The following is a 57,034-nucleotide window of genomic DNA, read 5'->3' as shown; positions in this document are numbered from 1 at the left end:
TTAGTGAATGAATTTGGTTTTATGCAGATTTACCGTATCCCTTTCAAGGCCATGGCCAGCACCTGTGAAGTCGTTATCGCCGATACCGATGAACAGGCGATGTTTGCCAAAGCACAGGAAGCGATTGCAGAAGTGCGCAGGATAGAAGTCAAGTATTCGCGTTACAGACCAGACAGCATAGTCTCGCGCATCAATACCCAGGCGGGTGGTGATGCCGTAGTCTGTGATGAAGAAACTGTCGCCCTGTTTGATTATGCCCAGGCCCTGCACCAGGCCAGTGATGGCCTGTTCGATATCACGGCAGGCATCTTGCGCCAGGCCTGGGATTTCAAGAGCCAGCGGGTGCCGGCAGCAGATGAATTACAGGCCTTGTGCCAGCGCATAGGTTGGGCAAAGGTGGAAAGAACCAGTAACAAGCTCAGACTGCCGCAGGCTGGTATGGAAATCGATTTTGGTGGCTTTGGTAAAGAGTATGCGGCAGACCGGGCAGCGGCGGTGCTGGAAGCCGCAGGCGTCACGCATGGCTATGTGAATCTCGGTGGTGATATACGGGTGCTGGGGCCCAAGCCGGATGGCCAGGCCTGGGTTATGGGCATACAGGACCCGCGCCAGCAAGACAAGATCGCGGCCAGCATCCCGCTGACATCAGGGGCACTGGCTACCAGTGGTGATTATGAAAGATATTTTGAAGCAGGTGGCCAGCGCTATTGCCATATCCTGAACCCGCACACTGGCATGCCGGTGCGGCACTGGCGCAGCATCAGCGTGCTGGCTCCTTTGACGGCACTGGCTGGCAGTTGCACGACAATAGGCATGCTCAAGGAAGCTGATGCACTGACGTATCTGCAGCAAACCGGATTGCGTTTTCTGGCAATAGACCAGCAAGGCATAGTACACACGCAGGCTGCGGCCTGAACCGAGAATTTGAGGAGTGCATCATGGCAACCATAGTAGGCGACGACGGCAATAACACCTGGACCGTCATTAATCCATCGACGTTTACGCTCGATGGCAAGGGTGGTGTTGACACGCTGATTCTGGGTACTTCCTTGCGTTCGGAGTACAAAATTACGCTAGCGGCAGATGGTTCTGTGCATGTCGATACTCTCTCTGGTGCGAGTGGCGAATTGCATGCGACACTGCTCAACATGGAGCGTTTGGTCTTTAACAATGGCAAGGATGTGCTGGACCTGCTGAGTTTTTTTGGCGATACCACACCGCCTACTGTCATCAGCTTCAGCCCGGCCACGCTGGCGACCAGTGTCTCCACCAATAGCGATATCGTGCTGACCTTCAGTGAGACTGTCACCGCTGGCAGTGGCACCATCAGCCTCATGAACGCCGATGGCAGTGTGGTGGCCAACTACAACATCGCACAAAGCAGCAATGTGACGATCAGCGGCAATACCGTGACCATCAACCCCACCAATGATTTGAATAATGGCAGCACTTACAAGCTGAACATACCTTCTGGTGCAATCAAGGACGTGGCTGGTAATAACTTCATTGGTACCAGTAGTTATTCCTTTACCACGGTGGCCAAGGCTGTGCCAGGCGGCATTGTAGGTACGGCTGGCAATGACACCCTGACAGGTACGGCAGGCAATGACAGTTTCAACGGCCTGGCCGGAAATGACATCATCAATGGCGGCGCAGGCATGGATACTGCGATTTATGCAGGCAAGCGGGCTGACTTTAACATCACTGCAGCGGGTGCCAATTTTACTGTGCAGGATAAAACCGGGGCCGAGGGTACGGATACGGTGAACCAGGTAGAGCGCCTGCAGTTTGCCGATATGTCGGTCGCGCTGGATATCAATAGCACCGCTGGCGTGGCTTACCGCATTTACCAGGCGGCCTTCAACCGCACGCCAGATTTGCCAGGCCTGGGTTATTGGATAGGGCAGATGGACAAGGGATCAAGCCTGAACCAGGTAGCTGCCAGCTTCGTCATTTCCGCCGAGTTCAAGCAATTGTATGGGGCGAATATCTCTGACAATGCCTTCCTGACTGCCCTGTACAGTAATGTGCTGCATCGGACGCCAGACCAGGCGGGCTTTGATTACTGGAATGGGCAAGTCAGCAAGGGCATGACAAGAGCCGACATACTCGCCAGTTTTAGCGAGAGCACCGAGAACCAGGTACAGGTGGTTGCCAAGATACAGAACGGTATAGATTTCATTCCGTTTGGCTAAGTTCTTTTCAACTGATGCTGCGGACGTGCAGCATCAGTCCTGTGCATAAATCAACGCTTATACACAGCCTCAATGTCCGCGGCAAAATGCGCGAGCAAATTATTGCGCTTGAGCTTCAGGGTAGGTGTGATCAGGGTATTTTCCACCGTCCATGGTTCCAGCGTCAAAATCGCGGCGCGTGGTTGTGCATAGTAAGGAAAACCTTTGGTCAGCGCCTTGATACGTTGCACCACTGCTTTTTGTGCCTGGGGTGATTTCAGACTGGCGGCATCACTTGGATTCAGGCCCAGCGAGCTCGACAGCTCCAGCCAGTAAGCACGGCTCAGCACAACGGCACAGGCGATGAAGGGAGCGTTCTCACCAAAGGCATAGGCTTGCTCAAACACGGCATCATTCATGATCGCCAGTTCCAGATCAACCGGGGCGATTTTTTCACCAGTGGAGGTGACGATGATTTCCTTGACGCGACCAAGAATACGCACACGGCCATCAACGATGGAAGCCTGGTCGCCGGTGCGCAGCCAGCCATCAATAAAGGTCTTGGCAGTATCTTCTTCACGCTTCCAGTAGCCGCGCATGACATTCGGTCCACGCACCTGCAGTTCTGCATTTTCTCCTATACGCACTTCTACCTTTTCCACTGCCCGGCCTACGGTGGCTGGGTCATTATCATCGGGCGCATTGAAGGCAACGACAGGCGCAGTCTCAGTCATGCCATAACCCTGCACGATAGGGATACCAAGACCCAGGAAGCATTGCGAAATTGCCTGCGACAGTGCCGCACCACCACTGACCGCCACCCGCAGGCGGCCACCAAACTGGTTCTTGAGTTTGCTGGCGATCAGCGGCTCCAGCACCAGCCAGCGCAGGCTGTCGAACAAGGCTGTCATGCCATCACCCTTGAGCAAACCCTGCTCACGGCTGAAGCGGCGCCAGCCAGTGGCAATCGCCAGATTGAACAAATTTGCCTGTAGTTTGGAGGCCGACAGTTTGGTCTGGATCACGCCATACACGCGTTCATAAATACGCGGAACGGAAATCAGGATCGTCGGCCGTACTTCCAGCAAATCCTGCGGCAATTGCTTGACCGAGCGTGAGAAGGCCACGCAGGCACCCGCCGCAATCGGCAGGTAATAACCGGCAGTACGCTCAAAGGTATGCGACAAGGGCAGGAAAGATAAAAACACATCGCTAATAACTGGCGACACCCTGTGGACAACTGCCTTGACGTTGGATACCACATTCGTGTGCGTCAGCATGACGCCCTTGGGTTTGCCTGTCGTGCCGGAGGTATAGACCAGGGCTGCCAGGTCATCGGATACCGGGCCTTTTGCAGCGGCTTGCAGATGCGCTGCGCTGGCCAGCCATTCGTCGATTTGTACAACAGGAACACTGGCTGGCAAGGCTGCGGCATCCAGCTCTTTTTCCAGCACAACAACCTGGCGCAGAGCGGGCAAGTCCAGACCTGCACTGGCAATATCTTTCCATTGCCTGTCGCTTGCGGCGATTAAAAATGCAGCATCGCTGTCGCAGAGGATATAGGCAATACTGGCCGGGTTATCCAGCGCATGCATGGGCACAGGTACAAAACCACAAGCCTGCACGGCCTGGTCCATGCAGACTGCATGCAAGCCATTTGGCAGCAGGATGGCAATGCGGGAACCATGCTCAAGTGCCAGCGGTGACAAGGCCTTGATAAAACCCTGTACCCGCTCTTGCGTCTGTTGCCATGAATAAGATATCCACAGGCCCTGTGCATCATCGAATTGCCGGTAGGCTTCGGCATCAGGGGTTTGTGCTACCCGCCAGGCAAATAATTCTGCCAGGGTTTGCACTGTGGATAAGTCGGGAGTTGTTGCTGTTTGTGCAGAGTTAGACATGAAATGCTGAAGAAATTGAACAGTTGGCGGTCAGCCTTCACCGGCCCCGGTGAAAACGCTTATTTTTCGCTATTTGAACGAAAATGCACACCAAAAGCGTCATTATGCAACATTTTGAATAAAAGCTTATTGCCTGAGCTCAAAACACCCATTTCAAATTTATGCCGCCAATTTGAAGAAAAACACTATGCCGCCTATAAAAGACCAAAACAGCACGGTCATCGCCAGTTCGCGCGATATCTGCAAATCAATTTTACGCTGGCCTTTTGCATGCACTTCCATCTCGCTCACACTGGCAAAAGCAGCACAGCCACAAGCCTGGCACCGCGTTAAAGATTTGCCGTTTTCTGTGGTACATGCATGGCAAACCCAGTCGTAATCAAGTTGTTTTTTCATCATTGCTGTCTTTTAAAAATATGATCAATTCCAGTTCCACCAGTTGGGTGCGCCATGCGCACCATGCTTTTGAATCACGATAAAAAAACCGGTGCGCACGGCGCACCCACCGAAAACAAGCAACAGTCCTGGCAATGGTTTTACCGGTAAAACACGGCCCACTTCTGCGCAGATTATAATAAAGCCCTTGTCCGCCCATCCCACTCAGGAGTATCCATGTTAGGCACACAAGACCTCGTCCAGTTCATCATTGCCGGTATCTTGCTCAATATCGCCCCCGGCCCCGATTCCATCCTCATCATGACGCGTAGCGCAACGCAGGGCTGGCGTGCGGGTTCGGCGGCAGCGCTGGGCATAGGTGCGGGTACGCTGGTACATATCATGGCGGCGGCACTGGGTTTGTCGGCTTTGCTGGCGACTTCTGCCATGGCCTTCACTGTCGTTAAACTGGCAGGTGCGGCTTATCTATTGTATATAGGTGCATCCATGCTGTTTAGCAAGGCAAAATCTGCTGAACAAACGCAAGCGGACACAGAGGCCAAAGCCAGCCTGCCAGTACTCAGCCACCGCAAGATTTTCATGCAAGGGTTTTTGACGAATATCCTGAACCCGAAAGTCGCGATTTTCTTTCTGGCTTTCGTGCCGCAATTTATCGCTGCTGATGCCAGCAACAAACCTTTGGCCTTGATCGTGCTGGGTTGCATCTTTAATTTCAATGGCATGTTGTGGTGCCACTTCCTCGCTATCTCGACTGCATTTGCCAGACAGCGCATGCGTGTCAATCAAGCTGTCACGCTGTGGCTGAACCGCTTCATTGGTTTGATGTTTGTTTCTTTTGGTATCAAGCTGGCGCTGTCGGGCAAGCATTGATCAGGAATCAGGCGCGCAAATGAAAACATGCCGCATCCTCGAGAAATGCGGCATGAATGTCAGGCTGTGGATAAATCCCAAAGAGCCTGCAGAACCTGAAAAACACCAGTAATCAAATGCCTATTTAATCGGCAGGCAGCTGGTATTTTTAACTTCTTCCATCACTGCATAGGTATGCGTTTCACGCACACCGTTCAATTGCAGCAGGGATTTGCCCAAAAAGTCGCGGTAGGCATTCATGTCTTTGACACGTGCCTTGACGAGATAGTCAAAACCACCCGCCACCATATGACATTCCAGCACCTCAGGGATGGCTTGTACGCCACGCCGGAAAGCATCGAACACGTCTGGGGTCGTGCGGTCTAGCACAACTTCTATGAAAACCAGCAGGGCCACATCGAGCAGATGTGGATTGAGCTGGGCTGTGTATCCTAGTATGTAGCCGGACTCTTGCAGCTTGCGCACGCGTTCCAGGCAGGCAGCAGGGGAGAGGTTAACCCTTGTTGCCAGTTCTACATTACTGATACGGCCATCGTTTTGCAATTCGGCCAGAATTCTTTTACTGATTTTGTCGAGCATAAGAAGTCAAAAATCGTCAGTGTGGTGATTAATAATATTCGGCATAATTTTCTCACAAAATAGAAAATTTCGATATATGTTCTGATTTCCAGAATTAATCATCGAAGAGCATCTATACAATGAAATCATATTTGTTTTGATTATTTTTATATGATTGCGATCACCGTGCCAGCCAATAACCAGCCTTTTTCTGCCCTGCGGGCAGAGCTACTTCCCCCTGCCAGCCCTCTCAGAACTGCTATTACCGAAGCATACCGCCGATCCGAGCCAGATGCGGTGCAATGGCTGCTCGGCAATGTAAATGCCCATGAGGACCAGCAAAAGAGTGTTGCAGAACTGGCACACCGTCTGGTCAGCAATGTGCGCCAACAACGCACCCGCGCTTCTGGTGTTGATGCCCTGATGCATGAATTTTCACTGTCGTCGGAAGAAGGCGTGGCCCTGATGTGCCTGGCCGAGGCCTTGTTACGCATCCCCGATCATCAAACCGCCGACCGCCTGATTGCCGACAAAATCAGCAAGGGCGACTGGCGCAAACATCTGGGTGAATCACCCTCGCTGTTTGTGAATGCCGCCACCTGGGGCTTGCTGGTGACTGGCAAACTGGTCAGCACAAATAGCGAACAAAGCCTGGGTTCTGCGCTGACACGTTTGATCGCCAAGGGTGGTGAGCCACTGATACGCAAAGGCGTTGATATGGCCATGCGCATGTTGGGCAACCAGTTCGTCACCGGCCAGACCATAGAAGAAGCCCTGAAAAACAGCCAGGACAATGAAAAACGCGGTTATCGTTATTCTTATGACATGCTGGGTGAAGCAGCGCTGACCGCCAGGGATGCTGCCTTCTATTACAAGGCCTATGAAACAGCCATTCATGCGATAGGCAAGGCCTCGAATGGCCGCGGTATCAAGAATGGCCCCGGCATTTCCGTCAAACTGTCTGCCCTGCATCCGCGTTATTCCCGTGCCCAGCGTGAGCGCACGATGACTGAACTGTTGCCGCTGCTGAAAAAATTGCTGTTGTTGGCCAAGCAATACAACATAGGCCTGAATATCGACGCAGAAGAAACCGACAGGCTGGAATTGTCGCTGGACTTGATGGAAGCATTGGCCTTCGATGCCGACCTCAAAGGTTTTGAAGGCATAGGTTTTGTCGTACAGGGCTATCAAAAACGCTGCCCCTTCGTGATCGACTACCTGGTTGACCTGGCACGCCGCAGTGGTAGCAAGTTCATGGTGCGCCTGGTCAAGGGTGCATACTGGGATGCAGAAATCAAGCGTTCGCAAGTCGATGGCATGAGCGGCTTCCCGGTCTACACCCGCAAGGTCTACACCGATCTGTCTTATCTGACTTGTGCACAAAAACTGCTGGCAGCGACTGATGTGATTTATCCACAGTTCGCCACGCATAATGCCCTGACTTTATCGACCATTTATACCTGGGCACAAAAAGCCGGTATCACTGATTATGAATTCCAGTGCCTGCATGGCATGGGTGAGACCTTGTATGACCAGGTGGTAGGAAAAGACAAACTGGACAAGCCTTGCCGTATTTATGCCCCGGTAGGCTCTCACCAGACCTTGCTGGCTTACTTGGTACGCCGCCTGCTGGAAAATGGTGCTAACTCTTCCTTCGTCAACCAGATCGTTGATGAAAATGTGTCTATAGAATCCATGCTGGCCGACCCGATAGCCGTCTCGCGTGAACTCGGTGGTGCGCCACATGCAGCCATCGCCTTGCCCAAGGATTTGTTTGGCAAGGAAAGAAAAAATTCGTCTGGCCTGGATTTCTCGAATGAGCTGGAACTGCAAAAAATCAGCGCCCGCTTTGCCGAGAGTAGCCAACAAAGTTTGACAGCCGCGCCTATCCTGCATGGCCAGGTATCTGCGACGCAAACGCGCCCTGTGAATAACCCTGCCAACCAGCTGGATGTCGTTGGCGAGGTCATAGAAGCCGATGCCCAGGATGTGCAAACCGCCCTGCACGCGGCAGAACAATATGCGATGGACTGGCAAACCACAGCACCGGTAGAACGCGCAGCCACCCTGAAAAAAGCCGCTGATTTGCTGGAAGCGCAAACCCTGGATTTCATGGCGCTGGCAATACGTGAAGCAGGTAAATCACTGCCGAATGCATTGGCAGAAGTGCGCGAAGCAGTAGACTTTTTGCGTTATTACGCCGCCCAGGTAGAGAGCCACGCAAATACCCAGGCGCTGGGTCCGGTCGTCTGTATCAGCCCATGGAATTTCCCGCTGGCGATCTTCATTGGTGAAGTCAGCGCGGCATTGGCCGCAGGGAATGTGGTGCTGGCCAAACCGGCAGAACAAACCCCGCTGATCGCCTATCGCGCCATACAACTGATGCATGAAGCTGGTGTGCCACGTGGTGCCCTGCAATTCTTGCCAGGCACGGGTGAAGTCGTTGGCGCGCAGCTGGTGGCTGATCACCGCGTCAAGGGCGTGATCTTTACTGGCTCCACCGAAGTCGCACAAATCATCAACCGCACACTGGCGAAACGTGCGGTGGCGGAAGGCATCGATATCCCGCTGATTGCAGAAACCGGTGGCCAAAATGCCATGATCGTTGACAGCAGTGCCTTGCCTGAGCAAGTCGTCAATGATGTCTTGTCCTCAGCTTTTGACAGTGCTGGCCAGCGTTGCTCAGCCCTGCGCGTACTGTGCCTGCAAGAAGATATAGCCGACAAGACCATAGAAATGCTGCACGGCGCCATGCAGGAATTGCGTATAGGCCAGCCAGACCGCCTGGGCATTGATATCGGCCCTGTCATCGATGCCGAAGCGCAAAACAATCTGATGAGCCATATCAATGGCATGCGTGGCAAGGCCAGGTCCTTCTATACCCTGGATCTGGCAGCCAACTGCCGCGCCGGTACCTTTGTTGCGCCTACCGTCATAGAAATCGCTAATCTCGACGATCTGAAAAAAGAAGTCTTCGGCCCTGTACTGCATGTCCTGCGTTACAAGCGCAATGACTTGCCTGCATTGATAGACCAGATCAATGGCACCGGTTTTGGCCTGACGCTGGGCATCCATACCCGCATTGATGAAACCATTGATTTCATCATTTCCCGCGCCCACGTGGGCAATATCTATGTGAATCGCAATATCGTTGGTGCAGTAGTGGGTGTGCAGCCTTTTGGTGGTGAAGGCAAATCCGGTACCGGCCCCAAAGCTGGCGGCCCGCTGTACCTGAAGCGCCTGCAACGCACACCTGTGACTGGTCTGGGTGGACATACTGTGTATGAACGCCAGTCACCACCAGCGCTGGAAGCTTTGCTGGTCTGGGCGCAAAAACAGGGGCATCAAAAAATTGCCGAACTCGGTGAACATTATGCCCACAACAGCCCCTACAAAGTGACCCAGGTCTTGCCTGGCCCGACGGGTGAACGTAATACCCTGTCGTTTGCGCCGCGTGGCCGCATCTTTTGCGCGGCAACAACAGTCAATTGCATCATCAACCAACTGGCGGCAACGCTAGCCACTGGCAACCTGCCAGTACTGCCTGCACAAACCATGGCTATCCTGCCTGCCGGTTTGCCAGCCGAAGTCAGCAAACTCATCATTGCTGCCGAAGCAGAAAAATGCGGTGCCCAACTGGCCCTGGTGGAAGGCGGCTTGCTGTCGCATTACAAACTCTTGTTTGCAGGTCTGGATGACGCTATCGTCTCCGTTGTCGAAACCCATGACCATGCAGAAATACCCTTGTGGCGTCTGATGGCTGAACGGGCACTCTGTGTGAATACCACCGCTGCCGGTGGCAATGCGAGTTTGATGACACTGGCGACCTGATCGTTTTCTATGCTGTTGCTGTAAAGAAAAAGCTCCTGATCTCAGGAGCTTTTTTTATCTGCGGTGCCAATAAAATCCGTCGGTGTCAGCATCGTGACCTGACGGAAGGCACATGAAAACGAGGCTGTACTGGCAAACCCGAGTTCTGCTGCTACCTGTGCAATCGCTACTCCCCGGGCTAGTCTGTCCATCGCGAGCACGATACGCGCCCGCTGCCGCCAAAGTTTGAAAGTGAGCCCGGTTTCGGCCTGGAACACACGGCTCAAGGTGCGCACTGAGGTGGCGGCGCGTGAGGCTATTTCATTCACACTCAATTGGTTACGACGGTCGCCAAAAGCGACATTGGCAATGCGCCGTCCAACGGCGCTCTTTGGCAGAGGAAGAAACGTAGGCGCATGCTCTATTTCAGTCAGTTCGTGCAGCATCAACCTGACGACAAGTTCGCTCTTGTCCGCTGTGGTATTGGCTGCAAAAGCGGTGTCAAGGAGGGTGCGCATGAGCGGGGTTATCCGCAATGCAAATGCGCGCTCCAGCGGTATTGGCGGCGCCCAGGCTTTTATGATGGATGGTTCCCAGTGCACCATCCAGAGTTCGGCATCCGTCAGCACCTCGACATGGTGCTCAACTCCTGCCGGTATCCACACTGCAAGCTGGCTGGGCACGAGCCAGCGCCCCTCTACTGTATGTACTTGTACCATCCCCGAGGCGGCGAAGGTCAGCTGCGCCTGTCCATGGGAATGCATGGGTTCGCCGCCGCCCTGCAATTTGACGCCTCGGTGAAGACTAAAGGATGCTTGCTGCAAATTGGCCTTTCAGCGATGCATGCTGGCATCACATCGTAAAGCCCTTAGCCTATCATGGCTGCACCAAGCGGGAACAAATTTAGAACAAATTGAGCCGAGGAATAAAGCATGAACGAAAATATGAGCAAAAACATCAGCGAAAAAATGAGAGCAATCGTGATCAATGAATATGGTGACAATGATGTGGTGAATTGCATAGAGATTGATCGCCCTGAAGTTGGAGATGGTGAGGTTTGGGTGAAAGTGCATGCAGCCGGTATTAATCCGGTAGATTGGAAAATCCGGGATGGTGCGGGTGAGCGTATGGGCATGACTTTGCCCATATATTTGGGCAGCGAATTGAGCGGCACCATCGTAAAGCTGGGCCACGGCGTCACCAGCCTGACGCAAGGAGATGCGGTTTACGGCATTGTCAAATCCGGTGCTTTTGCTGACTATGCCGTGGTCAAGGCAGCCGATATGGTCATTAAACCTGCGCAGCTTGATTTCATTCATGCGGCGGCCGTTCCTCTTGCGTCCCTGACTGCATGGCAGGCAATGTTCGATCTGGCAAAACTCACCAGCGGACAACGCCTGTTGATTACCGGCGGTTCTGGCGGTGTTGGTTCCATGGCGATCCAGCTGGCCAAGGCTGCAGGCGCACATGTGACAGCCATGGCTTCGCAACGCAACGAGGAATTTGTTCGCAGCCTGGGTGCGGATGCTTTTATCGACTACACTGCACAAGCATTCGAGCGGGTAGTGCGGGACATCGATGTGGTTTTCGACACTGTTGGTGGTGATACTTTTAAGCGGGCATTTTCTACGCTTAAAAAAGGAGGTTTTTTAGTCACCTCGGTAGCCTTCCCTAAAGACGAAAACGTGCAACATGATGTAAGCGTAGCGCGGGTACAGTGCAAGCCTGACTCAGGACAGCTTGAGTCCATCAGCAAATTGCTTGCAGCAGTTAAATTAAAGGCATATGTGGAGACCGTCTTGCCACTAGTCAAAATCAAGGAAGCTTTTGAACTTTCCGCGAGCGGACGTACCCGCGGTAAAATTGTACTGGACCTTAATGCGTGATTCATATTTTCATGAGCAAACCCCGGACTCCTCCTATTTCTTCAAGAAAGCGGCCCCAGCAAAGTCGCTCGGCTGATCTGGTCGCAACCATACTGGAAGCGGCCCTCCAGGTTTTACAGCGCGAAGGCGCACAAAAATTTACCACGGCGCGGGTAGCAGAAAGAGCCGGCGTCAGCGTGGGTTCTGTGTATCAGTATTTCCCCAACAAGGCGGCCATTCTGTTTCGCCTGCAAAGTGATGAATGGCGGCAGACTGGCGGCATGTTGCGCGAGATATTGCAGGATACCCAGCAGGCACCGCTGGAGCGCTTACGTAGCCTGGTCCATGCTTTCATTCGTTCAGAATGTGAAGAAGCACAGATGCGCAACGCCCTGACCGATATCGCCCCGCAGTATAACGATGATCCTGAAGCACAGGAAGCATGGCAATACTGGGACCAGACCATGCAGGTATTTATTGAAGAATTGCTGCCCACGGCAACAGCAGCAACACGTTCCATCGTTGAAGAACTGATTTCCACCACGCTCAGCAGTGCCGGTGAACATGTGTCGACAAATGGCTATCCAACTGACAGAATAGATGACTATGCGGATGCCATGGCAGATATGTTTTGTGTTTACCTGAGCAGCGTCAAAAGCAAAAAGGAAATTGATCAGGCTTCATGAACGCCTGATCAATTGATGTAGTACCCATGTCGCGGTGTGCGAATGGTGCACCCTACAAAATTTAAACACCTTATGCACTTGCAGATGCTTTGCCCAGCAAACGCACAGCCACCAGTAAAGACATAGCCACAGCTACGCTGGCTGCCAGGAAAACAGCATCCACACCCCAATGCCCGGCGATAAAACCTGCCAATGGACTGACTATGCCCAGCGACATATCAAGAAAAGCGACATAGGCACCCATGGCAACGCTGCGGCTTTGCGGTGGAGCACGGCGCGCAGCTTCTACACCGAAACCGGGGAAGGCCAGTGAATAGCCAAAGCCTGTCAAAGCAACGCCTATGTATGCCATGCTGGCCGTATCAGCCCACCAGATCAACAGTAGCCCGGCAGCTTCTATCACGACATTGACGAGTGCGACCCTGGCACCACCAAGCTTGTCTGGCAAATGACCAAATAATATCCTGGCACCGATGAAAGCTACACCAAAGAAGGTAAATGCAAGCGAAGAATTACCCCAGTTTTTTGCTGCAAACAACAAGGCAGAAAAAGCCGTGATCACACCAAAACCTATACTGGCCAGTGCCAGGCCCAGGCCGGGTACCATGACTGTACTCAATACCTTGTAAAAAGGCATGCGGGTAGTAGCTGTCGGTGGGATAGAAGGTATATATAAAGCTACCAGCAACGCCACTACCGGCGTGCAAATAGTCGCAATGCCTATGCCGGCAAATCCCAATTGCGCATGGATGGTCACACCTGCCGGTGCACCGAAGGCAAATGCACCGTAGATGGCGATGCCTACCCAGGCCATGACCTTGCCTGCATTTTGCGGCCCGACTAGGCCTATGCCCCAGCCCAGGGCTCCGGTGACCATGAGGCTCTCACCTATGGCCAGCAAGACACGGCCAGCCAACAATATCCACACCGATACCACCGGTGTAGTAACAAAGGGCAGTGATGCCAGATACACCAGACCTGAGCTGGCAATAATCACGGCCCCCGTGAGTACTGCCCGTTTGGTACCACGCATATCGGCAAAATTGCCAGCCCAGGCGCGTGACAGCAGGGCGACGGTAAATTGTGCACCGATGACCAGGCCTACGACCAGGGTACTCATGCCCAGGCTGTTATGCAGGTACAACGGCAATACGGGTAGCTGCATACCCATGGTCAGAAAGCCGATAAAAACTGCCAGTGTCAGAGGCAGCAATTTCAGAAAAACACTGCCGCCAGCGACAGCGGGTGCTGCAGACAATGGTGGCGAAGATTGAGAAGATAAAGACATAAAAAACTCCAGACATAATCGTGTGATTGATGCTGGATATGATAAAAGTCTTCACTCTGGTCGAATAGTCGCGTAATTTTAGCCGCGCGAAACTGCCTTGTGAGCCAGGCAGGACGTGGCTTTACGAGTTTTTTGGATACTTGTTTTTTTGCAGGCGATGCGAAGTATTCGCGTTTTAAATGGATGTAGAGATGCTCGCTTGTGTAACGGGAAATTAAATTTTTATCGATTATTGATCGCTTTCATAAAAATAATTTCTATCTTTCTCTAACAGGCTGTCTATGATTTCCAGCTTGTCTTGCGACAGTTTTTGTAAGTCTTCACGTTTGACCAAGTTTTGAAAAACGAGTTGAGCCAGCAATAATGGTAATCGTGAATAACGATAATCATATTTTGTATCTATTCTTTTCCTGGCTTTCTGTAGATAGGCTTCTATTTCCCACAACTCATCCGGAGAGTTGACAGCATTGGCAAGTTCTTTAAATCTTGCCGTGATCGCTGCCATTTCCTTTTGCAATGCGTTGTCATACGCCGCCCTTGCAACTTTCTTTTCTGTATCTGACCACTTGAAATCGTACATAAGAAAACCTATAGACAATAATAAGCTGTGGATAAGTTTGGCTATTTAAATTTAACGCGGAATTTATAGTTTCTGTTTTAATTCTATCGCTTCAATCGCATCACATAAAGAATCTGCATGGCCAGTTTGATTGAATTTCTGAGCAAGGATTGCGCAATTGGTTTTGATTGATGCAGAGCCCAGCAGTTGTGACAGGCTGTGCGTCAATTTTCCAGCAGTCAGACGCGACATGCGCAGAAAATCACCTGCACCCAGATTTTGTACACGCGCAGCATTGTCGAACTGGTCAAATGCCAGCGGCGTCAGCAATTGCGGTATGCCTGCTCTTAGCGCTTCTGCCGTCGTACCTATGCCGCCATGGTGTATCAGCGCTGATGCACGCGGCAAGATGCTGCGCAATGGCAGATAACTTTGCCAGAGTATATCAGCCGGCAGGACAGAGGCGATCTGCTCACGGTGAGTACTCAGGAATATCGCCCGCAAACCCAGTTTTTGCACTGCCTGCTGTGCACATTCAAAATAATGACTTGCCTGTATGTTCCCTGAACCTGGGGTAAAAATGGCAGGTGCAGGCCCTGAGGCCAGAAATTCTTCGAGCTCTGTGGATAAGTCTGTAGCCGGACTGCTGTCATAGAGCTGGAATTCTCCCATTGCCATAGTTGTCGGCCAGTCTGGCTGTACTGCGGCAAACCATGCAGGGAAAAAACTGATACTCAGGTCTGGTACTTCATACATATACGGTGCGAGGCTGGTAATCGGTGGCAGATTCCTGGCCAACCTGGCCTGATTGACCATAGGTACAGCTACCGGATCAACAAAATTTTTATCTGCGTAAGCCCAAAGCCAGTGACGCATCCATACCGGCAACCAGCGCGGTATGAATAAATCCCCCATGACCAGGGGATCATGCACAGTTCTTAAATTGGATGGCGCCAGATAAGCTGCGACGATGGGAATATCCGGACGGAAGCTGCGCACCAGGTCTGCTGCTGCCAGACCAAGAGGGTGGCTGATCAATACACAATCCTGATCGGATGGCAGGGTAGCAAAGTAATCAGGTATTTCTTTAAATACGCATTTGCATGAGGCAAGTACTACCGCCATGCCTGTGCGTGTATTCCACATATCTGGATTATGCAAGGCAGCGTCATAGTCTTCTTGCCTGCCCAGCACTTCATAGGCAATCCCGGCCATCTCTGCATGCCGGGCATGTACCGGGGACACTAGCATGGTGACTTTGTGCCCGCGTCTCTGCATTTCAGTAGCCAGACTCAGAAAAGGGAAGATATCCCCAAGAGTGCCCATGCCCAGGAAAATGAAATGCCTGGTGTCAGTCATTGCGCCCTTGCTCGTGCTGTTTTATTTTTGTAAGCAGGGCACATTTCATAAAAATTACTAAAATCCGTTAATTTCTCTTATTTGTATCTAAAACATAAAAAAAATTTCTGCAATTTATTTATTTTTTTCCAGCTCACGGAATTCTTCTGCCATTTTTTTGGACGCTTCCATCATTTTGTCCATCATGGGAGTGATCACTTTTTGCATTGCTCCCATGCTTTGCTGAACGATGACTGGAATTTTGCTGACATAAGCTTTGCCTGCTGGGGATCTGTAAAAAACAGCTATCCCGTCGACTTCTTCCTGACTCAGGGAATTTGAATAGATTTCAATAAAAATCGGTTCGAGTTTTTCCCATGTCATCTCTGACTTGTGGATATCTATGACTTTATCCCGAAACTTATCCAAGATTTTTTGCTGGTCAGCATTGATAGCTTGGTCTTTCAGGACAGCTTTCATCATGTTTTTCATGACGGCATCCATCTGCGCTTCGGTACTTTTCAGGATTTGCTGACTATTCGTCAATACCAGCAATTCCTTGACGGAGGCTTCAGTCGGTTTTTCTGCATGGGCAGCAGAGCAAGCCAGCACGGCTGAAAATAGTAAACCTGACCATAGTTTCATGGTGTTTTGTCCCTGAGGATTGAATGAGTAACGGATTCTACGACAGTTTTTTGCTTTTGTTTTTTTGCGTTTTTTGAGCTGTGGATACCTTTAACTTGAATAACTTTATATAAAAATAGTAATAGTTGTTAACGCAGGCATGTTGCTGTGGATAAGTCGGTAAACATCCACAGGATCAAGCGCTTAGGCAAATGATAAGGCGGTGATAAAAGTCTGTATATCCACAGGACAAAATCTGAACAGTAAACCTGCTGATCAGTGAATTCGGAGTTACACACAATAGATGCAGTGGATATCAGCAGACTTATCCACAAAGATTTTTTTAGAAATGTTGTTTTTCAACGTAAATTTTCAAAAGAAAGCTGATTTACAGCGCTGCAAGGAAGAATTTCAGGAAAAAAGTAGGTCGATGATCTCTTGCAAAGTCATGGACTGCGTTTTTTAAAGCAAGGCAATTTTCAAAACTTGAATTTGTCTGCAATAAAAAAAATGTGATGCCCTATTTTTTGGAGGCCAGGTTTTTTATGAAAAGTGTCTGGTGTTGACCAGCTGCTTTTTTTGAAAGATCGAATTGTAAATATCAAATTCCAAATTTTTTAATCAGGCGTTTTTTATTTGCATCAAAACCAGGTCTTTCAGAAAAAGTTTCCAGGGTTTTCCGAAAAGGGTTTAATTAAATAATTAGTTTATATATACATAGTAATAGTAGTTAACGTCGCGATTTTTTGTGGATAAGTCTTAATTTGTCCACAGAAACAAGCACTTAGTTCATGTATAGATGCACTGATAAGTCCTGTATGAAAAAAGGACGGTTTTGGGATAAGAAAAACCTCAGTCAGACTTTTCGTGGTTTTGCACAGTTCGTCCTGTGGATATGCATAGGCTTATCCACAGGACGAACATGTCTGTTTTTATATTTTTTACTTAAATCCCGTCCGCTTTTTTTAGGATTGCTGGCGCAAAAGTCCTGAGTAAACGGGCAAAAAGCGCAGTACTTTGTACTGCAGTTGTGGATAAGTGGCGGTTATAGATGGCGGTATATTCCAGTTGGGGCATGCCACCGCGTGCCCGTTTGAACTGGCTGGCACCTGAGCTGTAATGCAGTTTCAGCTTCTTGTCTCTGGCTGTTTTGAGTAATAAAGCCATCAATCTCCTATACAAACCCAGTTCTTTAGGCAGGCTGGTGTCATAACCTATCAAAGGTGTAGTCAGCCAGCCATTTTCCTGGTGGGTATAAATACCGAGCACACCGACCAGGCGGCCTTGCCAGCGCAATGCATGCATTTCCAGAAACTGGGTTTCCAGACAAAGCTCAAAGAAAGCGGCTGTGAAGTCTGGGTTCAGGTAAGAGTGTTTGTCGATGAAGAGCTGGCGGTAGAGTTGTTGCAAGACAGCGATATCCTGCATTTGCAAGTGTTCATGTGTCAGTACTTCTACTTCAGGATGATCGAGCAGGCGGGCATCCTGTTTCACATGATTGTGTTTCCAGACGCTGGTTTGTTGTGGATCGCACAGGTAGATCATGCGTCTGGGTAGTAATTGCCAGCCGGTAGCAAGCAGGCTGGCAGCCAGTTCAGGGTTTACCTGTGGACAGATATTGCGCATCATCAGTGGGCGCTGTGGATAAGTGCTTAGCAGCTTGTCGGTAGTTTGATTGATGTCATCTGCTGACCAGTCTGCGTACAAATTGGTGGAAACCAGGTGATTGGCAATAATCGCTGCCTGGTCCAGTTTACTGGCTTTGAACAGCGCAGAAAGTGGCCCAAGGATGGGACAACTAAGTAGTTTGATCGCTTGTGCCTTGGCTGGACTTGCGCCGCGCAGCAGCTCCTGGCGTGGATAACGCAACCAGGTTGAACGTGGACTGGCAACATAGCTTTCTTGCCAGTTGCTGCTGTCCAGCAAACTCACGGGCTGGCTTTGTCCGGCAATTTCTATGGCCTGGATGTCGCAAGTGGCATTGTGCAGCCAGTGCCGGCCACCGCGCGAACGCGCAGTCAGCAGCCACAGCGCATCTGCCACCACGCGTGGCGGTAAAGAGGTATGCAATTTACTGATTACATCTTGGTATATAGGTGCATGCCGCCATAGATGGCAGAGCGGTCAGTGGCATACAGGGCACGGTTATGCGCAACATCGGTATGCCAGACGGCCAGTATGTCTGCCGGTAACTTGGCTTCCAGCGGTGATTCGCTGCCACCGGTGCGGAATACCACTTTGGCTCCAGGTGCTGCAGTGCGCGTCACTTCTTGCCAGAGTTCTGTCAATTGTTGCTCATCCATCCAGTCCTGTGCATCAAGGAACAGATAGGCATCCATGGACGCCCGTGGCTGGCCACGCAAAAAATCAGTCAGGGTTTGATGATGCGGATGTAGCCTGTCTATATTGCGGCGTAGGGTATGGAAATGCTCCTGTTGCAGATACATGGGCAGCGCAGCCTGTTTTTTGGTGTCATAACGGCGGCCAAATGCCTGTTGGGCAAAACAGTTTTCTGCCAGAGGGAAATCACAGGCCAGGTGACGCATTCTTTCCTTGAACAAGAGATGCAGGCCGTTTTTGGCATCGTGTTTCAGTTCAGCAAACTGAGACGGCGGTATGCCCAGGCTATACAGGGCCAGGGGCTGGCTGGCGATCAGACGGAACAAGCGGGTCTCAAATACCGGGGCGACATATTGTTCAAATAGCTGAGCCTGTTCCTGCAGGTTGTTAGCCTGCATGAGCTTGCTCATGTCGCCACCCATCATGCGCACAAAGAAATGCGCAAAGCCGATGAAGTTACCCAGCAAGCCATGCTGATAAGCCTGGTTGGTAAAATAATGGTAGCGTGGTTTGCCTGACAAAGAGCGACTTTCCCAGAAGTTGCTGGCATCGTCTGACAATTGACTGCGTATATGACGCTTGTAGCGCTTCAGGTTATCTGGCTTGTCGGCATTACCCAGAAATGCCAGCACCGCATCATAGTCCGGCAAGTGCCTGATGGCAGTTTGCTTGATATTCAACATCGCCAGGTGTGCTGCATTCAAATCCACGGCATGCACTGCAGCCGGTTCAGCGGACAAATAAGCCAGGGCATTGCAGCCGCCGGAAGAAATGGTCAGGATATTCGCGCCTGGTTTCAGTTGCAGGGCATTCAGGTCAGCTTGTGGATCTTCCCAGATCTGGGCATACACAAGGCGGCTGAACCAGTGGGCAAACAATTTGTCTGCCAGGCCCTTGCGGCCAGACGTGGTGGAATTGAAAACGGCACTGTCTATCAAGGCTTTGCTGGACATGCTGGTCTCCGCTTATGGTTGTAGGTTAAGGGAGACTTTAGGACGCAGAGGTGACAGGTTAGTGACAGATTGATGAATATTATGTGAAAAACGTATAAGGACTTATAAAAACTCGCCCCAGCTGCGTTGCAGCTCCTAGCCGTACTAAAGTACTGTCTTCGTCGCTACGCCTTGCTGGGACGAGTTTGTATAAGTCCCCTTTTGTAGTCTTTTTCTTATTTAAATTCAGTGCTTAACTACCCCGCTCTGTGGATAAACGCCGGCGCCTGGCTTTGATGAACATCAGTAACTGATAAGCAAAATACAGCGAGGCCAGCACTGGCATGGAGGCGACCAGTATCCACAGGCCACCTGCCAGGGGGACCGGGCCTGACCATACCAGGATAGGTATATCAGGTTTATTGCTTTTTTCAGTGGCTGCTTGCTTGGGTGTGTCTATCTGTACACCAGAATTTTGCTTGGGTAAATCTTCTGGGGCAACGACGAATACCGCCTGCGTGCCTGGCGCTGCTTTGGCCGGGGCCGAAGTATTGCCAGCTGCTGCAGCGAAAACAGGGGAAGCTGGCAATGCGGTCAGCATCTGCAATGCCAGTATCAGGACATACTTGAGTTTCATTGATGCAATCGGGTAGAAGATGCGATGTAGTTTTGACTACAAGTGCAATTAGTTTTTCTCGGCGAACTTTTTCAGATTACTTAAGCCGGCTTCAAAATCGGGACCCACCATTTTATCCATAAATGGGGCAAATAGCTTCATCATGAAATTTCCTTCGCTGCTGCCTTCCATTTTCCAGGTGACTTTAGTGCCATCTGGCTGGGCTTCGAGCAGGAAACTGCCTGTTGATGGTTTGCCCATGCCTTCAAAATGCAGCTCATAATCAATTTCACGGAAAGGGCTGGCGTGGCTGAGTTTCATGCCGCCATTGCCTTGTGAAGCGCTTTTCCATTCCCAGGCAGCATTCGTGCCTGATTCCGGGCCAGAAAATTCCATTTTCATATTCGGGTCACGCTGGTTCCAGACTGACCAGTTTTTCCATTCCCTGGGTGTGGCGATCAGGGGGAATATCTTGGCCGGGGTGGAATGTATCTGGACACTGCGGCTGACCTTGTATTCATTTGGCAAGGCATAGGCGATTGCCAGTATCAGGGCGATGGCAATAATCAGTATGCCAGCAGACCATTTGATGATTTTCATTTTTTTCTCTCTTTTTAGTAAAAATGCCAGCTATAGGCTATAAAGCTGACTGTAAAACAGGCTGTGGATATCTTGTCTTTGGGAGATTTTACTTGTCTTGTTTTACTTGTCTTGTCTTAATTGTTTTATCTTACTTTCCCTATGGCGATTTCCCAGTTTTGCATGAGGCTGGCGGCTTCATCGCGGCTCATGGCTGGTGTAAATTGCGTCTCCATTTGCCACTGGTTTGCGCATTCTTCCATACTTTTATATACCCCAGCTCCCAAACCTGCCAGATAAGCGGCGCCCAGGGCCGTGGTTTCTGTGACTTTGGGGCGTATCACCGGTATGCCCAGCAAATCTGCCTGGAATTGCAACAGCATATTATTCGCTGCTGCACCGCCATCGACACGTAATTCCCTGATAGGGAAAACCGCGTCCCTGACCATGGCTTGCAGCAGGGCAGTACTTTGAAAGGCAATCGATTCCAGCGCGGCGCGGGCGATATGCGCGACGGTCGTACCACGGCTCAGGCCGAGGATGGCACCCTTGGCAGAGGGCACCCAGTAAGGCGCACCAAGGCCAGTGAAGGAAGGGACAAACACCACGCCACCAGAATCTGGCACGGTGGCCGCCAGTTGTTCTACATCGGTCGAATGCTGTATGGCTTTCAGACCATCCCTGAGCCATTGCACGACGGCTCCGCCGATGAAGACACTGCCCTCGAGGGCATATTGGGCGTGAGCATCGGTCTGGCAGGCTGCGGTGCTGATCAGGCCGTTTTGCGAATCTGGACATTGATCACCAGTGTGCATGAGCATGAAGCAGCCGGTGCCATAGGTATTTTTGGCCATGCCCGGGGTAAAGCAGGCCTGGCCAAACAAGGCAGCCTGCTGGTCTCCGGCAATGCCGGCAATCGGGATGGCGGCGCCCAGCAGCTTGCTATGGCCAAACTGGTGGCTGGACGGCAAGACTTCTGGCAGCAGCTTTTTGGGTATGTCAAACCAGCTCAGTAATTTTTCATCCCACTTGTTGTCGTGGATGTTGTACAGCATGGTGCGCGAAGCATTGCTGACATCGGTGACATGCAGTGCGCCTTCACTGAGTTGCCAGGCCAGCCAGCTGTCGATAGTGCCAAAAGCCAGTTCACCGGCATTTGCACGGCGGCGCGCGTCGGGAACATGATCAAGCAGCCACTTGAGTTTGGTGGCAGAAAAATACGGGTCAAGTATCAGGCCAGTCTTGGCTTGTATGCGTGGTGCATAGCCTTGCTGGCGCAATTCATCGCAATAAGCTTCTGTGCGGCGGTCTTGCCAGACGATGGCATGGTATAGCGGCTGGCCAGTTTTCCTGTCCCATAGCACCGTGGTTTCGCGCTGGTTGGTAATGCCTATGGCGGCGATGTCTTTTGCCTGCAAACCGGCTTTGCTCATGACTTGCTGGCAAGTGGCAAACTGGCTTTGCCAGATTTCCTGGGCGTCATGTTCTACCCAGCCTGGCTGCGGGAAAATCTGGCGGAATTCCTGCTGGGCAGTGGCAATCAATTCACCGCCTTCGTTAAAAATGATGCTGCGCGAGCTGGAAGTGCCCTGGTCTAGTGCAAGCAGATATGTCATAAAAATTCCTGGTGCATCTGGCCCGCCTGTGCGATTGCCAGAAAAATGCAGAATGAAAAATTTTCAGCCTGATGTTGACGTCTGGTTACAATTTTAGCCATTAGTACAATGGCAAACAGGATTGAATTTGATATAGTAGATTATTGATTTAATATTAAGCAAGAAAGGCAATTCTGTGGCGGGTTTACTTAATTTTTCTTTGACTTTACTGGTGCTGGTGTTTTTTGCTTTTGGCACCATGCGTAAAAGCCGCCGCTTGATCAATCTGTCTTTTTTTGCCATGGTCGCTGCCAGCCTGCTGGGCTGGTACCAGTATATTTTCCCTGCTGGCCTTAGCCTGCTGTTTTATGCAGGAACCCTGGCAACAGTGCTGGCGATCTCGGTATTCTTTTATGCCATTTATTCTTATGAATCTGTCTGGACAGACTTGCAGGAAATCAAAGCCAGACAGTTACCCTGAAGGCTAGGCTCCTGCGAATACAAGGTCTTATTTCACGTCCAGCAATTCAATATCAAAGATCAGATAGGCGTTCGGCGGTATCATGCCATTGCCTGCACCTGCGGCACCATAGCCTAATTCGGGCGGTATGACCAGGGTGCGCTTGCCACCAACCTTCATCCCTGCAACCCCTTGTTCCCAGCCTTTGATGACGCGGCCTGAGCCTATGGTGAAGGAGAAGGCTTGCTGGCCTACGGAACTATCAAACTTGTTACCACGTTCTCTGCTGGCAAAAGGATCATGCAGCCAGCCTGTGTAATGGACAAACACAGTATTACCAGGCAGGGCTTCTTTGCCGCCGCCGACTTTTTCATCGATTTTAGTCAGCCTGCTGATGACCACGCTGTCAGCAGCTTGTGCCTGGGTTGGTGCAGTCGATACGACGCCAGCGAACAAGCTGGTGGCGAGCAGGGCGGTAAGATAATGGTATTTCATAGAATTTTCCTTATAGATCAGACTTTTACTTCTGAAAACTTTTATTTCTGCAGGTTTTTATTTCTGTTTGGCTGCCGCGATTTTTTTCTCAAAAGCGACATCCAGTTTGCTGGCTTTTTTGGGAGCCTGTTTATGCAGGTTGTTAACATAAACGACAAATTCATCCATTTCCATGGCATCGCTGACGCTGGCGGGCAATTCGTCTGGCTGTTCGAGATTAGCCAGGGTCAGCGAAAAGCGGCCATCGGCGAGGCTGACCATGGAGTAGGGAGCATTATTGCTGCGTTCACGCAGGCGATTGACAGCATAGGCGGCCTTGGTTGATCTGGCCATTATTTGACTCCGTATTTGCGCATGATTTTTTCCATGGTGCCGTCATTATCCAGTTCTTTATTGATTTTGTTGTAGAGTTCTATGCGCTGTTTGTCCATGCGGACATTGCATAACATATTGAGTTCTACACTTTTCCATTTGATGGCACGCACAATATCATTGGCAAAGCCTTGCTGCTGGGCAAGGAACATGCCGTGTGACTCTGAGACTATCCAGTAGTTCAGCCGGCCATTCACCAGCAGGCGTGGATTGTCTTCATCCTGGCTCGCAAATTCTATTTTGTAGCCCTGTTCGTTGAGTTGCAAACCTGTGGCGGCATTTTTATAAGAGCCTATTGAATATGGCTTGGCATCTTCAAAATTCTTGAGGATACGGAGATCCATTTTGCGGCCATATAACACCCAATTGTCGTTGACCAGCGGGCCTACCCATTTATATGAATTCTCACGTTCAGGAGTACGGCGAAAGCCAAACAGACAGGTATTGTCATCATTCAGCGTGGAATTCAAACCGCGCGCCAGTGATGTGCTGCTGATGCTGTAATTGTCGCCTGCACGCTTGAGGATTTCCTGTATCTTTTCAGTCAATACACCCTGGATTTCACCGCTCTTGGGCTCGGTATGGGTGAAAGGTGCAAATTCCTGGATAAGCAGTTTGATCGTTTCTGCATGGCTGATGGCAGGAACGATGGCCAGAGATACAAGCAAACTGGATAACAGGAATTTCACGAACGATGTTTCCGAAATAGATGAGTGGTGGGAATATACCGCTGAATTTCCAATAAAGGCAGAAATTTTCTGGTTTTAAGCTCTTGTGTGCGGCTGGGGATACACTCTTGCAAACTTCTATACCCAGATCGTTTTCAACAAGGCAAAACTCGCTGCAATCATAGCTTCATGCTGGCGTTTTTCCTGACAGATGAAACTCAGTTCTGTCGTGATACTGACAGCATCAGCAATCACCAGGCCATGGGCATGGGCTTCGCGTATCGCAATGGCATCCCGTATCAGGCTCAGGCCAACGCCAGACTTGACCAGATCCAGCATGCTTGGTTCCTGATCTACCAGGGCGACCTTGTTGGGGGCTACCCCAAGCCCGGCAAAAATCTGGCTCAGTAACCGGTGGTGAGCAGACTCTGCCGGTGTCCACAGCCATGGCAATCTGGCCAGGCTGGCCCAGTCCTGGCCAGCAACCCGGTTTTTCCAACCCTTGGGTGCCACTACCCGGTAGGTAAATGGTGTCAGCACCTGGCTGTGGCAGGGTGTTTTGCCATCGTCCGGTGGCTGACCCAGATAAAAGCCCACATCCAGCGTACCCGCACGGATTTGTTGCAAGACCGTACCCGACATGCCTTGCTGCAACTTTGTGGATAACTGTGGATAAGTCTCGACCAGGCGTTTCAAAAAAATACCGAGTCGGGTGAACTCCGGGTCCAGTATCGTGCCTATCGCCAGCTCGCCAGAGATGGTGCTGTGCATGCTATGGGCGGCCTGGCGAAATTCGCCCATGCTGGCAATGACTTTTTCTGCATAGGGCAGGAGCTTGGCACCATCGTTGGACAGGCGCATGCCGCTGGCGCTGCGTGTGAATAAACTTAGTTGCAAGCTATCTTGCAGGGACTTGATCTGCAGACTGACGGCGGGCTGGGTCACATGCAATTGTTCTGCTGCCCGCGTCAGGTTACCTTCTTTCGCCACGGCGACAAAGGCACGTAGTTGTATCAAGTCCATTATCAGCAATCCTTATATTGCTATTGATAATAACTCATTGGATTTAGCAGAGCGAGTGAATTAATCTCTGTGCCACCGCAGAAAAAACTTCACATTACCCCTAAGGTTTACTTATGACATCCACAATCGCGCATTATATGAATGGCCAGGCTTATGCTTCTGCCAGTGGCCGCCAGCAAGATGTATTCAACCCTGCTACTGGCGAAGTGACAGGCAGTGTAGCCCTCGCCAGCCCGGAAGAAGTTGAGGCTGTCATCGCCGCTGCCAAGGCTGCCGCACCGGCGTGGGCAGAAACTGCGCCGCTAAAACGCGCCCGTGTGATGTTCAAGTTCAAGGAATTGCTGGACCAGCATCACAAGGAAATGGCGACCCTGATCACCCGCGAACATGGCAAGGTCTTGTCGGATGCCATGGGTGAAGTCACACGCGGCATAGAAATCGTTGAGTTCGCCTGCGGCATGCCGCAACTGTTGAAGTCGCAATTCTCGGACAATATCGGCGGCGGCATAGACAATTACAATCTGCGCCAACCTCTGGGTGTGACGGCTGGCATCACGCCTTTCAACTTCCCCTTCATGGTGCCTATGTGGATGGCACCGCTGGCGATAGCGACTGGCAATACCTTCATTTTGAAGCCTTCTGAGCGTGACCCTTCCTGCTCTTTGCTGATAGCTGACTTACTCAAAAAAGCCGGTTTGCCGGATGGGGTATTCAATGTCGTGCAGGGTGATAAAGTCGCTGTCGATGCGCTGCTGCAGCATCCCGATGTGTCGGCAATTTCTTTCGTAGGCTCTACTCCCATTGCTGAATACATCTACAGCGAAGGCACCCGCATGGGCAAGCGCGTGCAGGCTCTGGGCGGCGCAAAAAATCACCTGGTCTTCATGCCCGACGCCAATCTGGAACAAGCCGTCGATGCCCTGATGGGTGCAGCTTACGGTTCTGCCGGTGAACGTTGCATGGCGATCTCGGTCGCTGTTGCCGTTGGCAATGTAGCTGATAAATTAGTCGAAGCTTTAGTACCACGCGTGCAGGCCTTGAAGATCAAGAACGGCATGGAATCTGATGCCGAAATGGGCCCGGTAGTAACAGCCCAGCACAAAGCAAAAATCGAATCTTATATCGCTGAAGGTATAGCCGAAGGCGCGCAACTATTGGTCGATGGCCGTGGCCTCAAAGTGACTGGTCATGAGTCTGGTTTCTTCCTCGGCGGCTGTTTGTTTGATCATGTCAAAGAGGGCATGAAAATACACCGCGAAGAAATTTTTGGACCTGTCCTGTGCGTAGTCCGCGTCCCTGATTTTGCATCTGCCGTTGAACTCATCAACCGCCATGAATTTGGTAACGGCGTGTCCTTGTTTACCTCGGACGGCAACACCGCGCGCGAATTCTCACGCCGCATTCAGGTCGGCATGGTGGGCATTAACGTGCCTATCCCTGTGCCGATGGCATGGCATTCTTTTGGCGGCTGGAAGCGCTCTTTATTTGGCGATGTGCATGCCTATGGCGAAGAGGGCATACGTTTTTATACGCGCTATAAATCCATCATGCAGAGGTGGCCGGACAGCATAGATAAAGGGGCGGAGTTTACGATGCCGGTGGCGAAGTAACAGCGAGCAGGCTCCTTCTCCTTCAAGGAGAAGGTTGGGATGAGGATGGGGTTCTTTCGATAAGCGGCAATCAGATTGTCGTCGCTCCTGCTCAGGCAGGAGTACAGCGGCGTTCGTTGCATACGTTTATAGTTTCGTAGGTTGGGCTACGCTTTATCAGCCCAACACTGGGCTTATCAAGGACGTATTTGTTTTTTTGTGCTGGAACCCGATGACGTTCGTTGCATGCTTGAGTCTTTATTAAAGAGATTGCCCTTCGTGGACACAAGCCGGGTCTCGGCCCGGCGGCCGAAATACTTTCTTTGCTTCGCCAAAGAAAGTATTCAAAGAAAGGCGACCGCAGACTCGCCCTACGGGTGCTTACGCTACGCTCCAGCATAATTTGTGCGTCACAAAAAATGGGAAAGCTTCGAAACTCGCTCCGCTCAAACAACGAAGCTTTCTGATCCATTTTCCGTGAAGCACAAATTACATCGTCCCAAGCGGATTAAGGTCAAAAGCAACGGCAACATCAACGTCAACTCAACCGCATTTTAATTTGCATTGAATACCGTTAATTAACCAGGGTTTTGGGTTTGTTGTTGTTTTTGAAGTTTGCTGTTCCGATGTGTCGATGCCTTTGCTGCAAGGCAGAAAATGGATAAAGAAATGACCGTTGTTTGAGCGTAGCGAGTTTCGGACATTTCCCATTTTTTGACTTGCAGCAAAGGGAACCCCCTTTAGGGGGCAGCGACGCCTCGGTCGCCTTCTTTTGCGTTCTTTTCTTGGCGAGACAAGAAAAGAATGTAGCTGTCGGGCTACCCCCGACCAGCAATCGCAATACAGTGACAGAAGTAAGTAAATGAGTTAGCGTACAAGCACGAAAATTGATGAAAGCCTGATTTACCTGTTTCCAACAACTCACTTAAATAAACCCGGAGCCCCAAATGCCCAGCCTGCAAACCCTCTGCCCCCACCCCATCATCCAGGCCCCCATGGCCGGTGGCGCCACCACCCCGGAACTGGTGGCCGCAGTGTCCAACGCAGGCGGCCTGGGCTCGCTGGCAGCCCCCTTGCTGACCCCGCTCGCCATTATAGAGCAGGCTGAACACATCAGAAGACTGACGGACAAGCCTTTCGCCATCAACCTGTTCGTACAAACCCGCCCACAAGTTGATTTTGCTGCCCTTGAAGCCGCCAAGCTTTTGCTGCAGCCAGTTTGTGCAGAACTGGGCTGGGACAACTTGCCGACCCCAACCCGCTGGTGTGAAGACTTTGAAGCCCAGCTTGATGCCCTGATCACGGCCCGCCCTGCGGTCGCCAGTTTTACCTTTGATGTGCTGCATGGCAGCCAGTTACAACGCCTGCACGACGCGGGAATAAAAGTGGTGGGTACTGCCACCAACTTGCAGGAAGCCATAGTCTGGCAAGCCATGGGAGCGGATGCTGTCTGCCTGCAAGGGGTGGAGGCGGGTGGTCACCGTGGGACTTTCATTGGTGCACAAAAAGAATCGACTCTGGGCCTGTTCGCCTTGCTGGAAGCCTGCAAGCCGCATATGCAGGTGCCCATCATTGCCGCTGGCGGCATCATGGATGGCAGGCAGATCAAACAAATGCTGCAGGCTGGTGCGCAGATGGTGCAGATGGGTACTGCCTTCCTGACGACAAAGGAATCAGCGATACACCCAGCTTACAAGCAACGTTTGCTGGACAGTAGTAGCGATACGACACGCCAGACCCGTGCTTTTTCTGGCCGTATTGCACGTGGCCTAGACAATCATTTCATGCAAACCATGGATGCCGTGGCTGACAAAGTTCCCGCCTATCCTATACAAAACGCACTGACAGGGTCCATACGCGCAGCGGCAGGCAAGGCTGCGAATACTGAACTGATGTCGATGTGGGCCGGACAGGGCATGGCTGCAGTGAGAGATTTGAGTGTGGCAGAGCTGATGGCTGCATTAATTGCAGAAATGCAGGCTTAATAAACAACAAGGAATTGGTATGGAAGCAGCAGGACAGTTTGATTACATCGTAGTTGGTGCCGGTACTGCAGGTTGTGTATTGGCGAACCGCCTCAGCAAGAACCCTGACAACCGGGTTTTGCTGATAGAAGCAGGTGGCAAGGATGATTACGTGTGGATACATATCCCGGTTGGTTATTTGTACTGCATCAATAATCCGCGCACAGACTGGATGTTCCGTACCGAGGCAGAAGCGGGCCTGAATGGCCGCAGCCTGATTTATCCGCGTGGCAAGGTGCTGGGTGGCAGCTCATCCATCAATGGCATGATTTATATGCGAGGACAGGAAAGGGATTACCAGCAATGGGCAGAACTGACAGGTGACGATAGCTGGCGCTGGGAGCATGTCTTGCCACTGTTCAAGAAGAGCGAAGACCACCACGGCGGTGACGCAGAATTCCATGGCAAGGGCGGTGAATGGCGGGTGGAAAAACAAAGGCTGTCATGGGAAATCCTGGATGCTTTCCGCAATGCAGCAGCCGAAGTTGGCATTCCCAAAAGTGATGACTTTAACCGTGGCAATAATGAAGGCTGCGGCTATTTTGATGTGAACCAGAAACGCGGTATACGTTGGAATGCTGCCAAGGCTTTTCTGAAACCGGCGGCTGAGCGTAGCAATCTGACTATCATGACTGGTTGCCAAGTGCAAAAGCTGGTTATCAGGAGTGATGAGCAAGGCAAGCGTTGCACAGGCGTGGAATTCACAGGTGGTGGCCGCAACTGGTTTGCCGAATCCATGAAAGAAACCGTGCTGGCCGCAGGAGCGATAGGTTCACCGCAGATTTTGCAATTGTCGGGCATAGGTGATGCGGCACATTTGCAACAGGCTGGCGTTGATGTTGTGCATGAATTGCCTGGCGTTGGCAGCAACTTGCAAGACCATTTGCAGATTCGTTCGGCCTTCAGGATTACTGGTGCCAAAACACTCAACAAGATGGCCAATAGCCTCATAGGCAAGGCACGCATAGGGCTAGAATATGCGATGTTCCAGAGTGGCCCTATGTCAATGGCACCGTCACAACTGGGTGCATTTACCCGCTCGGATGCGAGCCAGGCGACACCCAATCTGCAATACCATGTGCAGCCCTTGTCGCTGGAGAAATTTGGTGACCCCCTGCATGATTTCCCGGCGTTTACGGCTAGTGTCTGCAACCTGCGCCCTACTTCTCGTGGCCATGTGCGCATTGCCAGCAATGATGCTTCAGCAGCACCGAAAATAGTACCCAACTACCTGACGACGCCTGAAGACCGCAAGATTGCTGCCGACTCGCTGAAACTGACACGCAAGATCATCGCCGCGCCGTCATTGCAAAAATACCAGCCAGAGGAAATGAAGCCTGGTGTACAGTTCCAGACGGAAGAAGAACTGGCCAGAGCAGCAGGGGATATAGGTACAACGATCTTCCACCCGGTAGGTACCTGCAAAATGGGTCGTGCAGACGACGCTCTGACGGTAGTCGATAGCAACTTGCGCGTCATAGGCATAAACGGCCTGCGCGTGGCTGATGCTTCTATTATGCCGACTATAACCTCAGGTAATACCAACTCACCTACTGTGATGATTGCAGAGAAGGCGGCAAGGAGTATATTGGGAAAATAAAAACTTCCAAATCTTGCGTGGTACTACTTATGGTAGTTATACCGTATTGTTTAGAAAACGGTTTGCTGGGTATTATAAAAAGCTAATATAAAAACTTCCAAAAAATAAAGGAAGTGTTGTCGCGTTGGAGTAATAACCATAAGCCAGACAATAAGGAGAAGAGATGACCGACGTCATCCTGGAGACAAAGCGCTTGACCAAAGAGTTCAAGGGCTTCACAGCTGTAAGCGATGTGAATTTGCAGGTGCAGCGTGGGCATATCCACGCCCTGATCGGCCCTAACGGTGCCGGCAAGACCACCTGTTTTAATTTGCTGACCAAATTTCTTGTCCCGACTTCGGGGCAAATCCTGTTCAATGGCCGCGACATCACCTCGGCCAAACCGGCCCAGATTGCGCGTCAGGGCATCATACGTTCATTCCAGATTTCAGCAGTGTTCCCGCACCTGACGGTCATGGAAAATGTGCGCATAGGCTTGCAAAGAAAACTGGGTACATCCTTTCATTTCTGGAAAAGCGAACAATCGCTGAACCAGCTCAATGCGCGTGCCATGGAATTGCTGGCTGAAGTCGATCTGACTTCGTTTGCCGACACCGTCACCGTCGATTTGCCGTATGGCCGCAAGCGTGCGCTGGAAATTGCGACCACCCTCGCGATGGAGCCAGAAATGATGCTGCTCGATGAACCCACGCAAGGCATGGGCCATGAAGATGTGCACCGCGTGACCGAGCTGATCAAGAAGGTGTCGGCGGGCCGCACCATCCTCATGGTGGAACATAATATGAACGTGGTGTCGGGTATTTGCGACAAGATCTCGGTCTTGCAGCGCGGTGCCATGCTGGCTGAAGGCACGTACAAGGAAGTATCCACCAATCCCAAAGTGATGGAAGCCTATATGGGCAGTACCAGCGGCGAGCTGGAAGGGGCGCACGCATGAGTGCCACGAGTAAAAATACGAGTACCAACACCAGCCCCAGCCCGGCACTGGAAATTACCGGCCTGCAAGCCTGGTATGGCGAATCGCATATCCTGCATGACGTGAACCTGAAAGTGAACCAGGGTGAAGTCGTGACTATACTCGGCCGCAACGGTGCCGGCCGCACGACCACCATGCGCGCCATCGTCGGTTTGACAGGTGCTCGTAAGGGTTCGATCAAGATCAACGGGCAAGAGGCTATCCATCTGCCCACCCATAAAGTGGCGCATCTGGGCGTTGGTTATTGCCCGGAAGAGCGGGGGATATTTTCGTCCTTGTCCACAGAAGAAAACCTGATGCTGCCACCCTCGGTATCGAAAGATAACAAGGGCATGTCGGTTGCCGAGATTTACGAGATGTTCCCCAATCTGGCAGAACGTAAAAATAGTCAGGGCACGCGTTTGTCTGGTGGTGAACAACAGATGCTGGCAGTCGCGCGTATCTTGCGCACAGGTGCGCGTTTGTTGCTGCTCGATGAAATTTCCGAAGGCCTGGCACCGGTCATCGTCCAGGCTTTGGCGCGCATGATCACGATGCTGAAATCCAAGGGTTATACCATCGTCATGGTCGAACAGAATTTCCGCTTTGCTGCTCCGCTGGCGGACAGGTTTTATGTCATGGAGCACGGGCAGATCGTTGAGAGTTTTGCGTCTGCGCAATTGCAGGAAAAAATGCCTGTTCTGAATGAATTATTGGGCGTGTAATGTAAGTGTGTTTGGTTGGCATGGTTAAGTAACTGCCTCGCTGTCTTGGTGAAGCAGGTTTGAATAAAAATATGATTGGAGAAGACGCATGAAAGCAACATTCACGAAATTAAAAGTAGCAAGTCTCGCTGTTTCCGCTGCACTAGCTGGCCTGGCGCTGAATGCAAATGCGCAAGTGTCTGGTGATGTGGTCAAGATCGGTTTCATCACCGATATTTCTGGCCTGTATTCTGATATCGATGGCCAGGGTGGTGCAGAAGCTATAAAGATGGCGATTGCCGATTTTGGCGGCACAGTACTGGGCAAGAAAATTGAACTGGTTACAGCCGACCATCAAAACAAGGCCGATATCGCAGCCAGCCGCGCACGTGAATGGTTTGACCGTGATGGCGTCGATATGCTGATAGGCGGTACCAATTCCGGTACTTCTTTGTCGATGGCAAAAGTGGCAGCAGAAAAGAAACGCGTTTTTATTTCCATCGGTGCCGGCTCTGCCCGCCTGACGAATGAAGAATGCGCACCAACCACCGTGCATTATGCCTACGACACCGTTGCGCTGGCCAAGGGTACAGGTTCTGCAGTCGTCAAACAGGGTGGCAAGAGCTGGTATTTTCTGACTGCTGATTATGCCTTTGGTGCGTCGCTGGAAAGTGATACAGCCAATGTCGTCAAAGCCAATGGCGGTACGGTTGCGGGCGCGGTCAAGCATCCTTTGTCAGCATCTGACTTCTCTTCTTTCCTGTTGCAGGCGCAAGCTTCCAAGGCACAAATCCTGGGCCTGGCAAATGCGGGTGGTGACACCATCAATGCCGTAAAAGCCGCTAATGAATTTGGCGTCACGAAGACCATGAAGCTGGCTGGCTTGCTGATGTTTATCAATGACATCCATTCGCTGGGTCTGAACGCCACGCAAGGTATGTACCTGACCGACAGCTGGTACTGGAACCAGAACGAAGAAGCACGCAAATGGTCACGCCGCTACTTCGAAAAAATGAAGAAAATGCCTTCCAGCCTGCAAGCCGCTGACTACTCTGCGACCCTGACTTACCTGAATGCCGTCAAGGCCGCTGGTACGGATGACATGACCAAGGTCATGGAAAAACTGAAGACGACCAAGATCAATGACATCTACGCTAAAAACGGTTACATCCGCGGCGACGGTAGCATGATCCATGACATGTACCTCATGCAGGTGAAGACCAGTGCTGAGTCTAAAGAGCCTTGGGATTATTACAAAGTGGCACAGACTATTCCGGGTGAGCAAGCATTTACGACTAAATCAGAATCCAAGTGCTCCCTCTGGAAATAAAATCCAATTTCCGGGCGCATAGCTGCGTTGCAAAGCCTCGCAATACTAAAGTATTGCTGTGTTTTGCGCCTTGCTCTGCACCCCGGGAATTGAATTTTATGCCGTGCCTGTAATTTGAAATGGAAGCGTCGCGGACTTCGTCGCGATGCTTCCAATGTTAAAAACGAAACCGTTTCTCTCAGAGTCTTTCACAGAAAAATTGTTTACTGATCAGCCAGAAAAATGCGGCTTTTCTCCTGATTTTCTCTGTGTCTCCGTGCCTCTGTGTTGAGAGGTCTTCGCCTTTCCATCCATTTTTATTTAGCGTGCCATGGAAATATTTGGTATTCCGCTGCAAGCGATGCTGAGCCAGCTTTTGCTGGGCTTGGTCAACGGCTCGTTTTACGCGATGCTGTCTCTCGGGCTGGCTGTGATTTTTGGCTTGCTGAATGTGATTAACTTTGCCCATGGCGCCCTGTATATGATGGGTGCCTTCCTTGCGTGGATGGGCATGAATTATTTTGGTATCAATTACTGGGCCATGCTGCTGCTTGCGCCTTTGCTGGTGGGGCTGTTTGGCATCGTCATAGAAAAGACCATGCTGCGCTGGCTGTACAAGCTCGATCATCTGTATGGCCTGTTGCTGACCTTTGGCATTACGCTGATGCTGGAAGGTGTGTTCCGTTCTATCTACGGTGTATCCGGCCAGCCTTATCAGGTGCCGGAAGCGCTGACGGGGGCGACCAATCTGGGCTTCATGATCTTGCCGAATTACCGTGCCTGGGTGGTGGTGGCTTCGCTGGTAGTTTGCTTTGCGACCTGGTTTGTCATCGAAAAAACCAAACTCGGTGCCTACCTGCGTGCCGGTACTGAAAACCCCAAACTGGTCGAAGCCTTTGGTGTCAATGTGCCGCTGATGGTAACGCTGACTTATGGCTTCGGCGTGGCTCTGGCTGCCTTTGCCGGTGTATTGGCTGCACCAGTTATACAGGTGTCACCGTTGATGGGTTCCAACCTGATTATCACGGTGTTCGCGGTGGTGGTGATTGGTGGTATGGGCTCTATCCTTGGTTCGATTTTGACAGGTCTGGGCCTGGGTATTATCGAAGGTCTGACACGGGTGTTTTATCCTGAATTGTCGGCGACTGTCGTGTTCATCGTCATGGCGATTGTCCTGATGATCCGCCCTGCCGGTTTGTTCGGTAAAGAAAAATAAACGGAGCCACCATGAATAAGAAAATCAGTTACGGCATTGCTTTTGCCCTGTTACTGGCGGCACCGTTTATTATCTATCCGGTGTTCCTGATGAAGCTCTTGTGCTTCGCCCTGTTTGCCTGTGCCTTTAATTTGCTCATCGGTTTCACCGGCTTGCTGTCCTTTGGCCATGCAGCCTTCTTTGGCGCCGCCGGTTATATCGCAGGCTGGGCCTTGCGCGATGCCGGTTTGCCGACTGAGCTGGGCATCTTGTTGGGAGTAGGGGCAGCAGCCCTGATAGGCCTGGTGATGGGCGCACTGGCGATACGCCGCCAGGGTATTTACTTCACCATGATTACGCTGGCGCTGGCGCAAATGCTCTACTTCGTTTTCCTGCAGGCCAAGTTCACCGGTGGTGAAGATGGTTTGCAAGGCGTGCCACGCGGCAAATTGCTGGGCATGGTCGATCTGAGTTCTGATCTGACGCTGTATTACTTTGTGCTGGTGGTGGCGATTGCCGGATTTGCCATCGTCATGCGTACCGTGCATTCACCGTTCGGCCAGGTCTTGAAAGCCGTCAAGGAAAACGAACCACGCGCGATCTCGCTCGGTTATGACGTAGACCGCTACAAGCTCATGGCCTTCGTATTGTCGGCAGCTCTGGCCGGTCTGGCAGGTGCCACCAAAACTCTTGTACTGGGTTTTGAGACGCTGACGGACGTACACTGGTCCATGTCTGGCCTGGTGGTCCTGATGACCCTGGTGGGTGGTCTGGGCACGCTGGTGGGCCCGATAGTTGGTGCCATCATCATCATCGCACTGGAAAACAAACTTGGCGACCTTGGCAACCTGCTGGCGAACATCACCACGATAGAATGGTTCCGTACCATAGGTGACTCAGTCACTATCGTGACTGGGCTGATCTTCATCGTCTGCGTACTGGCTTTCAGGCGCGGTATTGTCGGTGAATTGATGGCGTATGTTGAGCGTAACGGCAAGGCCAGAGCGGGCTGATTTCTGCTACTGCCTGGAATGACTGAACCCCGCTTGATGCGGGGTTTTTTTATGTTGGTTGATGCTGGTATTTGCTCAGATTTGCGCCACGCCACCATCGACAAATAACTCTATGCCATTGATGAAACTGCTGTCATCCGAAGCCAGAAAAGTGACAGCCTTGGCGATTTCGGATGGCTGTCCCAGTCGCTCTATCGGTACCAGACTGGCGAGGTGATTCAGCAAACCTTGCTGATGTTCCTCAGGTACCAGTCCTGCCAGGCCAGGTGTATGCACCGGGCCAGGGCTGATGGCATTGACGCGGATTTTACGTGGCTTCAGGTCCAGTAACCAACTGCGAGCAAAATTGCGAACAGCAGCTTTACTGGCGCTATACACGCTGAAGTTTTCAGTGCCTTTCACTGAGGTTGTGGACGATGTCAGGATGATGGAGCTGCCATCTTTTAACAAAGGCAAGGCTTTTTGTATCGTGAACAACAAGCCTTTTACGTTGCTGTTAAAAATACGGTCAAAATGTTCTTCAGTTACCTCAGCCAAAGGCATCATGTCACCGCCACCAGCGTTTGCAAATACGATGTCCAGGTGGTCTGTCCTGGCCTTGATTGTGGCATACATGTGGTCAAGGTCAGTCTGGCTGGCAACGTCAGCTTGTATGCCTATTACTGTGCCGGCATTTGCAGCGATCAGATCGACGGCCTGGTGCAATTCTGGCTGGCGGCGGCCCGTGATAAAGACGGTTGCGCCTTGGGCGGCAAATTCCTGCGCTGTGGCCAGTCCAATACCGCTGGTGCCGCCAGTGATCAAGGCGAATTTTCCTTCAAGTTTTTTGCTCATGATATTTCTCCTGTAAGTAAATGAATGTCGGGTGCCCCGTTTTGGCTGCCCACGCCGGAATCGACGATGTGTTCACTTTACTGCCAGAATATTATTGAATAAAGTAGCTAAAATAGAATACATTATTTCTGTATGTGAATAATGACTGGTCAGGTATAGGGGGACATATGGAACATCAATTACTGGCGATCAGGGCTTTTGCCCGTGTGGTAGAAGCCGGAACATTTACCAGGGCGGCAGATTCTTTAAACATGCCCAAGGCGACGCTGACTAAATTGATACAGGCACTGGAGGCGCATGTACAGGTGAAGTTGCTGCAAAGGACCACGCGCAGGGTGTCAGTCACCGCTGATGGCCAGGCCTATTATGAAAAGACCTTGCGCTTGTTGAATGAGCTGGAAGATATCGATATGAGTTTCAGTGCCGCGCAAACCCGGCCACGCGGTAATTTGCGTATTGATATCGGTGGCTCGCTGGCGAGTATGGTCATAATTCCAGCCCTGCTCGGATTTTTTGTGCGCTACCCGGACATACACATAGACCTGGGTGTCAGTGACAGGCATGTCGATATGGTGGGAGACAATGTTGATTGTGTTATTCGCGGCGGCCTTATTACTGACCAGTCATTCATTGCACGCAAAATAGGTCAGGCATCCTGGGTTACCTGTGCTTCACCGGCTTATCTGGACAAGTATGGAATACCCTTGCACCCTCTGGATATCAATAAAAATCATCTGGTGGCCAGCTATTTATCTGCACATAGCAATCGCGCGCTCAGTATGAGTTTTTCGCAACCAGGCGAGAAAATAGAAGTTAATGGCAAGCGTCAGTTGGGTGTGAATGAAAGCAACGCTCATCTTGCTGCCGGTTTGGCTGGTCTTGGGATTATCCAGACATTTGCTTACGCTGCCCAGGAGCATATTAACAATGGCAGTCTGGTCAGCATACTCGACGAATGGCAACCAGCTCCTTATCCTTTCTTCGTGGTGTATCCACCCAACCGGCATCTCAGTAATCGATTGCGGGTACTTATTGACTGGCTGGTTATGCACTTTTCGAGCCTGACAAATTGAAAAATGGATTGCTCAAAAAATCAGTGCCAGCAGTGCAGCAGAAAAATAATTTTGGCCACTCTCATTTTTATCTCATGAGGGCAGTGGTAATAAGTTTTTACTTCTGAAGATCAGCTCAAGCTTATGTATCAGGCTTGTCGGTGGCTGGTGCAATTTTCCCTTATAGATTGCCGGTAATTGTCATTTGAACTTATGTTCTTGACATATTTTTTAATTCGGCTATTCTTTGGTTTGTATTGCAAACTAGTTTTCAATAAAGGATTGATATGGGCAAAGATGATGATATTCAACAGGCAATCAATAGTATTGCCTTGATACGGCAGGTGATACGACAAGCAGATGCTGATACACCTGATGCGAAATTGTCCGGCATCACACTGGATGCCAATCTGCTCGTGCAGCTTGGGGTATTTTTTATTGTGCTTGCTCTTAGTTTGCTGGAGTTGTTCACTGCGGGTTCAATGACGGAGACAATTAGCAGCGGCAGTAAAAATCCTGAATTAATGCTCGTGGGCATAGGATTAATGGGATTTATTGTGGCTGGCCTGGTGCTGGTTTTGTACTTTATTATCTGGCGGGCTGCCAGACATAACGGCGAAGAACTCGGGAGCTACATCAGGCGCAATTTTCGCTATATGTACCAATTGTCGCTGGTCTCTGACCTGTTGATGAAATTCATCTGCCTGGCTTTGTTGATACTGGCTGGCAAGGCGCTGTGGATAGCACCAGTCTTGCTTGCTTTTACTGCAGATTACTTGTTCCAGGCACGCTTGTTTACGCTGCCTTCAAAAGCAGCAGTCAGCTTGGGCGTATTGTGTCTTGGACTGGGGACTTATCAATTCTTTGTTGGCTCGCCTGCCTTATTGGTACCACTGCTGACATTCAGCATCGTGGCAGGTTTGTCTGCAGGCAGACTGGTTTTACGTTATCGCAGCCAAATGCTGGCGGAGCACCAGGCGGCATCATGAGCACTAAGGATTTGCAAAGAGTGCATCCCTTATTATCTGACCGCGTGCGTCTGATGATCATGGTGCACTTGTCCATCGCTGGCGGGCCAGTTGACTTCAATAGCCTGCTGGCTGCACTGGAGCTCACCAAGGGAAATTTATCTACCCATTTGCGCAAGCTGGAAGAAGCCACGCTGATCAGTGTCAACAAGGAATTTATCGATCGCAAGCCAAGAACGACGTATGCCTGCACGAGCACCGGGCGACAGGATTTGCAGACTTACCTGAACACCATTGAATCATTGCTCAAGCAGGTACGCTGAAACGCATTAAAACCGGGAATGCCGTGACTTTCTTTGAAGGCTGATATGGATACCACAATCGCGACGGACACCGAAACCAGGTCTGTCAGGCCAGCCGGACATTTTGGCCTGATACCCGATTTGAGCGGGTTACAAAAAAACGATGCCAGATCCTGGCTCAAGTATTTTTTTGTCGAGTACAACCCCTTGTATTTCATCAGTGCTTTTTGCATGTTGTATGGAATATTTCTGATCGACCGTAACCTGGCGACCATGACAATATTGTCAGGGTCTTTCACTGCCGTTGCTTTGCTGCTGGTTCTGCAATTGTATGAGTTGAGCTTGCTGGCAGCTGCCATATTCCTGGCGCACAGGCTGGGAGCCATTCGTCCTGCGGCTATGCTATGTCTGCTTGAATGTGTATTGCTGTTCGACTGCACTTTCAGGTTGGAAGGACTGGCGATGCAGTCGTGGTTTGGTATGGCGATTGATGTGTTGTGGTTGCTGATGCTGATGCTGGCCCTGAAATTGCGCCTGATAGCCGTTGCCATGCGCCTGGATATCAGGGCTTATCATTATGTATCCGTACTGCTGACGGCGGCCTGCATTCCTTTATTGATTGCCTTTCTTTCCCGCGTGGATAGCAATCATGCTGTCGGTTTGCAAGTTGCGGCCTGGCTGGGAACCTTGATCGTGCTGGCGTTAGAACTGCGTCGTCCATCCCTCAGATCTGGGTGGGCAATGAATGAGGATCAGGCCAGGCTGGCAGATAGTTGTATCAAGGCAGCCTTCAGGATATTCATCGGTTTTTACTTTTATCATGTCTGGGCTTTCTTGTTTTTTGTGGCTGAACCTTCGATACGCGTGCAAGCGGTGTTCGGTCAATTCTCTGCTTACTTTTTGCTGTGCGTGTTGACCCGTACATCAGCCAGCGACATCTGGAAATTTGCCATCCTGATGTTGATGAACAGTTTTTTCACTCCTGTAGTATTGACGTATGCGCTGATACTGCTATCTGTGGCGATGGGATTGCAGGCATGGCATCGTAGCGATGGCAATCTTGGTGTAGCAGCGAGTCTGCTGATGTTTGCCGCAACTTGTCTGTCGGGCTGGAACGGTGATGGCGCGCCTATGCCGGATTTGCCAGCCTGGTATTCCTGGAAGTTTGGTGTGCTGGCAATCTGTCTGTTGTTGATCAGCTATAGAACACGCAGCCTGCTGGCAATAGGCCTGGTCTCTGGCGCTGCGTGCTATGCCCTTTATCAAGCCGTAGGCCCTTTATTACCTCACAAGGAAATTGGCAAAGGGGCCGTGGTTATCGCTCTTGCATTCTTGATGCTGTTGACGGGTCTTTGGGTGAATATGCACTTTCGTGTTCACACCGGTGATGAAGAGGCATAATTTTTATCGCTGATCTGTCGATAAAGAACCGCGCATCTACGCTATTTTTTTCTGTTGAGTATAGGTTCAGGCCTGAGTTTTGCGCTGTTCTGTTACTTCTGAATTTTTCGTCGTTTTTTTTGTAATAATGATGAGAGTTTTAGACATTTTCAAAGAGAGCTTGTATTGCAAAATTATTCCTATTTTCTTTCTCTACAAATCTGGCATCCCAACATTGACCCCTCATTTATCACTAAGCGCCTGGGTATGAAACCTGAGCATGCCAACATGTTTGGTACGCAGCGTCAGACACCTAAAGGCCGATTATTGGAGGGCGTTTATCGGGAAAGCTATTGGATTGCTGATCCATTTGAGCGTGGTGAATATTTTTCCACAGATGACATGCTGGAAGATGCTGTGGCAGAGGTATTCGATGAGCTGACGCCGCATACGCAATTTTTACTGATGCTGAGAGAACAGGGGGCACGTTTGCATTTGAAAGCCAGTTCTTTTGGCAAGCGTAATTATGCGCTGGAACTGAGCCCACAATGGATGCTGCGCTGTGCCGGATTGGGCCTGAGTTTTGTACATGATGTCTATCCCTGATACTGCTGGCTTCAATGCGGAAACTGTAGAGCATCAGGCACAGTTTTTAATCGCAATGAAGCTTAATCTGCGTGGTTTTAAGCACCTGGGATTTTCTCTCTGTCTGCTTTCAGCGCGTCCATGACTTGTTGTGCGCTGGCTTTAAGCTGTGCAGTTTCACCAGCATTGCTGATAAGTTTGTCCAATAACTGTTTCACAGCATCTGCACTTGTACCTGACTGAGCAAGAGCGAAGATGGCGGTCTGGCGCACACTGGCTACCGGATCGTTCAATGCGGCAGAAAAGTAATTGAGGCTGCTGTCGTTTTTATCCCATTGCGCCAGTTGCAATACGCTTTGGCTTCTGACGGCTGCGTCAGCGTTGTGCGTCAGGCTTTGCAACTGGCTGATGATGTCTTTCGTGGTTTGGGCATCAATACGATTTACAGGTGTATCCGGCATTGGTGGCGTGAGCGTAGGTGGGGGTGGTGGCTTCAGGGCGGCCAATGCCTGCAGGATGACGGCGGGCTGCTGTTCATTATTGAGTGACAGGCGTATCAAATGACGCTCTTCTTGTGGGTAGATATCCAGGTCGCGCAGCATGATCAGGCCTGCGATTCTTTGCTCACTCTCAGTGCTGCTGGCGAGTTGCCTGGACAGGGCAAATACTTCGGGGCTGCGTATGCCGGACAGCAGGTTCCTGATGATTTCTCTGATCTGGGGTGAGGCTTCTTTCTGGTACAAGCTGATGATACGTTTCAGATAGTAGGGCTGCTCTTGCATGAGTTTTCTTAACTGATCCTGGGTGTCGTCACCTGCGCTGTTTTGGTCCGCAGGCGAGATCAGGCGTGCCCATAGCTGGTCGAAAGTATCTGTTGTCTCAGTGCCAGGGTTACCTGCATTGCTCCACAGGCTGATGAACTGGGCCAGGCTATTGCTGACAGGTTTTGCATGGGCTACACGTGCTACGTTTGATCCATCCGCAGTGTCCTGGCCGGGTGACATGAATACGATGGCCAGTAAAACCAGCAGGGGCAGGGCAAGCAGGGGCAGAAATTTTTTCACGATCTTAATCCGGGTAAGGCCCGCTCATTGACGGGCGGCGTTGTATGGCCGTGAGTCAATGAGCAAGAGTCATGCGTTTCATTCAAGGATGCTAATCACTGGAATACCAGGCTGGCCTGGGTATTCGTCGTATAGTCCTTCAAACCAAAATGGCCGAGGGCAAAGTTATATGTCGCGTTCTGGTCATCGATATTGCTGGTGTGCGAACCATACACATAGCAACTGCCGTAACAGACCACTTCATCGATATAACTTTTGATCGAATACATCTTGCTGCCATAACGCTTGTTCTTGACTGAGAGTATCAGCGGGCTGTCTATGGACAGGCCATTGCTGCCGCAGGTTGGGGTAAATACATTGAAGGGATAAACGCCGCATGACTCCAGCCCATGCTGCGCACCGGCGATACCGATGAAGGAATTCACAGACGTAGAGTAGGCCAGCTCATTGATGGCTTTCATCGCCAGCGTCACACCCATGGAATGGCCGATGACGTCGATCCTGCCGGTGCAGGATGCTGCCCTGGCGGCCTGCATGGAAGCTTTGACCGGATTAGTGTTGGCCGCGCCATGATCATTGATGGCAGGATTGGTTTTGGAACCCCAGTTGGGGCGGTACAACTGGGCATCGGTATAACCCTGGCTTTTGAGGGTGCTGACCGTGGCATTCCAGTCCGACGGTGAACCGGCATTGCCGTGTACCAGTACCACATTGTCGAGGCAGGCAGCCTGGCTGGCGCAGGCGATAAAGCTGAGGCTCATGGCAATGAGCACCCGGGCGAGTGTGCGATGTTGCATGGTGTTGTCTCCAGTAATGTTTTTATGTAGTCCAGCGCTTTGGTACGCGGGAAAAAACAGGGTAGGAGCAAGACCGCAGGAGCACCACTATCTGTTCAGATAGTGGCAGGGGTGTTCAGTTTTTATGGCTTGGTAACAGCAAGCCCAGTTCATAGGCTTTGGCGACAGCATGCACGCGGCTGCGTACATCGAGTTTGGCGAAGATCTGGTCGATGTGGTATTTGACGTTGACTTCGGTAAGTTCGAGTATGGTGGCGATTTCCCAATTGGTTTTGCCTTCATGCAGCCAGTGCAGAATTTCTCTTTGCCGCTCACTAAGGGTCTTGTTACTGATGCCGGGCTTGACGGGAAATTCTTCTACGTTTGTCAGGGCATGGGCAAGTGCCAGGTGCAGATGAGGTGTCAACAGGCTCAGCAGATATGCGTGTTGATGGCTGACTTCAAAAGGTAAATTTGTGAAGATGAAATAACTGGAGAAATGCCCGCTCAGGTCCAGCATGCCGTGGGCGACGGTATTATGCATTTTCTGCTTCCTGAATGAAGCCAGCCAGTCAGCAGGAACGGCATGGTCATCACGCCCGGCCTGGAAGAAAACCGGTTCCTGGGTTTCACGCCATTTTTGCATCAGAGGGCTATTGGCCCGGCCTTTGCTGTCTAGCAGGGATTGATAGTATTGGTAAGTCTCTATTGGACAATTGAACTGCAGCAGCTTATGTACATAGTTACCCTGGGGGCTGACGCCACCGATACCGCAGACCATCATTTCATGCGGCAAGACTTCGCGCAAAATCCCCTGGGCAATGCGGCTGAAGTCATCGGCATTGCGGGTTGCCGCACAAGCCATGATGATGGGCAGTATCGAATTGCCAGAGACTTCATGCGCAAAGTTCACCATGTCTGGAATCGTCCTTCAGGCTACTCAGGAGGTGCGTGATGCTGGGGAGATGTGGTGCCAAGGCTTGCAAGACGGCGCATGGCAACTGCTCCATGCGCCATCCTTAACTTATCCTTGTTACTTACAAAGCTGCTGCGTAAATTGCCCTGGCATCTTCCTTCGTCACTTCACGTGGATTATTACCCAGCAGACGTGTTTGCAACATGGCGTCGCTGGCGAGCTGGTCCAGGTCTTTCTCGGTGATACCTACCTGGCTCAGGCGGGTTTCTATGCCTACCCGCACCGCCAGGTCTTCCATGGCCTTGATCATGGCGTGGCAACGCTGCTCTGCCGTGCCTGTGGCTTCTGGCGCGATGATGGCGGCCAGTTCTGCGTACAGTTCAGCCGCGTGGCTGGCATTGAAACGCAGCACGTGTGGCAAGACCAGGGAGTTCGATAAACCATGGGGGACATGGAAGATGCCGCCTACCGGATAGGCCAGCGCATGCACTGCCGCGCAAGGTGCATTGGCAAAAGACTGCCCGGCCAGCATGGCACCGAGTAACATGGCCTGGCGTGCTGCCAGATTGCTGCCATTGCTGCAGGCTTCGTCGATATTGTTCCACAGCAATTTCAAAGCCTGCACTGCCAGCATGTCGGACAGCGGGTTCTTTTTATGCTTGGTCGTATAAGCCTCTATCGCGTGCACCATGGCATCAATGCCGGTGGCAGCAGTGACCTTGGCGGGCAAGCCGGTAGTCAATTGTGCATCGAGAATGGCGATGTCGGCATACAGTTGTGGAGCGACCACGCCCATCTTGGTGGTCGCTCCGGTGGTGACGATGGAGATAGGGGTGACTTCAGACCCGGTACCGGCGGTGGTCGGGATTTGTATCAATGGCAGGCGCTTGCCTTTGACATTGCCTATGCCATACATGGTAGCCAGACTCTGATCGCTGCCCGCCAGGATGGCGATGAGTTTGGCCACATCCATGGAGCTGCCGCCGCCGAGGCCAACCACCAGTTCGACTTGCAGGTCACGGGCATTGGCTACTGCCTGCAAGACGATGGCTTCTGGTGGGTCGGCAATCACATCGGAGAAAATACTGACTTTGAGTTGTTCCGTTTCCAGGCTGTCAATGACAGGCTGGACCAGGCCGGTACGCAGGAAACCAGCATCGGTCACCAGCAGTACATGGCTAATCGCTGGAAATTCCTGGCGTATGATTTTGCCCAGGCGCGTGGCTGCACCGGTTTGGCTGATCAGGCTGGGGACGGTTCTGAATTCAAAGTCATTCATCTTTATCTCATTTTCATTTAGAACCTGTTTTCGATCTTACTGCGCGAGCGCAACAGGAATTAATGCGGGGGCTCATGTGCTGCTCAAAATGCTCATGTACTAGAGTACATTCCGCTTTTTGCGCTGCGTTTTGTTACCATGACCCCGCTGACGCTCGCTCGCTACAGATCGTAAACAGGTTCTTAGCTCGTTGTAGGGATATCTACCTTAGCACATGCTGGCCTTAAGGACTTTGCGAGCAATGTTATTTGTCCAACAGCTTCAGGTCGCGCATCCAGTCGGCATACAGGCTGGTCCAGTTGCGCACGCTGCCGCTGGCAGGTGTCATGCCAAAGCCATGGTCGCCACGACGGAAGGCATGCAGTTCTGCCTGGGCACCGCCTTCCAGTAATTGCTGATAGATTTTTGCGGCGACTACTGGTGGGGCTTTGGGATCGTCCGAGGCATGGACTATGAATACGGGCGGGGTGTTCTTGCTTGCCTTTGGGATTTTTCCACCGGGCACACCGGTATATACCAGGGCGATAAAGTCTGCGCGGTTGCCCAATTTTTCTGCGGCATCGGCAGCGCCTGAGTTGCCTTCATCCTGATCCATCAACAGTTGCAGGGCCATGACACCGCCAGCAGAGAAACCGAGTACGCCTATCTTCTTGCTGTCGATTTTCCAGTCTGCTGCATGTTGTCGTAGTACGCGCATGGCGCGGCTGGTGTCTGCTGTCAGGGGCTGTATGGCTTTCCAGTTACGCTCGGTATCCAGTGCGAGGGTGCGGTATTTGAGTACGGCGGCGGTGATGCCCTGGGCATTCAGCCAGTGCGCGGCTTCTATGCCTTCCTTGTCTATGCAGACATAACGGAAGCCACCGCCTGGTACGACCAGCACTGCTGTGCCAGTTGCCTTGTCCGCTGGGGCCGGATAAATGGTCAGCGTAGGTTTGCTGACATAGCTGAGGTAGCGGTCGAGGCGGCCAGTTTCATGCCGGTCTTCTGCCGCCTCTGCCTGCTGATGTTGCAGACCGGGCGCGCCGTTTTGCCATAAGGGGATCTCGATTTCAGCTTGCGCCTTGCTGCTGTTACTGAACAAGATACTTGCTGCAAACACCAGAGAAAGGGAAATCTTCATTGCGTTGATCCTTGTGAAAGACAAATAGCGACAGATTGATTACACCGGATTTGCATCTTGTCTGATTTGTCTCTGCCAGTCAAACCGGAAAAGCCGTGCTGCAACTGTTATGGCACGGCCTGTACCTTGTTGCCCACAGCTTGCTTCTGTATAAGTTATCTGTGCCATGTTTGCTGCTTGAGTTATTTTCTTGAGGCAACATGATGGCCTCCCATTACCAATCAAACGCGCTCAATATGGATATTTTTCTTTTAGCCCTGGCGGCCTTCTTTGCTGGTTTTGTTGATTCCATCGTCGGTGGCGGTGGCTTGATACAGGTTCCCGCCTTGTTTTCTTTTATGCCAGGGACGGCTCCTGCCACCTTGCTGGGCACCAATAAGATGGCAGGTATCTGGGGGACGACGGTGGCTGCGACGCGCTATATGAGGAATGTCAGATTGCGTTGGGCCATGGTTGCGCCCGCTGCCTTGATGGCTTTCCTGTTTTCATTTGCCGGGGCTTTCCTGGTCACCCACATACCGCCAACCTATTTGCGCAAGGCCTTACCCTTTATCTTACTAGGCGTAGCTGTCTATACGTTTAAGAAAAAGGAATTTGGAGCGGATAGTAATCCGGTGTTTTCAGGGTCAAAGGAAGTTTATATGGCTATGCTGGTTGGTGCCGGAATTGGCTTTTATGATGGTTTTTTTGGGCCGGGCACAGGTAGCTTTTTGATGTTTATATTCGTCCGCTTCTTTGGTTATAAATTCGACAGAGCAACTGCTGTGGCTAAAGTTCTCAACGTTGCATGTAATGCGGCAGCTCTGATTTGGTTTGGATACAGCGGGCATGTTCTTTGGATGCTCGGTTTAGCCATGGCTGTATGCGGTGTCGGTGGTTCTATTTTAGGTAGTCATTTAGCAATAAAACATGGCGCTACATTTGTTCGCAAGATATTCCTGGTGGTAGTTATCGCGCTTATCTTCAAGACTACCTATGATGCCTTCATCAAATAACAGTGTTTCACGTGAAACAATCAGGCTGTAATAATGGGACTTCGGTCCCATTATTTATGCCCAGATGCGCATGTTTCACGTGAAACATAGTTCTAAATAAAAAGAGAATCTTTAGTTCTACAAAAGTTTACGCGCAAAACAAACTATAATCGTGCCTCCCGTCCCAAGTTTCTCAGAAATCCACCATGTTTTATCCAAAAGAATTCGATGTTATCGTCGTCGGCGGCGGTCACGCCGGTACCGAAGCTGCGCTTGCCGCTGCCCGTATGGGGCAGTCCACACTGTTGTTGACCCACAATATCGAGACCCTGGGTCAGATGTCTTGCAATCCATCCATAGGTGGGATAGGCAAGGGCCATCTGGTTAAAGAGGTCGATGCCATGGGCGGCGCCATGGCGATTGCCACTGATGAAGCGGGCATACAATTCCGTATCCTGAATTCATCCAAGGGCCCTGCTGTACGTGCGACCCGTGCTCAGGCTGACCGTATCTTGTACAAACAGGCTATCCGTAGTCGTCTGGAAAATCAGCCTAATCTGTGGTTATTCCAGCAGGCAGTCGATGATTTGCTGGTCGAAGGTAATCGTGTAGTCGGTGCGGTGACCCAAGTTGGTATCAGGTTTCGCGCCCGCGCAGTCGTGTTGACAGCAGGTACTTTCCTTGATGGGAAGATCCATGTGGGCTTGAATAACTATTCGGCAGGCCGTGCCGGTGACCCGCCAGCGATATCTTTGTCTGCGCGTTTGAAAGAACTCGCGCTGCCACAAGGTCGTTTGAAGACAGGTACGCCACCACGTATAGACGGTCGCAGCATCGATTTTTCACTGATGCAAGAGCAGCCAGGTGATCTTGATCCTGTGCCAGTGTTCTCGTATATGGGTAACACCAGTATGCATCCAAGGCAGTTGCCATGCTGGATTACCCATACCAATGAAAAAACCCACGATATTATCCGTGCTGGCCTGGACCGCAGCCCGATGTACACGGGTGTCATTGAAGGGGTGGGGCCACGATATTGCCCATCGATAGAAGACAAGATACACCGCTTCGCCAGCAAGGAATCACACCAGATTTTCCTGGAGCCAGAAGGCCTGACGACGAATGAGTTTTACCCTAACGGTATCTCTACCAGCCTGCCTTTTGATGTGCAGCTGGACTTGGTGCGTTCCATGCGCGGTATGGAAAACGCTTACATCCTGCGCCCTGGCTATGCGATTGAATATGATTACTTTGATCCGCGTGGTTTGAAATCATCGCTGGAAACCCGCCAGATTGAAGGCCTGTTCTTTGCTGGTCAAATCAATGGCACCACAGGTTACGAAGAAGCAGCAGCCCAGGGTATGTTAGCTGGCCTGAATGCCGCACTGAAAACCCAGGGTAAAGACGCCTGGGTGCCACGCCGTGATGAAGCTTATCTAGGTGTGTTAGTGGATGACCTGATTACCAAGGGTGTGCAAGAGCCTTACCGCATGTTCACTAGCCGTGCTGAATTCCGCCTGAGCTTGCGTGAAGATAATGCCGATATGCGCCTGACCGAGATAGGTCGTCAACTCGGTTGCGTTAGCGATGCGCAATGGCAGCAGTTTGAAGAAAAGCGTGAAAGTGTTTCACGTGAAATGGAAAGGCTGCGTTCGACCTGGGTCAACCCCCGCATCCTCGCAGATGTCGAAGCTGAGCGTGTCGTTGGCAAGGCCCTGGAGCGTGAATATTCCCTCGCTGATTTGTTGCGCCGCCCTCAAGTGACTTATGAAAGCCTCATGAGTTTGCAAGGTGTGGAAGGGCAGGAGTTGGCGGGGCCAGGTGTGCTCGATCCACATGTACGCGAGCAGGTGGAGATACAGGTCAAATATGCCGGCTACATCGACAGGCAGGCCAAAGAAGTTGAGCGCCATGCACATTTTGAAAACCTCAAAATGCCGGTGGCTTTTGACTATATGGAAGTCAATGGGCTTTCGATCGAAGTCAGGCAAAAGCTGAACAAGCATCAGCCTGAAAGCCTGGGTCAGTGTGGCCGTATTTCTGGCGTGACGCCTGCAGCAATTTCCCTGCTTTTGGTACATCTGAAGAAGCGCGGTTTTAAAGAGTTTATGGCGAGTGCTGATGCAGTGGCTGAGGCGGTTGCTGAAACCCCAGCAGATTGATTCACGTGGAACATCAGATTGCAGGCGTGTTTTTGCAAGCGCTTTGGTATGAGTATGCCTGCAAGCACAAGAAATTAAAACGAAGAATAAAACTGAAATGAAAAATAAGAAGTTAATCGAGGGCAGGGCCGTATGATTCACGTGGAACAAACACAGTTAAGAGCGATGCTGGCAAGCGGTGTTGAGGAATTGGCACTGGATTTAAATAATGATCAAATTGATAACATGATTGCTTATTTGATATTATTATCAAAATGGAACTCTGTGTATAACTTGACGGCGATCCGCGACCCCAAAGAAATGGTCAGGCAACATTTGCTGGATTCGCTTTCTGCGGCTCCGGCATTCAAGGATGCAAAAAATATACTGGATGTGGGTGCTGGTGGCGGTTTGCCCGGTATGATGCTGGCGATTACTTATCCACAGGCCAAGGTGTCCATGATAGATACGGTCAGTAAAAAGACTGCCTTTTTGACCCAGGCCAAGACTGAGCTGGGTTTGAAGAATGTTACTGTCCATACCGGCAGGGTAGAAGCCTTGCAGGTCAAAGACGCCTTTGACGTCATCACTTCACGCGCATTTTCTGAGTTAGCCAATTTCGTCAACTGGTCGGGACATCTGCTGGCAGACGGCGGCCAGTTTATCGCCATGAAGGGCGTAGAACCGACACAGGAAATACACAGCCTGCCCGCTGGCTGGCATGTGGATAAGTTGCAAGCCTTGACGGTGCCTGGCTTGCAGGCAGAACGTCACCTCGTCTTTATCAAGAAAACCCAGGCCTGATTTCACGGAAACCTCTATGGCAAAAATCTTTTGTGTAGCAAACCAAAAAGGTGGCGTGGGTAAAACCACAACTACCGTCAATCTCGCCGCAGGCCTGGCGAAACTCGATCAACGCGTCTTACTGGTTGATCTCGACCCCCAGGGTAATGCCACCATGGGAGCAGGTATCAACAAGGCAAAGCTGACCGCTTCCATTTATGAAGTCTTGCTCGGTATGTCAGATGTGACCACCGCCAAGCTGCGTTCTGAATCTGGCCGCTTTGATGTCTTGCCCGCCAATCGTGAGCTGGCTGGTGCCGAAGTGGAAATGGTCTCGCTGGACAACCGCGACAAGCGCCTGCGTGAAGCTCTGGCCAAGGTCGATGCTGACTATGACTTCATCCTCATCGATTGTCCGCCAGCCTTGTCGCTGCTGACTTTGAATGGCCTGTGCGCTGCGCATGGCGTGATCATCCCCATGCAGTGTGAATACTATGCGCTGGAAGGTTTATCTGATCTGGCCAATACGATCAAGAAAGTCTCCGCCAACCTGAATCCTGACTTGAAGATAGTCGGCCTGTTGCGCGTGATGTTTGACCCGCGCATGACGCTGTCGCAACAAGTCTCTGACCAGCTCGAGCAGCATTTTGGCGACAAGGTCTTCAAGACCCTGATCCCGCGTAATGTGCGTCTGGCAGAAGCACCATCTTACGGTATCCCCGGCGTGGTGTTTGATCCTGCATCCAAAGGGGCGCAAGCCTATATCGCCTTTGGTGCAGAGATGGTGGAAAGAATTAAACAACTGGAAAAATAAGTATGTCGATCAAAAAACAAAAAGGTCTGGGCCGTGGCCTGGACGCCTTGCTTGGCGGTGCCGCTGACTTTGCCGAAGCCGTACCTACCGTTACTGGTGCCCCTACCAGCCTCAACGTTGCACAAATGCAAGCTGGTAAGTACCAACCCCGTACCCGCATGGACGAGGGCGCACTGGCCGAGTTGGCTGCCTCCATCAAGGCCCAGGGTTTGATGCAACCTATCCTGGTTCGCCCGATAGGACAAAACAATGGCGTAACCCGTTACGAAATCATTGCCGGTGAACGCCGTTTCCGCGCCTCGCAAATGGCGGGCATGGAAGAAGTGCCGGTACTGGTCAAGGATGTCGATGACCAGGCCGCCGCCGCCATGGCTCTCATCGAGAACATGCAGCGTGAAGACCTGAATCCCCTCGAAGAAGCCCAGGGCATACACAGGCTGATCACGGATTTCTCGTTTACCCATGAGCAGGCAGCCAATGCAGTAGGGCGCTCACGCAGTGCGGTATCCAACCTGCTGCGCTTGTTGAATCTGGCCAAGCCGGTACAAACCATGCTGATGGCCGGTGACATCGACATGGGCCATGCCCGTTCGCTGCTGGTCACCGATGCCGCCACCCAGATACAGCTGGCCAACCAGATCGTCGCCAAACGCATGTCTGTCCGTGAAGCAGAAAAACTGGTTGCCAAGACCACGGCTGAGATGAGTGCGAATGGCAAGCCGCGCGACAAGGCAGAAAAATCCCGCGACATTACCCGTCTTGAAGAAGAGTTATCCGATTTGCTGGCGACCCAGGTTGCCCTTAAATTAGGCAGCAAGGGCAGGGGGCAGATGCTGATCGATTTTGCCGACCTTGATAGTCTGGATGGCATCATTTTAAAGATACGTGGACAGTAAAAAGATTCAGCCCATGCAGATACTGACTTTACCCGGCCTGTATAGCTCCGGCCCCGGCCACTGGCAAACACGCTGGGAAGCCGAATTGCCAAATGTAAAAAGAGTAGAGCAACAAGACTGGGATCATCCGGTCAAGGATGTGTGGGTTGCCACTTTGTCAGCAGCCATTAATGCGGTTGATGACGAAGTGGTGCTGGTGGCGCACAGCATGGGTTGTGCTTTAACTGCCTGGTGGCTGGTGTCCGGCATGCCGGACGTGGCAGATAAAAGCAAAGTCAAGGCAGCATTCCTGGTGGCACCGCCGAATGTCGGGCGGGAAAATTTCCCCGTACCCACTTTCAATCCCATGCCGCTGGCCAGGTTTCCCTTCCCGGTTACCGTGGTAGCATCCAGTGATGACCCATGGTGCGATGTGTCAATTGCACAAGCCTGGGCAAAAAATTGGGGAGCCGAGCTGCACCTGATTGGTGCAAAAGGCCATATCAATGGCGAATCTGGTCTGGGTAGCTGGAAGCAAGGCCAGGAATGGTTGAGCGCGTTGATTGCAAAAACAGCAAAAACGGGACAGCCAGTACAATAATAAAAAAAGCACCAAAATGGCGCATTAATGAAGGGTTTTCAGACAATGCACCAAACATTTAGCCTTATGCATCAAACGTTTGACGTTATTACGCACTACCACGTATAATTCCGTGGTTTTGATTGGCGAGGATTTGCGCTGCCCGGTTATATAGTGGCAAGCCAGTCAAATTCAACTGTCATATTTATAAAATTGTAGGACTTACGCAAGATAGTCCAGCAAAGCCCCTGATGAACACAGTGCAAAACTGGGTATTGGGGCTGGTGATGGGTTTGATCCATTGCTGCTATTTTGCGCAAGTCCTGGATAAATGAGGGAAGCATGGCACGCATCATACTGCTGCAACTGGTAGCAGCGCTGGTTGCGGGCTTGCTTGCTGGAATTTTCGGCAATATTTCTTACGGATTGTCTGCCCTGTTCGGTGGATTATCCTGTGCGATCCCAAATGCCTTGTTCGCGTTGCGCCTGACTATGAGCGCCCGGAGGCCTGGAGGAGCAAATCCGATGAGTTTTTTCATCGGTGAATTTTTCAAAGTTATATCGACAGTCGCGCTGATGGCAGCGGTTGTCTTCTGGTACCCCGATGTCAACTGGCCGGCCTTTTTGATCGCCTTCATCGTCGTACTGAAAAGTTATTTCATTTTACTCTTTAGGCACTGATCATGAGCTCAGCTGAACAAGTCACTCCGTCAGAATATATAGCCCATCACCTTGGGCATTTGACAAACCACGGCCATCAGGCACAAACGTCCCTGTGGGACATGTCGTATGTCAATATTGATACGGTTATCTGGTCAGTCGCTTGCGGCTTGCTCGGTACTATCATTATGTACATGGCAGCACGCAAGGCAACTTCCGGCGTACCTGGCCGTTTCCAGTGCGCAGTAGAAATGCTGATCGAGATGGTCGACAACAATGCAAAAAGCATCGTTCACGGCAACACCAGCTTCATCGCTCCTATGGCCTTGTCGGTATTTGTCTGGGTGGTATTGATGAACTCCCTGGATTTCCTGCCAGTTGATCTGTTCTCTCAATGGCTGTTCCCGGCGTTTGGCCTGGATCATGAAATGCCTCACCGCGTGGTTCCCACTGCTGACTTGAACGGTACTCTCGGTATCTCCATCGGTATTTTCTGCCTGATGATGTATTACAGCTTCAAGATCAAAGGCGTGGGCGGTTTCATCAAGGAATTGTTCAGCGCACCGTTTGGTCCTATGCTCTTCCCTTTCAATCTGGCATTGAATCTGGTTGAATACGCAGCGAAAACTTTCTCGCTTGGTATGCGGTTGTTCGGCAACATGTTTGCCGGCGAATTGTTGTTCCTGTTGATTGCAGCTTTGCTGGGTGCTTCCGATTCCATCTTCGGCGGTATTGGTCATTTGGTACTGGGTTCTGCCTGGTCCATCTTCCACATCCTAATCGTGCCTCTGCAAGCCTTTATTTTCATGATGTTGACTCTGGTGTACATGGGTCAGGCTCACGAAGCGCATTAATTAAGTTTTGAAGTTTTTTGGTTTTAGTTTTGGTTTTAGTTTTTTGATTTTGGTATTTTAATTTTAACTTTCTAGGAGTTTTCTCATGACTAACGTCGCTTTCGTTGCATTGGCTTGTGGTTTGATCATCGGTTTGGGCGCTTTGGGTGCTTGTATCGGTATCGCTATGATGGGTGGTAAATATCTGGAAGCGTCTGCTCGTCAACCAGAATTGATGGACAAACTGCAAGGTAAAATGCTGTTGTTGGCTGGTCTGATCGATGCTGCGTTCATTATCGGTGTTGGTATCGCCATGTTCTTCGCAACTGCAAACCCATTCAAAGGCTAATAGCTTTCCTTTTTCTACCGCAGGTCTCTGGCCTGCGGAACGATTAATTTGATAAGGAAACTAAAGTGAATCTGAATCTATCTATGTGGTATCAGGCTGGGGTGTTTTTCATCCTGGCTTTGGTGACTGCAAAATTCATCTGGCCACCAGTGATTGGTGCGATCGATGAGCGCATGAAGCGCATTGCAGACGGTTTGGCTGCTGCTGATAAAGGCAAGTTGGAAATGCAAGCTGCTGAAAAGCGCGTGCAGGCTCAATTGGCTGCTGCTGGTGAAGAGAGCAAAACACATATCATCAACGCAGAAAAACGCGCTGCTCTGATCGTTGAAGAAGCTCGCAACACTGCTGCTGCTGAAGCTGCCCGCATTATTGCTGCAGCAAAAGCGGATGCTGAAAATCAAGTGACTAAAGCACGCGAAGAATTGCGCGACCAGGTTGCCACTCTGGCAGTCAAAGGCGCAGAACAAATTCTGAAACGTGAAGTCAACGCATCTGCTCACGCTGATCTGTTGAACCAACTGAAAACCGAGCTGTAATCATGGCCGAAATCGCAACGATCGCTCGTCCTTACGCAGAAGCGCTGTTTCGTGTTGCCCAAGCCGGTAACCTGTCCGCCTGGTCGGACCTGGTTACCGAAATGGCACAGGTAGGTGCGCATCCCGATGTACAAGCTCTTGCACACAACCCTAAAGTCTCGGCTGATCAAAAAGCTGAGATTTTCTTGTCTGCGATCAAATCTCCAGTGACTGCTGAAGCGAAAAACTTCATCAACACACTTGCTGACTATGACCGCCTGACTTTGTTGCCCGAAATCGCTTTCCAGTTCCACGCTCTGAAAAACGCCCACGAAGGCGCTGCAGATGCAGAAGTAACCAGCGCATTTGATATGACGGCAGCTCAGTTGAGCGAGCTCTCAGCGCTGTTGGAAAAGAAATTTGGCCGCAAGTTGCACCCTACAGTCAAAGTGGATTCCTCTTTGATCGGTGGTGTACGCATCGTGGTTGGTGATCAGGTGCTCGACACGTCGGTACGCGCGAAGCTGCAGAAAATGCACGTCGCCCTGACCGCGTAAGAACGTAATAAATATTAGGAGTTAGTATGCAACTCAACCCATCTGAAATCAGCGAGTTGATCAAGAGCCGGATTCAAGGCCTTGGCGACACAGCTGAGATTCGCAATCAAGGTACGGTTATCTCCGTTACCGACGGTATCTGCCGCATTCACGGTCTGTCTGACGCGATGCAAGGTGAGATGCTGGAATTCCCAGGCAACACATTTGGTCTGGCGCTGAACCTGGAACGTGATTCCGTTGGTGCCGTTATCCTGGGTGACTACGAACACATCTCCGAAGGCGATACAGTTAAATGTACCGGCCGTATTCTGGAAGTGCCTATCGGTCCTGAACTGCGTGGTCGTGTAGTTAACGCGCTGGGTCAGCCTATCGATGGCAAAGGTCCTATCAATGCAAAACTGTCCGCGCCTATCGAAAAGATTGCGCCTGGCGTTATTGCACGTCAATCCGTTTCTGAACCTATGCAAACTGGCCTGAAGTCTATCGACTCCATGGTACCGGTTGGCCGTGGTCAGCGCGAATTGATCATTGGCGATCGTCAAACTGGTAAAACAGCTGTTGCGATCGATGCCGTGATCAATCAAAAAGGTCAAAACGTTACATGTATCTATGTAGCGATTGGTCAAAAAGCTTCTTCCGTTAAAAACGTTGTGCGCGCTCTCGAAGCACACGGCGCCATGGAATACACCATCGTTGTTGCTGCTACTGCTGCTGAATCTGCAGCGATGCAATACGTATCCGCATACTCCGGTTGCGCGATGGGCGAATACTTCCGTGACCGCGGTCAAGATGCACTGATCATTTATGATGATCTGTCCAAACAAGCTGTTGCTTACCGTCAGGTTTCCCTGTTGCTGCGCCGTCCACCAGGCCGCGAAGCTTACCCAGGTGACGTATTCTATTTGCACAGCCGTTTGCTGGAACGTGCAGCACGCGTTAACCCAGACTACGTTGAAGCTTTCACCAAAGGTGAAGTTAAAGGTAAAACAGGTTCTTTGACAGCATTGCCTATCATTGAAACTCAGGCTGGTGACGTTTCCGCGTTCGTTCCTACCAACGTAATTTCGATTACTGACGGTCAGATCTTCCTGGAAACATCCTTGTTCAATGCAGGTATCCGTCCAGCGATTAACGCTGGTATCTCGGTTTCCCGCGTTGGTGGTGCTGCTCAGACTAAAGTTATCAAAAACTTGTCCGGCGGTATCCGTAATGACTTGGCACAGTACCGTGAATTGGCAGCGTTTGCCCAGTTCGCTTCTGACCTCGATGAAGTAACACGCAAGCAGCTCGATCGTGGTGCCCGCGTTACTGAATTGTTGAAGCAAGCTCAATACGCTCCACTGTCCATCTCCCTGATGGCCGTTACATTGTTCTCCGTGAACAAAGGCTTCCTGGATGATGTACCGGTCAAGCAAGTGCTGGCATTCGAAGCAGGCGTGCACAATTTCATGAAAACGAGCCATGCAGCATTGCTGCAGAAGATCGAAGAAACCAAGCAACTGGACAAAGATGGCGAAGCTGCCATGGCTGCCGCAATTGCTGATTTCAAAAAATCCGGCGCCTATTAATTTACTGTAGCTAGAAGGAGTCAATACTCATGGCTGCAGGCAAAGAGATACGTGGCAAGATCAAAAGCGTAGAAAATACGAAGAAGATCACGAAGGCGATGGAAATGGTCGCTGCATCCAAAATGCGTAAAGCGCAAGACCGGATGCGTGCGGCTCGCCCGTACAGTGAAAAGATTCGTACGATTACGGCTAACTTGTCACAGGCCAACCCAGAGTACACGCATCCTTTTATGGTGCAACAAGATCTGTCCAAGAAAGTTGGCGTGATTGTTGTAACGACAGATAAAGGTTTGTGTGGCGGTCTCAACACCAACGTGTTGCGTCTGGTCACCAGCAAAATGCGTGAACTCGAAGGTAAGGGTTCAAAGATAGAAGCGGTCGCAATTGGTAATAAAGGTCTCGGCTTCCTGAATCGCGTAGGTGCGCAAGTGGTTTCCCATGTCACACAATTGGGCGACACTCCTCACCTCGACAAACTGATAGGTCCAGTCAAAGTTTTGCTGGACGCGTATCAGGAAGGCAAGCTGGATGCGGTTTACCTGAGTTATACAAGATTTATCAACACCATGAA

The 57,034-nt window shown here is 51.1% G+C and carries 57 protein-coding genes (2 of these 57 only partly in view); 34 read left to right on the top strand and 23 right to left on the bottom strand.

Going from position 1 to position 57,034, the window contains the following annotated elements; translation table 11 throughout:
- The 3 genes in view from ACO0LL_RS15355 to ACO0LL_RS15345 are tightly spaced (at most 23 nt apart) and all read left to right on the top strand, a layout consistent with a single transcriptional unit that may run on beyond the window.
- Positions 1–4, top strand: the 3' end of a protein-coding gene (locus ACO0LL_RS15355; RefSeq protein WP_422951720.1) for a DUF3570 domain-containing protein. It extends 1,127 nt beyond the left edge of the window; only the last 4 of its 1,131 coding nucleotides appear in the window; its start codon lies off the left edge, out of view; its stop codon occupies positions 2–4.
- Between the two features lie 17 nt (positions 5–21).
- Positions 22–915: an FAD:protein FMN transferase gene (locus ACO0LL_RS15350; RefSeq protein WP_422951719.1), complete on the top strand. Its 894-nt coding sequence runs from the start codon at positions 22–24 to the stop codon at positions 913–915.
- A gap of 23 nt (positions 916–938) precedes the next feature.
- Positions 939–2,195, top strand: coding sequence for a DUF4214 domain-containing protein (locus tag ACO0LL_RS15345; RefSeq protein ID WP_422951718.1), 1,257 nt, complete (start codon positions 939–941; stop codon positions 2,193–2,195).
- A 50-nt stretch (positions 2,196–2,245) separates the two neighbouring features.
- Here ACO0LL_RS15345 and ACO0LL_RS15340 read toward each other — a convergent pair whose 3' ends face one another.
- The gene (locus tag ACO0LL_RS15340) at positions 2,246–4,075 is read right to left on the bottom strand and encodes an AMP-dependent synthetase/ligase (protein WP_422951717.1); all 1,830 of its coding nucleotides are present in this window, start codon (positions 4,073–4,075) and stop codon (positions 2,246–2,248) included.
- A gap of 159 nt (positions 4,076–4,234) precedes the next feature.
- The gene (locus ACO0LL_RS15335) at positions 4,235–4,474 is read right to left on the bottom strand and encodes a zinc finger Ran-binding domain-containing protein (RefSeq protein ID WP_422951716.1); all 240 of its coding nucleotides are present in this window, start codon (positions 4,472–4,474) and stop codon (positions 4,235–4,237) included.
- Positions 4,475–4,687: 213 nt separating this feature from the next.
- On the opposite strand from ACO0LL_RS15335, the gene ACO0LL_RS15330 reads away from it, so the two are divergent.
- On the top strand, positions 4,688–5,341 hold the full coding sequence (locus ACO0LL_RS15330) for a LysE family translocator (protein ID WP_422951715.1): 654 nt from the start codon (positions 4,688–4,690) through the stop codon (positions 5,339–5,341).
- Positions 5,342–5,461: 120 nt separating this feature from the next.
- On the opposite strand, the gene ACO0LL_RS15325 is transcribed toward ACO0LL_RS15330, so the two are convergent.
- Complete coding sequence (locus tag ACO0LL_RS15325) at positions 5,462–5,920, bottom strand: Lrp/AsnC ligand binding domain-containing protein (protein ID WP_110254407.1); 459 nt, start codon at positions 5,918–5,920, stop codon at positions 5,462–5,464.
- Positions 5,921–6,070: 150 nt separating this feature from the next.
- Here ACO0LL_RS15325 and putA point away from each other — a divergent pair, with 150 nt between their 5' ends.
- Entirely contained in the window at positions 6,071–9,730 is a 3,660-nt protein-coding gene (gene putA, locus ACO0LL_RS15320; protein WP_422951714.1) for a trifunctional transcriptional regulator/proline dehydrogenase/L-glutamate gamma-semialdehyde dehydrogenase, read from the top strand.
- A gap of 41 nt (positions 9,731–9,771) precedes the next feature.
- On the opposite strand, the gene ACO0LL_RS15315 is transcribed toward putA, so the two are convergent.
- Positions 9,772–10,473 (bottom strand): AraC family transcriptional regulator, encoded by a 702-nt coding sequence (locus ACO0LL_RS15315; protein ID WP_422951713.1) that lies wholly within the window; start codon positions 10,471–10,473, stop codon positions 9,772–9,774.
- Positions 10,474–10,641: 168 nt separating this feature from the next.
- Between ACO0LL_RS15315 and ACO0LL_RS15310 the strand changes: the two genes are divergently transcribed.
- Both ACO0LL_RS15310 and ACO0LL_RS15305 read left to right on the top strand, forming a co-directional pair.
- Positions 10,642–11,595 (top strand): NADP-dependent oxidoreductase, encoded by a 954-nt coding sequence (locus ACO0LL_RS15310; protein ID WP_422951712.1) that lies wholly within the window; start codon positions 10,642–10,644, stop codon positions 11,593–11,595.
- 11 nt (positions 11,596–11,606) lie between these two features.
- Entirely contained in the window at positions 11,607–12,260 is a 654-nt protein-coding gene (locus ACO0LL_RS15305; protein ID WP_422951711.1) for a TetR family transcriptional regulator, read from the top strand.
- A 70-nt stretch (positions 12,261–12,330) separates the two neighbouring features.
- Here ACO0LL_RS15305 and ACO0LL_RS15300 read toward each other — a convergent pair whose 3' ends face one another.
- The 9 genes from ACO0LL_RS15300 to glpK form a co-directional block, all read right to left on the bottom strand.
- On the bottom strand, positions 12,331–13,548 hold the full coding sequence (locus tag ACO0LL_RS15300) for an arabinose transporter (RefSeq protein ID WP_422951710.1): 1,218 nt from the start codon (positions 13,546–13,548) through the stop codon (positions 12,331–12,333).
- A 229-nt stretch (positions 13,549–13,777) separates the two neighbouring features.
- Entirely contained in the window at positions 13,778–14,128 is a 351-nt protein-coding gene (locus ACO0LL_RS15295) for a hypothetical protein (RefSeq protein ID WP_422951709.1), read from the bottom strand.
- A gap of 63 nt (positions 14,129–14,191) precedes the next feature.
- Positions 14,192–15,466 (bottom strand): glycosyltransferase, encoded by a 1,275-nt coding sequence (locus ACO0LL_RS15290; protein WP_422951708.1) that lies wholly within the window; start codon positions 15,464–15,466, stop codon positions 14,192–14,194.
- Positions 15,467–15,580: 114 nt separating this feature from the next.
- Positions 15,581–16,090 (bottom strand): DUF2059 domain-containing protein, encoded by a 510-nt coding sequence (locus tag ACO0LL_RS15285; RefSeq protein WP_422951707.1) that lies wholly within the window; start codon positions 16,088–16,090, stop codon positions 15,581–15,583.
- A gap of 924 nt (positions 16,091–17,014) precedes the next feature.
- Positions 17,015–18,139 carry a hypothetical protein gene (locus ACO0LL_RS15280; protein WP_422951706.1) on the bottom strand — a complete coding sequence of 375 codons (1,125 nt, stop codon included), beginning with the start codon at positions 18,137–18,139 and terminating at the stop codon, positions 17,015–17,017.
- An 8-nt stretch (positions 18,140–18,147) separates the two neighbouring features.
- Complete coding sequence (locus ACO0LL_RS15275; protein WP_422951705.1) at positions 18,148–19,362, bottom strand: DUF3419 family protein; 1,215 nt, start codon at positions 19,360–19,362, stop codon at positions 18,148–18,150.
- Between the two features lie 232 nt (positions 19,363–19,594).
- On the bottom strand, positions 19,595–19,978 hold the full coding sequence (locus ACO0LL_RS15270; protein ID WP_422951704.1) for a hypothetical protein: 384 nt from the start codon (positions 19,976–19,978) through the stop codon (positions 19,595–19,597).
- Positions 19,979–20,026: 48 nt separating this feature from the next.
- Complete coding sequence (locus ACO0LL_RS15265; protein ID WP_422951703.1) at positions 20,027–20,557, bottom strand: SRPBCC family protein; 531 nt, start codon at positions 20,555–20,557, stop codon at positions 20,027–20,029.
- A 125-nt stretch (positions 20,558–20,682) separates the two neighbouring features.
- A complete protein-coding gene (gene glpK, locus ACO0LL_RS15260) occupies positions 20,683–22,152 on the bottom strand; it encodes a glycerol kinase GlpK (RefSeq protein ID WP_422951702.1) in 1,470 nt (489 codons plus the stop codon).
- Between the two features lie 175 nt (positions 22,153–22,327).
- Between glpK and ACO0LL_RS15255 the strand changes: the two genes are divergently transcribed.
- Positions 22,328–22,612 (top strand): hypothetical protein, encoded by a 285-nt coding sequence (locus ACO0LL_RS15255; protein ID WP_422951701.1) that lies wholly within the window; start codon positions 22,328–22,330, stop codon positions 22,610–22,612.
- 27 nt (positions 22,613–22,639) lie between these two features.
- Here ACO0LL_RS15255 and ACO0LL_RS15250 read toward each other — a convergent pair whose 3' ends face one another.
- The 4 genes from ACO0LL_RS15250 to ACO0LL_RS15235 form a co-directional block, all read right to left on the bottom strand.
- Positions 22,640–23,086 carry an FKBP-type peptidyl-prolyl cis-trans isomerase gene (locus ACO0LL_RS15250; RefSeq protein WP_422951700.1) on the bottom strand — a complete coding sequence of 149 codons (447 nt, stop codon included), beginning with the start codon at positions 23,084–23,086 and terminating at the stop codon, positions 22,640–22,642.
- 57 nt (positions 23,087–23,143) lie between these two features.
- Complete coding sequence (locus ACO0LL_RS15245) at positions 23,144–23,419, bottom strand: hypothetical protein (RefSeq protein WP_422951699.1); 276 nt, start codon at positions 23,417–23,419, stop codon at positions 23,144–23,146.
- Positions 23,419–24,147 (bottom strand): substrate-binding periplasmic protein, encoded by a 729-nt coding sequence (locus tag ACO0LL_RS15240; protein ID WP_422951698.1) that lies wholly within the window; start codon positions 24,145–24,147, stop codon positions 23,419–23,421. The genes ACO0LL_RS15245 and ACO0LL_RS15240 overlap by 1 nt, the downstream gene beginning before the upstream one ends.
- Positions 24,148–24,264: 117 nt before the next feature.
- Positions 24,265–25,149 (bottom strand): LysR family transcriptional regulator, encoded by an 885-nt coding sequence (locus tag ACO0LL_RS15235; RefSeq protein ID WP_422951697.1) that lies wholly within the window; start codon positions 25,147–25,149, stop codon positions 24,265–24,267.
- 113 nt (positions 25,150–25,262) lie between these two features.
- Between ACO0LL_RS15235 and ACO0LL_RS15230 the strand changes: the two genes are divergently transcribed.
- The 8 genes from ACO0LL_RS15230 to ACO0LL_RS15195 all read left to right on the top strand — a co-directional run bounded on the left by ACO0LL_RS15230 (position 25,263) and on the right by ACO0LL_RS15195 (position 35,538).
- Positions 25,263–26,759, top strand: a complete 1,497-nt coding sequence (locus ACO0LL_RS15230) for a CoA-acylating methylmalonate-semialdehyde dehydrogenase (RefSeq protein WP_422951696.1) — start codon at positions 25,263–25,265, stop codon at positions 26,757–26,759.
- A gap of 926 nt (positions 26,760–27,685) precedes the next feature.
- Entirely contained in the window at positions 27,686–28,723 is a 1,038-nt protein-coding gene (locus ACO0LL_RS15225; protein ID WP_422951695.1) for an NAD(P)H-dependent flavin oxidoreductase, read from the top strand.
- Positions 28,724–28,742: 19 nt separating this feature from the next.
- The gene (locus ACO0LL_RS15220) at positions 28,743–30,362 is read left to right on the top strand and encodes a GMC family oxidoreductase (protein WP_422951694.1); all 1,620 of its coding nucleotides are present in this window, start codon (positions 28,743–28,745) and stop codon (positions 30,360–30,362) included.
- Between the two features lie 163 nt (positions 30,363–30,525).
- A complete protein-coding gene (locus ACO0LL_RS15215; protein WP_110254387.1) occupies positions 30,526–31,299 on the top strand; it encodes an ABC transporter ATP-binding protein in 774 nt (257 codons plus the stop codon).
- Positions 31,296–32,042 (top strand): ABC transporter ATP-binding protein, encoded by a 747-nt coding sequence (locus ACO0LL_RS15210; RefSeq protein ID WP_422951693.1) that lies wholly within the window; start codon positions 31,296–31,298, stop codon positions 32,040–32,042. The genes ACO0LL_RS15215 and ACO0LL_RS15210 overlap by 4 nt, the downstream gene beginning before the upstream one ends.
- 88 nt (positions 32,043–32,130) lie before the next feature.
- A complete protein-coding gene (locus ACO0LL_RS15205; protein ID WP_422951692.1) occupies positions 32,131–33,351 on the top strand; it encodes an ABC transporter substrate-binding protein in 1,221 nt (406 codons plus the stop codon).
- 310 nt (positions 33,352–33,661) lie between these two features.
- Entirely contained in the window at positions 33,662–34,546 is an 885-nt protein-coding gene (locus tag ACO0LL_RS15200; protein ID WP_422951691.1) for a branched-chain amino acid ABC transporter permease, read from the top strand.
- Between the two features lie 11 nt (positions 34,547–34,557).
- Entirely contained in the window at positions 34,558–35,538 is a 981-nt protein-coding gene (locus ACO0LL_RS15195) for a branched-chain amino acid ABC transporter permease (RefSeq protein WP_422951690.1), read from the top strand.
- 75 nt (positions 35,539–35,613) lie between these two features.
- Here ACO0LL_RS15195 and ACO0LL_RS15190 read toward each other — a convergent pair whose 3' ends face one another.
- Complete coding sequence (locus ACO0LL_RS15190) at positions 35,614–36,372, bottom strand: SDR family NAD(P)-dependent oxidoreductase (RefSeq protein WP_422951689.1); 759 nt, start codon at positions 36,370–36,372, stop codon at positions 35,614–35,616.
- Positions 36,373–36,539: 167 nt separating this feature from the next.
- On the opposite strand from ACO0LL_RS15190, the gene ACO0LL_RS15185 reads away from it, so the two are divergent.
- The 5 genes from ACO0LL_RS15185 (at position 36,540) to ACO0LL_RS15165 (ending at position 40,680) form a co-directional block, all read left to right on the top strand.
- Positions 36,540–37,445: a LysR family transcriptional regulator gene (locus ACO0LL_RS15185; protein WP_422951688.1), complete on the top strand. Its 906-nt coding sequence runs from the start codon at positions 36,540–36,542 to the stop codon at positions 37,443–37,445.
- Between the two features lie 266 nt (positions 37,446–37,711).
- Positions 37,712–38,413 carry a hypothetical protein gene (locus ACO0LL_RS15180; RefSeq protein WP_422951687.1) on the top strand — a complete coding sequence of 234 codons (702 nt, stop codon included), beginning with the start codon at positions 37,712–37,714 and terminating at the stop codon, positions 38,411–38,413.
- On the top strand, positions 38,410–38,715 hold the full coding sequence (locus ACO0LL_RS15175) for a transcriptional regulator (protein ID WP_422951686.1): 306 nt from the start codon (positions 38,410–38,412) through the stop codon (positions 38,713–38,715). The genes ACO0LL_RS15180 and ACO0LL_RS15175 overlap by 4 nt, the downstream gene beginning before the upstream one ends.
- A gap of 45 nt (positions 38,716–38,760) precedes the next feature.
- Positions 38,761–40,095: a hypothetical protein gene (locus tag ACO0LL_RS15170; protein WP_422951685.1), complete on the top strand. Its 1,335-nt coding sequence runs from the start codon at positions 38,761–38,763 to the stop codon at positions 40,093–40,095.
- Between the two features lie 165 nt (positions 40,096–40,260).
- Positions 40,261–40,680, top strand: coding sequence for a DUF4279 domain-containing protein (locus tag ACO0LL_RS15165; RefSeq protein WP_422951684.1), 420 nt, complete (start codon positions 40,261–40,263; stop codon positions 40,678–40,680).
- 77 nt (positions 40,681–40,757) lie between these two features.
- On the opposite strand, the gene ACO0LL_RS15160 is transcribed toward ACO0LL_RS15165, so the two are convergent.
- The 5 genes from ACO0LL_RS15160 to ACO0LL_RS15140 form a co-directional block, all read right to left on the bottom strand.
- Positions 40,758–41,723 carry a HEAT repeat domain-containing protein gene (locus ACO0LL_RS15160; protein WP_422951683.1) on the bottom strand — a complete coding sequence of 322 codons (966 nt, stop codon included), beginning with the start codon at positions 41,721–41,723 and terminating at the stop codon, positions 40,758–40,760.
- Between the two features lie 95 nt (positions 41,724–41,818).
- Positions 41,819–42,520: an alpha/beta fold hydrolase gene (locus ACO0LL_RS15155; protein WP_422951682.1), complete on the bottom strand. Its 702-nt coding sequence runs from the start codon at positions 42,518–42,520 to the stop codon at positions 41,819–41,821.
- 115 nt (positions 42,521–42,635) lie between these two features.
- Positions 42,636–43,412, bottom strand: coding sequence for a helix-turn-helix domain-containing protein (locus ACO0LL_RS15150; RefSeq protein ID WP_422951681.1), 777 nt, complete (start codon positions 43,410–43,412; stop codon positions 42,636–42,638).
- A 124-nt stretch (positions 43,413–43,536) separates the two neighbouring features.
- Positions 43,537–44,694 (bottom strand): iron-containing alcohol dehydrogenase, encoded by a 1,158-nt coding sequence (locus ACO0LL_RS15145; protein WP_422951680.1) that lies wholly within the window; start codon positions 44,692–44,694, stop codon positions 43,537–43,539.
- Positions 44,695–44,938: 244 nt separating this feature from the next.
- Positions 44,939–45,814 carry an alpha/beta hydrolase gene (locus ACO0LL_RS15140; protein WP_422951679.1) on the bottom strand — a complete coding sequence of 292 codons (876 nt, stop codon included), beginning with the start codon at positions 45,812–45,814 and terminating at the stop codon, positions 44,939–44,941.
- A gap of 203 nt (positions 45,815–46,017) precedes the next feature.
- Here ACO0LL_RS15140 and ACO0LL_RS15135 point away from each other — a divergent pair, with 203 nt between their 5' ends.
- The 13 genes from ACO0LL_RS15135 to atpG form a co-directional block, all read left to right on the top strand.
- A complete protein-coding gene (locus ACO0LL_RS15135) occupies positions 46,018–46,809 on the top strand; it encodes a sulfite exporter TauE/SafE family protein (RefSeq protein WP_422951678.1) in 792 nt (263 codons plus the stop codon).
- Positions 46,810–46,994: 185 nt separating this feature from the next.
- Positions 46,995–48,950 (top strand): tRNA uridine-5-carboxymethylaminomethyl(34) synthesis enzyme MnmG, encoded by a 1,956-nt coding sequence (mnmG, locus tag ACO0LL_RS15130; RefSeq protein ID WP_422951677.1) that lies wholly within the window; start codon positions 46,995–46,997, stop codon positions 48,948–48,950.
- 132 nt (positions 48,951–49,082) lie between these two features.
- Entirely contained in the window at positions 49,083–49,733 is a 651-nt protein-coding gene (gene rsmG, locus ACO0LL_RS15125) for a 16S rRNA (guanine(527)-N(7))-methyltransferase RsmG (RefSeq protein ID WP_422951676.1), read from the top strand.
- A 16-nt stretch (positions 49,734–49,749) separates the two neighbouring features.
- Complete coding sequence (locus tag ACO0LL_RS15120) at positions 49,750–50,526, top strand: ParA family protein (RefSeq protein WP_186954433.1); 777 nt, start codon at positions 49,750–49,752, stop codon at positions 50,524–50,526.
- Positions 50,527–50,528: 2 nt separating this feature from the next.
- On the top strand, positions 50,529–51,422 hold the full coding sequence (locus tag ACO0LL_RS15115) for a ParB/RepB/Spo0J family partition protein (protein ID WP_422951675.1): 894 nt from the start codon (positions 50,529–50,531) through the stop codon (positions 51,420–51,422).
- A gap of 13 nt (positions 51,423–51,435) precedes the next feature.
- Positions 51,436–52,002, top strand: a complete 567-nt coding sequence (locus ACO0LL_RS15110; RefSeq protein WP_422951674.1) for an RBBP9/YdeN family alpha/beta hydrolase — start codon at positions 51,436–51,438, stop codon at positions 52,000–52,002.
- Positions 52,003–52,323: 321 nt separating this feature from the next.
- The gene (locus ACO0LL_RS15105; RefSeq protein WP_162044020.1) at positions 52,324–52,662 is read left to right on the top strand and encodes an ATP synthase subunit I; all 339 of its coding nucleotides are present in this window, start codon (positions 52,324–52,326) and stop codon (positions 52,660–52,662) included.
- 2 nt (positions 52,663–52,664) lie between these two features.
- Positions 52,665–53,495, top strand: coding sequence for a F0F1 ATP synthase subunit A (atpB, locus tag ACO0LL_RS15100; RefSeq protein WP_422951673.1), 831 nt, complete (start codon positions 52,665–52,667; stop codon positions 53,493–53,495).
- An 85-nt stretch (positions 53,496–53,580) separates the two neighbouring features.
- The gene (gene atpE / locus ACO0LL_RS15095) at positions 53,581–53,823 is read left to right on the top strand and encodes a F0F1 ATP synthase subunit C (protein ID WP_186917574.1); all 243 of its coding nucleotides are present in this window, start codon (positions 53,581–53,583) and stop codon (positions 53,821–53,823) included.
- 65 nt (positions 53,824–53,888) lie between these two features.
- The gene (locus ACO0LL_RS15090; RefSeq protein ID WP_422951672.1) at positions 53,889–54,359 is read left to right on the top strand and encodes a F0F1 ATP synthase subunit B; all 471 of its coding nucleotides are present in this window, start codon (positions 53,889–53,891) and stop codon (positions 54,357–54,359) included.
- A gap of 2 nt (positions 54,360–54,361) precedes the next feature.
- Positions 54,362–54,895: a F0F1 ATP synthase subunit delta gene (locus ACO0LL_RS15085; protein WP_422951671.1), complete on the top strand. Its 534-nt coding sequence runs from the start codon at positions 54,362–54,364 to the stop codon at positions 54,893–54,895.
- A 26-nt stretch (positions 54,896–54,921) separates the two neighbouring features.
- The gene (gene atpA / locus ACO0LL_RS15080) at positions 54,922–56,463 is read left to right on the top strand and encodes a F0F1 ATP synthase subunit alpha (protein ID WP_162044016.1); all 1,542 of its coding nucleotides are present in this window, start codon (positions 54,922–54,924) and stop codon (positions 56,461–56,463) included.
- Positions 56,464–56,492: 29 nt separating this feature from the next.
- A protein-coding gene (gene atpG, locus ACO0LL_RS15075; protein WP_422951670.1) for a F0F1 ATP synthase subunit gamma crosses the window boundary here: on the top strand, positions 56,493–57,034 show its 5' portion. It continues 328 nt past the right edge of the window; the window shows 542 of its 870 coding nt (coding positions 1–542); the start codon lies at positions 56,493–56,495; the stop codon falls past the right edge of the window.

This window comes from Undibacterium sp. TC4M20W (genome assembly GCF_049340245.1).
Classification (GTDB): Bacteria; Pseudomonadota; Gammaproteobacteria; order Burkholderiales; family Burkholderiaceae_D; genus Undibacterium.
This window is presented reverse-complemented; position numbering and strand designations above follow the sequence as displayed.

What these genes read in the sequence shown, in the direction of transcription:
- ACO0LL_RS15330 (WP_422951715.1), top strand. Translation starts at nt 4,688, where the DNA reads ATGTTAGGCACACAAGACCTCGTCCAGTTCATCATTGCCGGTATCTTG.
- ACO0LL_RS15185 (WP_422951688.1), top strand. Translation starts at nt 36,540, where the DNA reads ATGGAACATCAATTACTGGCGATCAGGGCTTTTGCCCGTGTGGTAGAA.
- ACO0LL_RS15085 (WP_422951671.1), top strand. Translation starts at nt 54,362, where the DNA reads ATGGCCGAAATCGCAACGATCGCTCGTCCTTACGCAGAAGCGCTGTTT.
- ACO0LL_RS15315 (WP_422951713.1), bottom strand. Translation starts at nt 10,473, where the DNA reads ATGCATTCCCATGGACAGGCGCAGCTGACCTTCGCCGCCTCGGGGATG.
- ACO0LL_RS15220 (WP_422951694.1), top strand. Translation starts at nt 28,743, where the DNA reads ATGGAAGCAGCAGGACAGTTTGATTACATCGTAGTTGGTGCCGGTACT.
- ACO0LL_RS15170 (WP_422951685.1), top strand. Translation starts at nt 38,761, where the DNA reads ATGGATACCACAATCGCGACGGACACCGAAACCAGGTCTGTCAGGCCA.
- rsmG (WP_422951676.1), top strand. Translation starts at nt 49,083, where the DNA reads ATGATTCACGTGGAACAAACACAGTTAAGAGCGATGCTGGCAAGCGGT.
- atpE (WP_186917574.1), top strand. Translation starts at nt 53,581, where the DNA reads ATGACTAACGTCGCTTTCGTTGCATTGGCTTGTGGTTTGATCATCGGT.
- ACO0LL_RS15140 (WP_422951679.1), bottom strand. Translation starts at nt 45,814, where the DNA reads ATGAAGATTTCCCTTTCTCTGGTGTTTGCAGCAAGTATCTTGTTCAGT.
- ACO0LL_RS15335 (WP_422951716.1), bottom strand. Translation starts at nt 4,474, where the DNA reads ATGATGAAAAAACAACTTGATTACGACTGGGTTTGCCATGCATGTACC.
- ACO0LL_RS15200 (WP_422951691.1), top strand. Translation starts at nt 33,662, where the DNA reads ATGGAAATATTTGGTATTCCGCTGCAAGCGATGCTGAGCCAGCTTTTG.
- ACO0LL_RS15235 (WP_422951697.1), bottom strand. Translation starts at nt 25,149, where the DNA reads ATGGACTTGATACAACTACGTGCCTTTGTCGCCGTGGCGAAAGAAGGT.
- putA (WP_422951714.1), top strand. Translation starts at nt 6,071, where the DNA reads ATGATTGCGATCACCGTGCCAGCCAATAACCAGCCTTTTTCTGCCCTG.
- ACO0LL_RS15195 (WP_422951690.1), top strand. Translation starts at nt 34,558, where the DNA reads ATGAATAAGAAAATCAGTTACGGCATTGCTTTTGCCCTGTTACTGGCG.
- ACO0LL_RS15265 (WP_422951703.1), bottom strand. Translation starts at nt 20,557, where the DNA reads ATGAAAATCATCAAATGGTCTGCTGGCATACTGATTATTGCCATCGCC.
- ACO0LL_RS15215 (WP_110254387.1), top strand. Translation starts at nt 30,526, where the DNA reads ATGACCGACGTCATCCTGGAGACAAAGCGCTTGACCAAAGAGTTCAAG.
- ACO0LL_RS15290 (WP_422951708.1), bottom strand. Translation starts at nt 15,466, where the DNA reads ATGACTGACACCAGGCATTTCATTTTCCTGGGCATGGGCACTCTTGGG.
- atpA (WP_162044016.1), top strand. Translation starts at nt 54,922, where the DNA reads ATGCAACTCAACCCATCTGAAATCAGCGAGTTGATCAAGAGCCGGATT.
- ACO0LL_RS15250 (WP_422951700.1), bottom strand. Translation starts at nt 23,086, where the DNA reads ATGAAATACCATTATCTTACCGCCCTGCTCGCCACCAGCTTGTTCGCT.
- ACO0LL_RS15180 (WP_422951687.1), top strand. Translation starts at nt 37,712, where the DNA reads ATGGGCAAAGATGATGATATTCAACAGGCAATCAATAGTATTGCCTTG.
- ACO0LL_RS15110 (WP_422951674.1), top strand. Translation starts at nt 51,436, where the DNA reads ATGCAGATACTGACTTTACCCGGCCTGTATAGCTCCGGCCCCGGCCAC.
- ACO0LL_RS15325 (WP_110254407.1), bottom strand. Translation starts at nt 5,920, where the DNA reads ATGCTCGACAAAATCAGTAAAAGAATTCTGGCCGAATTGCAAAACGAT.
- ACO0LL_RS15295 (WP_422951709.1), bottom strand. Translation starts at nt 14,128, where the DNA reads ATGTACGATTTCAAGTGGTCAGATACAGAAAAGAAAGTTGCAAGGGCG.
- ACO0LL_RS15340 (WP_422951717.1), bottom strand. Translation starts at nt 4,075, where the DNA reads ATGTCTAACTCTGCACAAACAGCAACAACTCCCGACTTATCCACAGTG.
- ACO0LL_RS15270 (WP_422951704.1), bottom strand. Translation starts at nt 19,978, where the DNA reads ATGAAACTCAAGTATGTCCTGATACTGGCATTGCAGATGCTGACCGCA.
- ACO0LL_RS15305 (WP_422951711.1), top strand. Translation starts at nt 11,607, where the DNA reads ATGAGCAAACCCCGGACTCCTCCTATTTCTTCAAGAAAGCGGCCCCAG.
- ACO0LL_RS15345 (WP_422951718.1), top strand. Translation starts at nt 939, where the DNA reads ATGGCAACCATAGTAGGCGACGACGGCAATAACACCTGGACCGTCATT.
- ACO0LL_RS15155 (WP_422951682.1), bottom strand. Translation starts at nt 42,520, where the DNA reads ATGCAACATCGCACACTCGCCCGGGTGCTCATTGCCATGAGCCTCAGC.
- ACO0LL_RS15190 (WP_422951689.1), bottom strand. Translation starts at nt 36,372, where the DNA reads ATGAGCAAAAAACTTGAAGGAAAATTCGCCTTGATCACTGGCGGCACC.
- ACO0LL_RS15230 (WP_422951696.1), top strand. Translation starts at nt 25,263, where the DNA reads ATGACATCCACAATCGCGCATTATATGAATGGCCAGGCTTATGCTTCT.
- ACO0LL_RS15120 (WP_186954433.1), top strand. Translation starts at nt 49,750, where the DNA reads ATGGCAAAAATCTTTTGTGTAGCAAACCAAAAAGGTGGCGTGGGTAAA.
- ACO0LL_RS15115 (WP_422951675.1), top strand. Translation starts at nt 50,529, where the DNA reads ATGTCGATCAAAAAACAAAAAGGTCTGGGCCGTGGCCTGGACGCCTTG.
- ACO0LL_RS15350 (WP_422951719.1), top strand. Translation starts at nt 22, where the DNA reads ATGCAGATTTACCGTATCCCTTTCAAGGCCATGGCCAGCACCTGTGAA.
- ACO0LL_RS15135 (WP_422951678.1), top strand. Translation starts at nt 46,018, where the DNA reads ATGGCCTCCCATTACCAATCAAACGCGCTCAATATGGATATTTTTCTT.
- glpK (WP_422951702.1), bottom strand. Translation starts at nt 22,152, where the DNA reads ATGACATATCTGCTTGCACTAGACCAGGGCACTTCCAGCTCGCGCAGC.
- ACO0LL_RS15105 (WP_162044020.1), top strand. Translation starts at nt 52,324, where the DNA reads ATGGCACGCATCATACTGCTGCAACTGGTAGCAGCGCTGGTTGCGGGC.
- atpB (WP_422951673.1), top strand. Translation starts at nt 52,665, where the DNA reads ATGAGCTCAGCTGAACAAGTCACTCCGTCAGAATATATAGCCCATCAC.
- ACO0LL_RS15300 (WP_422951710.1), bottom strand. Translation starts at nt 13,548, where the DNA reads ATGTCTTTATCTTCTCAATCTTCGCCACCATTGTCTGCAGCACCCGCT.
- mnmG (WP_422951677.1), top strand. Translation starts at nt 46,995, where the DNA reads ATGTTTTATCCAAAAGAATTCGATGTTATCGTCGTCGGCGGCGGTCAC.
- ACO0LL_RS15205 (WP_422951692.1), top strand. Translation starts at nt 32,131, where the DNA reads ATGAAAGCAACATTCACGAAATTAAAAGTAGCAAGTCTCGCTGTTTCC.
- ACO0LL_RS15210 (WP_422951693.1), top strand. Translation starts at nt 31,296, where the DNA reads ATGAGTGCCACGAGTAAAAATACGAGTACCAACACCAGCCCCAGCCCG.
- ACO0LL_RS15285 (WP_422951707.1), bottom strand. Translation starts at nt 16,090, where the DNA reads ATGAAACTATGGTCAGGTTTACTATTTTCAGCCGTGCTGGCTTGCTCT.
- ACO0LL_RS15225 (WP_422951695.1), top strand. Translation starts at nt 27,686, where the DNA reads ATGCCCAGCCTGCAAACCCTCTGCCCCCACCCCATCATCCAGGCCCCC.
- ACO0LL_RS15245 (WP_422951699.1), bottom strand. Translation starts at nt 23,419, where the DNA reads ATGGCCAGATCAACCAAGGCCGCCTATGCTGTCAATCGCCTGCGTGAA.
- ACO0LL_RS15275 (WP_422951705.1), bottom strand. Translation starts at nt 19,362, where the DNA reads ATGTCCAGCAAAGCCTTGATAGACAGTGCCGTTTTCAATTCCACCACG.
- ACO0LL_RS15175 (WP_422951686.1), top strand. Translation starts at nt 38,410, where the DNA reads ATGAGCACTAAGGATTTGCAAAGAGTGCATCCCTTATTATCTGACCGC.
- ACO0LL_RS15145 (WP_422951680.1), bottom strand. Translation starts at nt 44,694, where the DNA reads ATGAATGACTTTGAATTCAGAACCGTCCCCAGCCTGATCAGCCAAACC.
- ACO0LL_RS15310 (WP_422951712.1), top strand. Translation starts at nt 10,642, where the DNA reads ATGAACGAAAATATGAGCAAAAACATCAGCGAAAAAATGAGAGCAATC.